This window comes from Burkholderia sp. WSM2230 (genome assembly GCF_000472445.1).
In the GTDB taxonomy this organism is placed as follows: Bacteria; Pseudomonadota; Gammaproteobacteria; order Burkholderiales; family Burkholderiaceae; genus Paraburkholderia.
This window is the reverse complement of record NZ_AXAJ01000013.1, coordinates 55,868-113,538: the sequence shown is the minus strand read 5'-3', so window position 1 is coordinate 113,538 and position 57,671 is coordinate 55,868. Positions and strand designations below refer to the sequence as shown.

Sequence of the window (57,671 nt, the reverse complement as noted above, 5' to 3'; positions counted from 1 at the left end):
GGCGATCTTGGCGAGCGCGCCGCGCGCGCCGGCCGCAAAGCCGGCGCCGCCCCACGATTCGAGCATGCGGGCGCCGGCGGCGAGCGCGGCGAGTTCGTCGGCGGTGAAGGTGAGCGGCGGCAGGCTCGCCGCACGGCTCAGCCGGTAGCCGATGCCGGCCTCACCCTCGATCGGCACGCCCGATAACTGCAGATCGCGCACGTCGCGATAAACGGTGCGCAGTGAGATGTTGAGCCAGTCGGCGAGTTGTTGCGCGGTGGTCAGGCGCCGGCCGCGCAGCAGTTCGGCGATCTGGAACAGGCGGTCGGCGCGGCGCGTCATCGTGGGCGTCTTGTAGAAAAGGACAGGGACAGTCCCGCGATGATAGCGCCCCATGCCGCGCTCCGGTCAGCGTTCGGGCGGCGGGCGCATGAGTCTCTCTCGCGCGCCGCACTGCTCGCGCGATGCCCGCTTCACGCTTAGCCGTTGGTCCGCGAGTGCAGGCCGAGGCGGTTGCCTTCGCTGTCGATGAAAAACGCGATATAGCCGATGTCTTGCGGCAGCTTGATGACCGGCCCGTCGGTCTTGCCGCCGGCTTCTTCGATGCGGGCGAGCGCGGCGTCCACGGTCGGCTGCGCGTTCAGGTAGACGAGCACGCCGTCGCCGTTCGGGGTCATCGACGGGCTGTGGACGATCGCACCGCCGGTTGCCGGTTCTTCGTAGCCGAACACGGCAATCGGCTGGCCGCCTATGTCCTGGCGATTCAGTTTGACGTCGAGCGCGGCTTCATAGAAGCGGACGGCGCGATCGAAATTGACGGCAGGGATTTCGAACCATGCAACAACTTTGGACGATGCGGACATGACACTCTCCTGTGGACGGCGGATAAGCCGGATGAATTGCCGGATGGCGTGAGGAGGAGTGTGCGGGGGGGCTGCTGACAGCGTGGTGTCAGTAGGGTGGAGCCGAGCGACAGGCGGCGCGGATCCCGGCGAAAAAAACTGCGGGACGGGGTCCGCGGTTTCGGCATGCCAGGCGCGACATGCGACACGCGACACGCGAGCGCACCGGCCAAACATGGCCGCACGGCCCGCGTCCGCGCGAGATCAACCCGCCGGGGTCTCACCCTGTGGCCGCTGCCGTACGCTGCCCGCGATCAGATCGAAGCGGAACAGCCGGCATTCGAGCGCGCCGTTAAAGAGCGGCGTTTTGGTCGATTCGCGCAGGCGCAGCTGGCCCGGCAGCTTGCGATCCGACGTGAGTATGAACGCGTGCCAGCCCGTGAAGCGCTGCTTGAGCGCGTCGCCGAGCGACTGGAAAAACTCGCTGTCGGGCGTTTCTTCCTGGGCGCGGCGAAAGCTGTCGTCCTCGCGATTGTCGCGATTGCGTCCCTCGCGAATTTCGCCGCGCGCGTTGCGCCCGCGAACTTCGATCCGCTCGCCGTACGGCGGATTCGCCACCAGAATGCCCGGCTCGGAACTGGGCGGCGTCATGCCGCGGGCGTCGACCTGTTTGAGCGGAATGGACGGCAAGCCCGCGCGATTGAAGTTGGCGCGCGCCTTGTCCAGCATGTCGCCGGAAATGTCGCTGCCGAAAATCTGCAGATCGGCGCGCGAGCTGCGGGCGGCGTGTTTGGCCTCGAGCGCGGCGGCCTTCAGTGTTTGCCAGGTTTTGCTGTCGTACTGCTTGAGCTTTTCGAAGCCGAAGCGTCGCTCGGCGCCGGGCGCAATGTTCAGCGCGACTTGCGCGGCTTCGGCGAGGAATGTGCCGCTGCCGCACATAGGATCGTACAGCGGCGTGCCGGCGCTCCAGCCGGTCAGACGCAGAATGCCGGCCGCGAGATTTTCGCGCAGCGGCGCCGCGCCCTTGTCGAGGCGCCAGCCGCGCTTGAAGAGCGGGTCGCCGGAAGTGTCGAGATAAAGCGTGCAGTCGGTCGCGGTTAGAAACGCGAACACACGGACATCGGGCATGCCGGTGTCGATGCTCGGACGCGCGCCGCTCACTTCGCGCAGACGGTCGCAGATCGCGTCCTTCACGCGCAGCGTGGTGAATTCGAGGCTGCGCAGCGGCGACTTGATCGCGGTGACGTCCACGCGCAGCGTTTCGTTTGCCGAGAACCACTGCTCCCAACGTTGCTCGACGGCGAGCGCGTAGATGTCCTGCTCGCTGCGATACGGACGATGCGCGATTTTCAGCAGCACGCGGCTCGCGATGCGCGAGTGCAGATTAGCCGCCATGCCGGCTGCCCAGCCGCCGCGGAAATGCACGCCGCCCGGCACTTGCGAGCCGGACGCGAAGGGCGCGCCAGGCAGATGCTTTGCGGCGATTTCGGCGAGTTCGGACGCGAGCGAGGCTTCAAGGCCGCGCGGGCAGGGGAGGAAGAAATCAAAGGACATGGGTGGGGCGAGCCGGTGGGCGGTGGGTAAGGGCGTATTGTACGCGGTCGCGGCGAGCGGCTTTTTGCATGCGGAGGGCAGGCCGTTTTTTGTTCGAGAACCGAAAAACCGCCGCGAGGGAAAGCCCTACCCGGCAGCCACCGATCCCGCCGACATGTCCGCCGGACAAGCCGGCACCGCCGCACGAACGACCCGCTTGCCGCCTTGCGACGCGGAAGGAGCGGAAGCCGCAGTAGCCGAAGCCGCAGTAGCCGAAGCCGCAGGAGAAGCCGCCGCCATTGCCTGCACCGCCGCCGCCACCTGCGCCGAAATCCGCTGCAAAGCCCGCCGATGTCCATCGACAAGCGAGTCATACCCACTGCCGACAGACTCGCTGACAACACTCCTGCAAGTCATCACAGCCGTGTTGCGCACCGCCCTCACGCTCCACACCGCATCGATCAGCGCATGCGAGCCGGGCCACGATTCAAACCGCTGCACATTCATGCTCACGCGATACACCGGCGTCGTATCGGAATAAGCGGTGCCGTACACGTCGATCGTATTGAGCTGCTGCGTGAGACTCGTCGACAGCGCCCGGCGCAATTCATCGCCGGGCAACGACGCCCAGCGCTCCTGCTCCAGCACCTTCACTTGCGTCGGTCCGCTTTGCACGACCAGTTGGGTCTTCGCGACTTGCGGCGGCACGTCGATCGGCGCGACTTCAATGAGCCAGGCAGGCGACGTGGCCGCGGAGGTCCGTACGCCCGACGCGGCTGCGGCTGCCGTTGCAGGACCGCTCACGTCACCCAATGTGTAGAAGCGGCTCGTCGGCGACGCGCACGCCGCGAGCGCAAGCGCAGCGGCGAGCGCGCCGCCACCAAGAGCGCCGCGCGCGCGCGTGCGCGGCCGGCTGAGGAGTCGAGGGAACATCATGGCTTATCTCCTGCTTTACCGCGCAACAACGATTCCGGGTGGCGCTCCAGATAATCGGACAGCGCATTGAGCGACTGCAGCGTGCGCGTCAATTCCTGCAACGCCTGATGCACGTCCGACTGCAACGGCGAGTCCTGCTGCAGGGTCGCCTCGGCCGAGAAGAAGGTCTGCTTCGCGGCGGCGAGCGTGTCGCGGGCCTGCGGCACGACTTCCGAATCCAGCCGCTTGAACAGCTGGTCGGCGTTCTTCAGCGCGCTGTTCAGGTTGTTGCCGATCTGGTCGAACGGCACCTTGTCGAGCTTCTTCGCGATGTCGGCGACCTGCAACTGCAGTTCGTCGAGCGTGTTCGGAATGGTCGGCAATTCGAGCGGATCGCTGGCAACGTCGACGGTAGCGGGAGGCGCCTTCGGGAAGATGTCCAGCGCCACGTACAACTGGCTCGTGATCAGATTGCCGGTGCGCAACTGGCCGCGCAGACCGTGCTTGACCAGTTGTTGCAGCATGTTCTGCCCGGCAAGGCTGCCCGGCGCGGGCGCGGTTTCGCGGAAGCGTCTGCCAAGGCGGTCGGGATAAACGTTCATGGTCACCGGCATCGTGAAGCTGCGCGTCTTCGGATCGTAGTCGATGCCGATGTTTGTCACCTGGCCGAGCACGATGCCGCGGAAATCGACCGGCGCGCCGACCGACAGGCCGCGCAGCGACTGGTTGAAGTTCATCACGACGCGCAACGGCACGCCGTCCGGTTCGCGCATCGCGTCGGCTTCGTCGGAACCCAGCCGGAACGTCATGTTGTTCGGCGCCTGCGCGCCCACGCCCTGTCCCGGCGGCGACTGGAACGACAGACCGCCGACGATCACCGTCGCGAGCGATTGGGTGTTCAGCTTGAAGCCGCTGGAATCGAGCCGCAAATCCACGCCGCTTGCATGCCACCAGCGCGAATTCGTGCCGACGTACTGGTCGAACGGCGCGGACACGAACACCTGCATGGTCACGCCGGTGCCGTCCTTATCGAGCGAGAAACCGACCACCTGGCCGACCTGCACGCGGCGATAAAAAATCGGCGAGCCGATGTCGATCGAGCCGAGCGAATCGCCGTGCAGGATGAACTGGTGGCCCTTCTGGTCGCCGGTTACCGGCGGCGGCGTCTCGAGCCCGACGAAGTCCTTCTCGCTGTCCGGCGAATGGCCGGCGTCAGCGCCGATATAGGCGCCCGACAGCAGCGTGGTGAGACCCGACACGCCGCTCGCGCCCACGCGCGGCCGCACGACCCAGAAGCGCGAATCCTTGACCGCGAAGTCTTCGCCTTCCTTCGTCAACTGCACTTGCACGAGCACGTGCGACAGGTCTTTCGACAACTTGATGGACTTGACGGCGCCCACGTCGACGTCCTTGTACTTGACCTTTGTCTTGCCGGGCTCGAGCCCTTCCGCGCTGATGAAACTGATGCTGATGGTCGGGCCTTTTTCCGTTACCGACTTGATGACGAGCGCAACGCCGATCAGCGCGGCAATCAGCGGAATCACCCAGACGAGCGACGGCAGCCAGCGGCTGCGCGGTTCGATGTCGGGGTCGGGCAGTTGGGGCGGTAGCCTGGGTCCGTTCGAATCGTTGCGCGGCGCATCGGAGGCGGGCGTCGGTTCTTGCGGGCTAGTCATGTTCGAGATCCTGAGGTTTTTGAGTACTGCCGTCCACGTCGTCCCAGATGAGCCGTGGATCGAATTGCATGGATGCCATCATCGTCAGGATCACCACCGAGCCGAACGCAATCGCGCCCGGGCCGGCCGTGATCACGGCAAGCGACTTGAAGCGCACCAGCGCGACTGTCAGCGTGACGACGAACACGTCGAGCATCGACCAGCGGCCAATGCGTTCGACCATCCGGTACAGCGTGGTGCGCTGCTGCGGCCGCCAGCGCGAGCGGCGCTGCGCGGTAATGGTGAGCAGCGCGAGCACGGTGAGCTTGAGCATCGGCACCATGATGCTGGCGATGAACACGATCACCGCGAGCGGCCAGTCGCCGGATGTCCAGAAGTAGACGACGCCGCTCATGATGGTGTCGTCCTCCGAACCGACCAGCGACGACGTGTGCATGACCGGCAACAAATTTGCCGGAATATACAGCAAGGCCGCGGCGATCAGCAGCGCCCACGTGCGCATCAGGCTGTCAGGATTGCGCGAATGCAGGCGCGCGCCGCACCGTCCGCAGTGTTGCGGCGTGACCGAGCGGATGCGCGGCTCGACGCGCCCGCACGCGTGGCAGGCGAGCAGCCCGGCCCGTTTCGCGGTGACGTATTTCATTGCGCGGGCCTTCCTCGATCGGGCGCCGGCGGGGTGCCGGCGCTTGTGCCGGGCTGGCCGCCCGCGCCCTCGTCGGGTTGCGGCAGCGGCGCAGCGGGCGGGCCGGCCAGCGAGCCGAGCGCGGCCGCCGCGCTGTCGGCCGAGGTGCGCGGCAAGGGCCGCTGGCGGCGCGCGCCGAGTTCGTCGGCGAGGTCCCACAGAATGCGCGGATCGAACGTGACGACCACGGCGAACATGAGCGTCAGCGCGCCGAACGCGAACAGCGCCGCCTCCGGAATCACGCGCGCGAGACTGACCATCTTCACGATGGTGATGAGCACGCCCAGCATGAACACTTCGATCATGCCCCAGGGCCGCACAAACTGGATCGCGCGCAATACGCGGTTAAAGCCGGCCGGCACATAGCCTGCGCGCAGCGGCACGAGCACGTAGAGCAGCGCGACGAGTTCGGTGAGCGGAAACAGAATGGTCGAGCAGAACACCATGACGGCGACGATCTGCATGTTCTCGTTCCACAGTGCGACGAGCGCGCCGAACAGCGTGGTTTGCGAGGTAATGCCATTGGTTTCGAGTTCGACGATGGGAAATCCCTGCGCGATCAGAAACGTGATCAGCGCGGCAAGCGTCATAGCGCTGATGCCCTCGAGCTTGCGCGACACGCCGCTGTAGAGCGTCGCGCCGCAGCGCGGACAGCGGGCGACCCTGCGCCCGACAAGCCGTGGCTTGCGGAACAGCGTATCGCATTCATGGCACGCGATCAGGTTGTCATGTTCCATACGGCAGGGGCCAACGATAGGTGAGAAAGCGTGCAATGCCGGTCGCGATGTGGGTCGATCTTGCAGGGTTGTAAAAAAATGTGCAGCAATAGTACCAAAAGGCGTTGCAGTGCCGCATTGGCGCACAGCGCCGGCCATTCACTCGTTCTGACAGCCTCCGTCCCCAATTGTTCAGCAGCGCGGCCGGCTGCACGCCGATTTGCCTTTCGGTAAATTGCTCGTGATCGCAGCCGGCTTTTTCCGCTTCGGGTAGCATGGCGGCCTGGCGCGTCTCGAAGCCTGCGACGCCAGGCGATCTGCCGACGAACTTTGTATCGACGGGGGAATAGCCGGGCGTGCCGCGCCGTTAACCTCTCTTAGCAAGCGTTGACCTGTCATGGCACACAATCCTTCATTCGGTGGCTCGGAGTCGTACACTCGGACCGCCATTGCCTTTCATTGGCTGATCGCATTGCTGATTGTTTGCGGCTTTGCGCTCGGCTGGGTGATGACCGACATCCCCGGCTTCACGCCCACCAAGCTGCGCTATTTTTCGTGGCACAAATGGATCGGCGTGACCGTGTTCGCGCTGGCTGTCCTGCGCATTCTGTGGCGCGCCACGCACGGCGCGCCGGCAATGCCGCGCCGCATGCCCGCGTGGCAGCGCGGCGCCGCGCATCTCGTGCATCTGCTGCTGTATGCGCTGATGGTCGCCATTCCCGTCTCCGGTTATCTGTATAGCTCGGCGGCGAACGTGCCGGTCGTCTATCTCGGGCTGATTCCGCTGCCGCGGCTGATCGCGCCGGACCCGCATCTGAAGGAACTGCTCAAGAGCGTCCATATCGCGTTGAACTACACGTTGCTGGTGCTGGTCGGGCTGCACGTGGCGGCGGCGCTCAAGCATCAGTGGCTGGACCGCGACGGCCTGCTGTCGCGCATGCTTCCCTTCCTCAAATAAGGACAACCATGAAGGTCTCGTTTTATCGCTACATGCTGGCTGCATTCGCCGCTGCCTCGCTGAGCGCAGCCGGCGCCGCGCTTGCCCAGGTCGACACCGCCAAAAGCTCGGTGACGGCTACGTCGAAGCAGATGAACGTGCCCGTCGAAGGCAAGTTCGGCAAATTCACCGCGCAGGTCAAGTTCGATCCGGCCAAGCCAGCCGAAGGCAGCGCGCAGCTGAACATCGACGTGTCGAGCTACGATCTCGGCGACGAAACCTATAACGACCAGGTGCGCGGCAAGGAATGGTTCGACGCGAAGAGCTATCCGAGCGCGAGCTTCGTTTCGAGCGCTATTGCGCCGGCCGGCGGCAATCAGTACAAGGTGACGGGCAAACTGACCATCAAGGGCAAATCGCAGACGGTGGTGGTGCCTGTCACCGTGACGCAGCAAGGCTCGACGCAGACGTTCGACGGTTCATTGCCGATCAAACGCTCGCAGTTCGATATTGGCACCGGCGAGTGGAAAGACACGTCCGTGGTTGCTGATGAGGTCGTCATCAAGTTTCATATCGTAGCCGCACGCAAGTGAGTTGGACTGCGCGTACAAGTGCAGCCGTTTTTACCTGACTGGGAGCATGACTTGAAGACATCCATGTTGATCGCCGCCGGCGCGTTGGCCTCCTGCGTTTCGCTTGGCGCATTCGCCGCCGACACTTATCAGCTCGACCCCACGCACACCTATCCGAGCTTCGAGGCGGACCACTTCGGCGGTCTGTCTGTGTGGCGTGGCAAGTTCACCAAAAGCTCGGGCACGGTCACGCTCGACCGCGCGGCCAAAACCGGCACGGTCGAGGTCGACGTCGACGCCGCTTCGATCTCGACCGGAAACGGCAAGCTCGACGACCATCTGAAACAGGCGGAATTCTTCGACGTCGCGAAGTTTCCCACCGCGACGTACAAAGGCACGTCAATCAGGTTCGACGGCGACAAGCCGGCTGAAGTGGTCGGCAGCCTGACGCTGCATGGCGTGACGAAGCCGCTCAATCTGAAGGTCGAGTCGTTCAAGTGCATGCCGCACCCGATGCTCAAGCGCGAAGTGTGCGGCGTCGAGGCGAGCGCCCAGTTCAGCCGCGCCGACTACGGCATGGATTTCGGCACCAAATATGGTTTCAGCATGGAAACCAAGCTGCATATTCAGGCTGAAGGCATCAAGCAGTAAATCCCGCCGTGCGCACAGGCGCTTCTCGATGGTGTCGACGCCGCGGTTGCGGCGCAGCCAAACCGGAGGCGCCGGTTGCGTCGCTCGCCTCATTGCTTCTCCGGCCGCTTCGCTCGCTTTCGCGACGAAGCGGTTTTTTCATGGCGTTGCGGGGAAAGAACGAGGCGCGAGAGTGGATGCGCAAAGGCTGCAGGCCTTATACGAGGCGGCTGCGTAATTTCGCGCTCGCTTCGGTTTAATTTTTCAGGTACATAAAGCGTTGCACCCGCATTGGTTGTGCGCGCATCCAATACGGCGAAATCGGGCCTGAACCCGCATCTATAAGATTCGCGCGACATGGAGATCTGCATGAACGCAACGACAGCAGCAAGCCTTGCGGGAAGCCGGAGAAATTCGTGGCGGGCGGTGATTGCCGCGTCCATCGGCAACGCGCTCGAATGGTTCGATCTCGTCGTCTACGGCTTTTTTGCGGTGGTGATCGCGAAGCTGTTTTTTCCAGCCGGCAACGACACCGTGTCGCTGCTCCTGACCCTCGGCACGTTCGGCGTATCGTTCTTCATGCGGCCGCTCGGCGCTGTTGTGATTGGCGCGTACGCGGACCGCGCCGGACGCAAGGCGGCGCTCACGCTGTCAATTTTGCTGATGATGGGCGGCACGCTGATCATCGCGGTTTTGCCGACCTACCGGAGCATCGGCCTCGCGGCGCCGCTGATTCTGGTGCTTGCGCGTTTGATGCAAGGTTTCTCGGCCGGCGGCGAATTCGGCAGCGCAACGGCTTTCCTCGCGGAACATGTGCCGGGCCGGCGCGGTTTTTTCGCGAGCTGGCAGGTGGCAAGCCAGGGGCTCACAACGCTGCTCGCGGCGGCCTTCGGCGTGGTGCTGACCGGCAGTCTGACGCCGGAGCAGATGTCGTCCTGGGGATGGCGCGTGCCGTTCTTCTTCGGGCTGCTGATCGGGCCGGTTGCCTGGTACATCCGCACGAAGCTCGACGAAACGCCCGAGTTTCTCGCCGCGGAAACTACGACCACGCCGCTGCGCGACACGTTCGCGAGCCAGAAGCTGCGGCTCGTGATCGCGATCGGCACGGTGGTGCTCGGCACGGTATCCACTTACCTTGTGCTGTTCATGCCGACCTTCGGCGTAAAGCAACTGGGGCTTGCGCCTTCGGTCGCGTTCTCGGCTATCGCGCTGACCGGGCTTATCCAGATGGTGTTCGCGCCGCTCGTCGGGCACCTGTCGGATCGCCATGGACGCACCACCATCATGCTGATCGCCGGACTGCTGCTGCTCGTGCTGATTTACCCGGCGTTCGTCTATCTGGTCGCGCATCCGACCTTCGGCACGCTGATCGCGCTGCAAGTCGTGCTCGGCTTTCTGATGACCGGCTATTTCGCGGCGCTGCCGGGTTTACTCTCGGAGATGTTCCCGGTGCAGACACGCACGACCGGCATGTCGCTCGCGTATAACATCGCGGTGACTGTGTTCGGCGGGTTCGGGCCGTTCATCATTGCCTGGTTGATCAGCTTTACGGGCTCCAAGGCTGCGCCGAGTTACTACCTGATTTTCGCCGCGCTTCTCAGCGTGGCGGCGTTGGTGGCGGCAAGACGGAAGTTGGGGTTCCGGTAGGCGGGCAGGGACGCTAATGCCAAAAACGAAAAGGCCGGTTCAACCCGAACCGGCCTCTTTCATTGCGACACTCAATTGCGGCTTTCAAGCGCCCTTAGCAAGCGCCCTTAGCAAGCGCCGTCATCAAGCGCGCTCAGACCTGCGCGCCCGCGTTCGGATCGTTCGGATCGACGCGTTCCTTCTTGTCCTTCAACAGATCTTCGCGCTTCACGCCGAACCACATGGCGAGCGCCGCGGCGACGAACACCGACGAGTAGATACCGAACAGAATACCGACCGTCAGCGCGAGGGCGAAGTAGTGCAGCGTCGGACCGCCGAACAGGAACATTGACAGCACCATCATCTGCGTACAGCCGTGCGTGATGATGGTTCGCGACATGGTGCTGGTGATCGCGTGGTTGATGACTTCGATCACCGTCATCTTGCGTTCGCGGCGGAAGGTCTCGCGAATCCGGTCAAAAATAACCACCGACTCGTTCACCGAATAGCCGAGCACCGCAAGCACCGCGGCGAGCACCGACAGCGAGAACTCCCACTGGAAGAACGCGAAAAAGCCAAGAATGATCACCACGTCGTGCAAGTTCGCGATCACGCCTGCCACTGCGTACTTCCATTCGAAGCGGAACGACAGATAGATCACGATGCCGACCACCACGCAGGCGAGCGCGAGCAGCCCGTCGGTGGCGAGTTCCTTGCCGACCTGCGGGCCGACGAACTCGACGCGCTGCAACTGCACCTGCGGCGTGTCGGTTTTCAGCGCGCTCATCACCTGATCGCTCTGCTGCGCGGAGGTCAGGCCCTGCTTGAGCGGCAGACGGATCAGCACGTCGCGCGAGGTGCCGAAGTTCTGCACCTGCGCGTCGGCGTAGCCGAGCTTGTTCAGCGTGCCGCGCACCGGATCAAGCGGCGCTGCGCCCGGATACTGCACTTCGATCACCGTGCCGCCGGTGAATTCCACCGACAGATGCAGCCCGCGGTGCAAGAGAAAAAACACGGCAGCGAGGAACGTCAGCAGCGAAATGGCGTTGAAGATCAACGCACGCTGCATGAACGGAATGTCTTTGCGAAAGCGGAAAAATTCCATGATCTGTTCTCCGGGACTCAGCGGGATGAACCCGGTTTCTGCGACGCACCCGGCGTGCCGGGTGCGTTGCGGCGACGCACGGTCGGCTTGCCCGCGCGCGATTGGGCGGCCGCGGCCGGCGCTTTCGGCTTCGCAGCCGCTGCGCTTGCCGCGCGCATGGCTTGCGCGGTGTCGGTGGCGTCGTCGTTGTTGCCGAGGTAGGCAGCCGAGCCTGCGGGCGCCGTGTCCGGGCGCCACACCTGGCCGATTGCCAGCGTCTTCAGCTTCTTCTTGCCGCCGTACCAGAGGTTGACGATACCGCGCGAGAAGAACACCGCAGAGAACATCGACGTGAGAATGCCGATACAGTGCACGATCGCAAAGCCGCGCACCGGCCCGGAGCCGAACGCGAGAAGCGCGACACCCGCAATCAGCGTAGTGACGTTCGAGTCGAGAATCGTCGCCCATGCGTGCGCGTAGCCGTTCTGGATGGCCAGTTGCGGCGGCGCGCCGTTGCGCAGTTCTTCACGCACGCGTTCGTTGATCAGCACGTTGGCGTCGATCGCCATACCGAGCGCGAGCGCGATAGCGGCGATGCCCGGCAACGTGAGCGTGGCCTGCAGCATGGACAGCACTGCGATCAGCAGCAGCAGGTTCACGGACAGGCCGATCATCGAGATCACGCCGAACAGCATGTAGTACGCGATCATGAAGACGGCGATAGCCGCGAAACCCCACACGACCGAGTGGAAGCCCTTCTTGATGTTGTCGGCGCCAAGGCTCGGACCGATCGTGCGTTCCTCGATGATCTCCATCGGCGCCGCGAGCGAACCGGCGCGCAACAGCAGCGCGAGGTCGGCGGCGGCCTGCGGCGTCGGCTGCCCAGTGATCTGGAAGCGGTCGCCCAGTTCCGACTGGATGGTCGCGACCGTCAGCACCTCGCCCTTGCCCTTTTCGAACAGCACCATGGCCATCGGCTTGCCGATGTTGTCGCGCGACACGCTGCGCACCGCGCGTCCGCCGGCCGAGTCGAGGCGAATGTTGACGGATGGGCGCTGATGTTCGTCGAAGCCCGCCGACGCGTCGATAATCCGGTCGCCAGTGAAGATGATCTGCTTTCTCAGCAACACCGGCGTCTGATTGCCTTGCGTGAACAGCTCGTCGCCCGGCGGAACCGGATCGGACGGATTCGGATGCGTGTTGACCGGATCGGCGAGACGCGCTTCGAGCGTCGCCGTGCGGCCGATGATGTCTTTCGCCTTCGCCGTGTCCTGCACGCCCGGCAGTTCGACCACGATACGGTCGGAGCCTTGCTGCTGGATCACGGGCTCGGCCACGCCGAGTTCGTTCACACGATTATGCAGCGTCGTGATGTTCTGCTTGAGCGCGGCGTCCTGCACGGCTTTTTGCACCGTCGGCGTGAAGGTGCCGACGAGCTGCACGGAGCCGTCAGGACCGTTCTGCGACGCCCATTGCAACTCGCCGATGCTGCGGCCCAGTTGCTTCGCCGCCGCGTCCGCTGTCGCCTGGTCGGCGAAATTGATCACCACCGTCTGGTTGACGCGGTTCACGCCGCCGTCGCGGATATTGTTGTCGCGCAGGAGCGTGCGCGCGTCGGAAGCGTCGGAGTCGAGCTTCTTGTTCAGCGCGCCCGCCATGTCGACCTGCAGCAGGAAGTGCACACCGCCGCGCAAGTCGAGGCCGAGGTACATGGGCAGCGCGTGCAGCGCGGTCAGCCAGCGCGGCGACGCGCTTTGCAGGTTCAGCGCAACGACGAACTGCGGATCGCTCGGATCGCTGTTCAGCGACTTCTGCAGCAGGTCTTTCACGCGCAGCTGCGTGTCCGTGTCGACGAGGCGCACGCGAATGTTCGCGTTGGTCGCCGAGTTGTCGAACGTGACGTCTTCCGGCTTGATCTGATTGGCTGCGAGCGCGCCTTCGACCGCCGACAGCGTGGTCGAGTCGAGCTTGACCGTTGCCTTGCCGCTCGACACCTGCACCGCCGGCGCTTCGCCGAACAGGTTGGGCAGCGTGTACACGAGGCCGATGACAAGAGCCACCAGCATCACGGCATATTTCCAGAGGGGGTAACGATTCATGAGTAGTCCAACGGGAGGTTGGCTTGAAAGCGATGCGCCCGGCGATGAGCGCTGGCGATCCGCGGCAGGTTTGCATGGATCGCCGGCGAGGCCGCGCCGGACGCGAGAGCAGGCCTTACAGCGACTTGATCGTGCCCTTCGGGAGAATCGTCGTGATCGACGCTTTCTGCACGGTGATTTCCGTACCTTCCGAGATTTCGACGCCGACGTAAGCCTCGCCCACCTTGGTCACCTTGCCGACGATGCCGCCATTCGTCACCACTTCGTCGCCCTTGGCCATTGCGGCGAGCATGTTGCGATGTTCCTTCTGGCGCTTCATTTGCGGGCGAATCATGATGAAGTACAGCACGCCGAACATCAGGATCAGCGGCAGGAAGCTCATCAGATTCGACTCAACGCCACCTGCTGCGGTGCCTTGGGCGAAGGCATTGGAAATGAACGACACGTTGGTCTCTCCGTTATAGATCAATTCAATCAAAAAAATCAGCCGGTTATTCTACCACCGGCATCGCGCGCGTCGGCGCGGCGATTCGGCTTTGCGATCAACCGCTTAAAGCCGTTTTTCGCCGTCCGCGAAAGTGGATTGTAAGGTTTTCCGCAAGCCGCTGACGGATTGATTCGCTTGATCCGACAGCGTTTGCCGTCACGGCGCGTCGTCGATGCCGCGTGCGCGGTTCTCGTGAAAGCGCTTGCGGAACGGTTCGAACGTTTTTGCGTCGATCGCGTCGCGCATTTCCTGCATGAGTTCGAGGTAGTAGTGCAGGTTGTGAATCGTATTCAGCTGCGCGCCCAGAATTTCCCCGACGCGATGCAGATGATGCAGATATCCGCGGCTGAAATTTCGGCATGTGTAGCAGCCGCATTGCTCGTCGAGCGGGCGCAACGAATTCTTGTGCGTGGCATTGCGGATCTTGATGTCGCCAAAGCGCGTGAAGAGCCAGCCGTTGCGCGCGTTGCGGGTCGGCATCACGCAGTCGAACATGTCGACGCCGGCCGCGACGCCCGCCACCAGATCTTCCGGCGTGCCGACGCCCATCAGGTAATGCGGCTTGCTGGCCGGCAGCTTCGGGCCGATATGGTTGAGCACGCGCATCATGTCTTCTTTCGGCTCGCCGACCGACAGCCCGCCGATGGCCAGGCCGTGAAAATCCTTCTCGGCGAGGCCCGCGAGCGACTCGTCGCGCAGGTCCTCGAACATGCCGCCCTGGACGATGCCGAACAGCGCATTCGGGTTGCCGAGCCGGCGGAATTCGTCGATCGAGCGTTGCGCCCAGCGCATCGACATACGCATCGAGTCGGCCGCTTCCTCATGGGACGTCGGCACGTCGTTGGTCGCGTAGGGCGTGCATTCGTCGAACTGCATGACGATGTCCGAATTCAGCACTTTCTGAATCTGCATCGACACTTCCGGTGACAGAAACAGCTTGTCGCCGTTGATCGGCGACGCGAACGTCACGCCGTCTTCAGTGATCTTGCGCAGGTCGCCGAGCGAGAACACCTGAAAGCCGCCGGAGTCGGTCAGGATCGGCTTTTTCCAGCCCATGAAGCCATGCAGGCCGCCGTGCGCGGCGATGGTTTCGAGCCCCGGGCGCAGCCACAGGTGAAACGTATTGCCGAGGATGATCTGTGCGTGCATTTCCTCGAGCTCGCGCGGCTGCACCGCTTTCACGGTGCCATAGGTGCCGACCGGCATGAAGATCGGCGTTTCGACCACGCCGTGATTCAGCGTGACGCGGCCGCGGCGCGCCTCACCGTCTGTGCCGAGCAGTTCGAATTTAAGGCCGTCGGCGGGTTGTTGTAGTGGATGACCGGTGGTCATTGAGATAACTCCAAAAGCAACCGGAAGACAGTCCGGCGCGATAAGAAAACACCGCCGCGAATGTTCGCGGCGGCCTCGAAGAACTACGAAAACAGGAAGCCGTGCGTCAGATCAACCGTCGCGCCGTGTCAGCAGCATTGCGTCGCCATAGCTGAAAAAACGATAGCGTTGCTCGATTGCATGACGATACGCGGCGCGGATCGTCTCCACGCCAGCAAACGCCGACACGAGCATCAGCAGTGTCGACTTCGGCAGATGAAAATTCGTCACCAGCCGGTCGACCACGCGGAAGCGATAGCCGGGGGTGATGAAAATATCGGTTTCCGTGCTCGCGGCGGCAAGCGGCCTGCCGGCGGCTTCCGCGTCGCGTGCGGCGGCTTCGAGCGCGCGCATCGACGTGGTGCCCACCGCGATCACCCGGTTGCCGCGCGCCTTGGTCGCGGCGATCTTGTCGGCGAGCGATTGCGGCAGGTGATACCACTCGCGGTGCATCTTATGCTCGGCCAGGTTCTCGACGCGCACAGGCTGGAACGTGCCTGCGCCGACGTGCAGCGTGAGCGTCGCGCGTTCCACGCCGCGAGCGTCGAGCCGCTCGAACAGCGCGTCGTCGAAATGCAGGCCCGCCGTGGGCGCCGCGACCGCGCCGGGATTTTGCGCGTACACGGTCTGATAGCGGGTTTCGTCGACGGCGTCGGGGTCGTGCTCGATGTAGGGCGGCAACGGCAAGCGCCCGTACTGCTCGATGAGCGTCAGGCAGTCGGCGGGGAAGTGCAGCGTGTAGAACGGTTCGACGCGCTCGCCGACGGTCACGTCGAACGCTTCGGCCAGACGGATCGTGGTGCCCGGCTGCGGGCTCTTGCTCGCGCGAATCTGCGCGAGGGCCGTGCGCTCGCCGGTCAGGCGCTCTACCAGCACTTCGATCTTGCCGCCACTGGCCTTCTGGCCGAGGAAGCGCGCCTTCAGGACTTTGGTATCGTTGAAGACCAGCAGATCGCCGGCGCAAATGCATTCGGGCAACTCGGAGAAGCGGCGGTCGGTGAGACGCGCGGCGCGATCGGCGTCGGCCGCGTTGTCGACCTCGAGCAGGCGGCTCGCGCTGCGCTCGGGCAGCGCGACTTGCGCGATCAGCTCGGGCGGCAGATCGAAATCGAAATCGGAAAGCGTAAACATGCGAACCACTGGAAGCGAATGGAGACTGAATTGAGCCGAAGCCTCGGCCGGGCGGCTATGATTGCGGGACGCCGCGGCGCCCCGCGAGCCCGCGCGCTTGCGCGGCGAGCAGACAGCCGCGTAGCCTTCGTTACTTTTTGACAGCCGATATTGTACTTGCGAAGCAGCCCATGCCTTTGTCCGACCGCCGATTGCCTTCCGCTACCGATGAAGTGAGCGCCGACCCGGCAGCCCGCGTCGCGCGAGACGGCGAGTCGGCGCAACCCGCGGCGAAGTCTGCGGCCAAGGCATCCACCAAGGCCACGGCGAAGCCCGCGGTGAAAACCGCCGACAAACTCGCCAAGCTGGGCCTCACGCGCGACATCGACCTCGTGCTGCATCTGCCGATGCGCTACGAGGACGAAACCTCACTCACACCAATTGGCCATCTGCTACCCGGCGGCATCGCGCAAACCGAAGGCGTGGTCTTCGACAATGAGATCGCCTATCGGCCGCGCCGCCAGCTGCTCGTCAAGCTGCGCGACGATGCCGGCGACGAGCTCGTGCTGCGCTTTCTCAACTTCTACGGCTCGCAGGTCAAGCAGATGGCGATCGGCGCGCGGCTGCGCGTGCGCGGCGACGTCCGGGGCGGCTTCTTCGGGATGGAGATGGTGCATCCGGCGGTGCGCGTCGTCGACGCAGACACGCCGCTGCCGCAGGCGCTCACGCCGGTTTATCCGAGCACAGCAGGCGTGACGCAGGCGTATCTGCGCAAGGCGATCGACAACGCGTTGTCGCGCACGTCGTTGCCGGAGTTGTTGCCCGAAGCCGTCGCGCGACAATGGTTGGAGCCGCTCGGCGTGCCGTCGCTGATGGACGCCGTGCGCACGCTACATCATCCGGGCGCGCAATCCGACGAGACCGCGTTGATTGACGGCACGCATCCGGCGTGGGTGCGCATCAAGTTCGAGGAGTTGCTCGCGCAGCAGATGTCGCTCAAGCGCGCGCACGAGGAACGCCGCATGCGCACCGCGCCGGCCATGCCGCGCCGCAAGCTCGGCGACGAATCCGCGCTGGTCGCGCGTTTGCTGAAAGCGCTGCCGTTTTCGCTGACGAAGGCGCAGGAGCGCGTGGGCGGTGAGATCGCGCTCGATCTGACGCAGCCGCATCCGATGCAGCGGCTTTTGCAAGGCGACGTCGGCAGCGGCAAGACGGTCGTCGCGGCACTGGCCGCCGCGCAGGCGATCGACGCGGGTTATCAGGCCGCGCTGATGGCGCCCACCGAAATCCTCGCCGAACAGCACGCGCGCAAGCTGCGCGGCTGGCTGGAGCCGCTCGGCGTGAGCGTCGCGTGGCTCGCGGGCAGTCTGAAGACCCGGGAAAAGCGCGCGGCCATCGAGGCGGCCGCGCTCGGCACCGCGCAACTCGTGATCGGCACGCACGCGATCATTCAGGACACCGTGGAATTCGCCCGGCTCGGGCTCGTGATCGTCGACGAACAGCACCGCTTCGGCGTCGCGCAGCGGCTTGCGCTGCGCGCCAAAGCCCGTAATGCGGCCGACGGCGCGCGCGATTTCCAGCCGCATCAGCTGATGATGTCGGCCACGCCGATTCCACGCACGCTCGCCATGACCTATTACGCGGATCTGGACGTCTCGACCATCGACGAATTGCCGCCCGGACGCACGCCGATCCTTACCAAGCTCATCTCCGACGCACGTCGCGAGGAAGTGATCGGCCGCGTGCGCGAAGCCGCGCTGACCGGGAGGCAGGTCTATTGGGTCTGTCCGCTGATCGAGGAAAGCGAGACGCTGCAATTGCAGACTGCCGTCGAAACTTACGAAACGCTGGTCGCGGCGCTGCCGGAACTGAAGGTGGGACTGGTGCACGGCCGTCTCGCGCCGGCCGAGAAGGCCGCGGTGATGGATGCGTTCACGCGCAACGAAGTGCAACTGCTGGTCGCGACCACGGTGATCGAAGTCGGCGTCGACGTGCCGAACGCGTCCCTGATGGTGATCGAGCACGCCGAGCGCTTCGGCCTCGCACAATTGCACCAGTTGCGCGGGCGGGTGGGGCGCGGCAGCGCGGCGTCGGTGTGCGTGCTGCTCTACACCGGTCCTCTTTCGATGACGGCCCGCGCCCGCCTGCAAACCATGCGCGAGACCACCGACGGTTTCGAAATCGCGCGCCGCGATCTCGAGATTCGCGGCCCCGGCGAGTTTCTCGGCGCACGGCAGTCCGGCGCGGCGATGCTGCGGTTCGCCGATCTGCAAAACGATCAATGGCTGATCGAGCCCGCGCGCGAAGCGGCCGCCGCCTTGCTCGAGCAATACCCGCACGTGGTCACGCAGCATCTGGCGCGCTGGCTCGGGGCGCGCGAGCACTACCTGAAGGCATAAGCCTGGGAAACCAAGCCGCGCACGTCGACTTTGCCGCGCCCGCTGGCCGATTTCGCAGACATCGAAAAGCCGAAACGCAGCGAACCAGGTTGGCGAACCGACCCTATGGGTGTATAACTAGAACCTATCGAATCCATCGCACTGATTGGTCCCTCAATGACGCTCACCGAATTGAAGTACATCGTCGCCGTGGCCCGCGAGCGGCACTTTGGCCGGGCCGCCGAAGCATGTTTTGTCAGCCAGCCGACGTTGTCTGTGGCAATCAAGAAGCTCGAAGACGAGCTCAATGTGCAGATTTTCGAGCGCGGCACGAGTGAAGTGAGTGTCACGCCCATCGGCGAGCAGATCGTCACCCAGGCGCAGCGAGTGCTGGAACAGACGCTCGCCATCAAGGAAATCGCCAAGCAGGGTAAAGACCCGCTCGTCGGACCGCTGCGGCTTGGCGTCATCTATACGATCGGGCCGTACCTGCTGCCCACGCTCGTCAAGCAGATGATCAAGCGCGTCCCGCAAATGCCCTTGATGCTGCAGGAAAATTACACGCTCAAGCTGATCGAACTGCTCAAGCAGGGCGAGATCGACGTCGCCATCATGGCGCTGCCGTTTCCGGAGACCGGGCTGATGCTGCGTCCGCTCTACGACGAGCCGTTTGTCGTCGCGCTGCCGTCGGGTCACGCGTGGGAAAACCGCCCGAAAATCGACGCCGACGACCTCAAGCAGGAAACCATGCTGCTGCTCGGCAGCGGTCACTGCTTCCGCGACCATGTGCTGGGCGTTTGCCCGGAACTGATGCGTTTCTCGCAGAACGCGGACGGCATCCAGAAGACGTTCGAGGGATCGTCGCTTGAAACGATCCGCCATATGGTGGCGAGCGGCGTGGGCATTACTGTGCTGCCGCGCATGTCGGTGCACGAGGTGAAGCCGCACGCGGGCGGCATCGACTCCGGCCTGCTCTCCTATGTTCCGTTCGACGAGCCGGTGCCCGACCGCCGCGTCGTGCTGGCGTGGCGCAAGAGCTTCACGCGGATGCCCGCCATCGACGCGATCTGCGATGCAATCAGCGCTTGCGACCTTCCGGGCGTAAAGAAGCTCGATCTGCCGGTTGCCGTGAACTGAACGGCTGGCGGTTGGTTGGCGGCGCGCCGGCACCTTCGAGGGCAGCGCGCCCGCCTGGCGGGTCCGCCGCCACGCGTCTCCACCGGCACACGAGCGCCTATCAGATAGATTAAATTTATAAAATACACGAATCCGATAGCCTTGATATAGTCGTCTGCATGGATCGCCCGATCACTCGCAACCGGAGGACATCATGACGCAATCGAATCTGCCGCAAACTGCCACTTTCGCTGCTGAGCCAGGCGCTGCCCAAGCGGGTTTTGCGGCGGCCATGCAGGGCATGCGCACGGTCGCGCTGTCGTTGCTGGTCGACCGGGCCCTGTCCGCGTAATTGTCGGGCGATGTGCCCGCACAGTTTGCCTGCATAGATTTCGGCGTTGCCTTGCCGCGCTTCTCCCACAATCCGCCTTAACGAAAATCATCCAGGAGTCCCGCATGTCCGAACGTAAGCTCACCAATGCCGCCGGCGCGCCCGTCGCCGATAACCAGAATTCGATGACCGCCGGCGTGCGCGGCCCGGTTGTCCTGCAAGACGTGTGGCTGCTCGAAAAGCTCGCGCATTTCGACCGCGAAGTGATTCCCGAGCGCCGCGTTCACGCGAAAGGCTCGGGCGCATTCGGCACACTGAAGGTGACGCACGACATCTCCCGCTACACCAAGGCCAAAGTATTCGCCCAGGTCGGCAAGGAAACGCCGCTCTTCATGCGCTTTTCGACGGTGGCGGGCGAGCGCGGCGCAGCCGACGCCGAACGCGACGTGCGCGGCTTCTCGATCAAGTTCTATACGGAAGAAGGCAACTGGGACGTGGTCGGCAACAACACGCCGGTGTTCTTCATTCGCGATCCGTTGAAGTTCCCCGATTTCATCCACACGCAAAAGCGCGACCCCTACACCAACCTGCGCAGCAACATCGCCGCGTGGGATTTCTGGACACGGCATCCCGAGTCGATGCATCAGGTCACGATCCTCATGAGCGATCGCGGCATTCCAAAGAACTACCGCCAGATGCATGGCTTCGGTTCGCACACGTACTCGTTCATCAACGCGAACAACGAGCGTTTCTGGGTGAAGTTCCACTTCAAGTCGCTGCAAGGCATTGAAAATTTCACCGATTCAGAAGCGGCACAGGTGGTCGCGCAAGACCGCGAAAGCGCGCAGCGCGATCTGGTCGGCAGCATCGACGAAGGCAATTTCCCGAAGTGGCGCTTTGCAATCCAGGTGATGCCGGAGGCGGAAGCGGCGGCGTATCGCTTCAATCCGTTCGACATCACGAAAGTGTGGTCGCAGAAAGATTACCCGCTGATCGACGTCGGCACGATCGAACTGAACCGCAACGCGGCCAACTATTTCGCGGATGTCGAGCAGGCAGCGTTCACGCCGGCCAACGTGGTGCCGGGCATCGGCTTCTCGCCGGACCGTCTGTTGCAAGGGCGTTTGTTCTCGTACGGCGACACGCAGCGCTATCGCCTCGGCATCAATCACCATCAGATTCCGGTGAACGCGTCGCGTGTGCCGAGCCCGCATTCTTTCCATCGCGACGGCGCGATGCGCACGGACGGCAACCTCGGCGGCAACGTGAACTACGAGCCGAACCGCTTCGGCGACTTTGCTCAGGACGCCAACGCGTCGGAGCCGCCGCTCGCAGCGGGCGTGGTCGATCGTTATGACCACCGCGCGGATGACGACTACTACACGCAGCCGGGCATGCTGTTTGCACTGTTCGACGCGGCGCAGCGCGAGCGCCTCTTTGGCAACATCGCGCGTCATATCAACGGTGTGCCGCAGGAGATCGTCGCGCGTGCGGTCGAGCATTTCCGCCGCATCGATCCGGCTTATGCCGAAGGCGTGATCGCGGCAATGGCCGAACTCGCGGAAGGCGGCAAGAAGTAACGCGGTAAGCGAAGCGGGGCGCGTGGGCGTCCCGCGAGTATCGATACAAACCGGAGCACGTTGATGATCGAGATGATGAAAGTCACTATCGGCAGAGCGTCGGCCGGGCATCGCGCGCAACAGCAGCATGCGCTCAAGTTGCGCAGAGCCGTTGGCTTCGCGATCGTGACAAGCGGTTTCGCGGTGATCGCGGCACAAGCGCTGCAACATGTGTTTGGCGGTTGAGCGGTGCGAGTCTGAGCGAGCCTTCACACGCGCATTGCAGAGGGCGCACGCCTGACGGCGCAGTGGCGACACGCCACACGAACATTCCGCCTTTCTAAGATAAACTGTCGAACGCTCGTTTCGCCGGGCCTGATATTAGCGGGCCCTTGGCACGCCGTTACTTCACTGCCGGTTCGTATCACTCTTCGAAGGAGTCATCATGGCCAAAAAAGAAGCTGTACAGCACGTCAATATCGGGATTAGCGACAAGGACCGCAAGAAGATCGCGGAAGGTCTGTCGCGTCTGCTGGCAGACACTTACACGCTGTACCTGAAGACCCACAACTTCCACTGGAACGTGACGGGTCCGATGTTCAACACGCTGCACCTGATGTTCGAAACGCAATACAACGAGCTGGCGCTGGCTGTGGATTCGATTGCTGAACGGATTCGCGCGCTGGGCGTGCATGCACCGGGCAGCTACAAGGATTTCGCCAAGCTGTCGTCGATTCCTGAAGCGGACGGCGTGCCTTCCGCGGAAGAGATGATCCGTCAGCTGGTGGAAGGTCAGGAAGCCGTGGTGCGCACGGCGCGCGCGATTTTCCCGTCGACGGAAGCGGCCAACGACGAGCCCACCGCCGACCTGCTGACCCAGCGTATGCAGACGCATGAAAAGACGGCGTGGATGCTGCGCTCGATGCTGGCTTGATCGTTTCGATTTGATGCCCGTTCGGGCCGGCTTGGACAAGCCGATGTGCCGGACACAGGCTGATGCAATGAACAAAGCCTCCCTTAGCGGGAGGCTTTGTTTTTCTCGCGCAGGCTTTAGGCCTGCGGCTGGGGGCGCAAACGCTGATTGCTTCGCTGCGCCCACGCCCGTTCCCGCGCCGCGCCCACGTCCGCGCGAGACTCTCGCTCGCATCCCGTAAAATAACGGCACCGTCATCGCAACCCACCCGCATCCGCCGAGTCCGTCATGTTCGCCCGACTTCCCCTCTATCTGCGCCTCGTGCGCATGGACAAGCCTATCGGCAGCCTGCTGCTGCTATGGCCGACGCTCAACGCGCTGTGGATCGCCTCCGACGGTCATCCGTCCTGGCCGCTGCTCGTAATCTTTACGCTAGGCACCGTGCTGATGCGCTCGGCCGGTTGCGCGATCAACGACTACGCGGATCGCGATTTCGACCGCTACGTGAAGCGCACCGAAAATCGTCCGATTACCTCGGGCAAGATCAAGGCGTGGGAAGCAGTGGCGCTCGCGGCCGGGCTGTCGTTGCTGGCGTTCCTCCTGATCCTGCCGCTCAACACGCTGACAAAGGAACTGTCGGTGGCCGCGCTGTTCGTCGCGGGCTCGTATCCGTTCACGAAGCGCTTCTTTGCGATCCCGCAGGCTTATCTCGGCATCGCATTTGGCTTTGGCATTCCCATGGCATTCGCGGCTGTGCAAAACCAGGTGCCGATGCTCGCGTGGGTCATGCTGCTCGCCAACGTGTTCTGGTCGGTCGCGTACGACACCGAATATGCAATGGTCGATCGCGACGACGACATCAAGATCGGCATTCGCACCTCGGCGCTCACATTCGGCCGCTTCGACGTGGCGGCGATCATGCTCTGCTATGCGGCGACGCTCGGCATCTACGTCGGCATCGGCGTGCTGCTCGGTTTCGGCTTGCTGTACTGGGTCGGATGGACGGTTGCCGCGGGCTGCGCGGTCTATCACTACACGCTGATCCGCAACCGAGAGCGGATGCCGTGCTTCAAGGCATTCCTGCACAACAACTGGCTGGGCGGCGCCTTGTTCGTCGGCATTGCCGCGCATTATGCGATGGCTTCGTTTTAGGTTTTAAGCGGGCAACGGGCGGCGATTGCCGCCGTCGCGCGCTGTCCACTGTTGTCGACTCTCTCCAATAGACGCCGTGCCAACGGCGTACTCCGTTCCAGCAAACGGCGACTAGCAGACAGCGGTTGATGACTGCTTACTGCTTGCCGAACTCGTCGCCCATTTCCTTCGCGCGAGCATCGGCGGCGAGCGCGCCGCGCACAATCGCTTCCTTCACGCTGCTCGCGTCGAACGAGGCAAGCGCAGCCGCGGTCGTGCCGCCCTTCGAAGTCACGCGTTCGCGCAATACGCTCGGCGGCTCGTCGGAGTTCGCTGCCAGTTGCGCGGCTCCCGTAAAGGTCGCAACTGCGAGAGCGCGGCCCTGCGCTTCGTCCATGCCGAGTTGGCGCGCGGCTTCCTGCAACGCTTCGATGAAGTAGAACACGTAGGCCGGTCCGCTGCCCGAAATCGCGGTGACAGCGTCGATTTTCGCTTCGTCGTCGAACCATACGGTTTCACCCACTGCGCCGAGCACTTGCGATGCGAGCGCGCGGCCCGCTTCGTCGACGCTGGCGGTTGCAGTCAAGCCCGAGACTCCCATGCCGATCAACGCCGGCGTGTTCGGCATGACGCGCACAATGCGCGTGTGACCGTTCAGCCAGCGCGACATGTCATCCATGCGAATGCCGGCGACGATGCTGATGACGAGTTGCGACGCCTTCAGATGCGGCGCAAGCGCCCCAGCGACACTCTTGAGAATCTGCGGTTTTACCGCGAGCACGACGGCGTCATAGGCGGCGAGCGTGGCGTCGGCGGCAGCGCCGGTCTTGATGCCGAACTGGTCTTCATTGCGCTTGCGCGCGTCTTCGTTCGGATCGATCGCATACAGGTCGGCGGGCGCGACGCCGCGCTTGATAAGGCCGCCGATCAACGCCGCAGCCATGTTGCCGCCGCCGATAAAAGCAATTTTCATGATGTTCCGGGAAGGTTTGATTGAGCTTCTGAAGCTGTGTTCGTGACGGCTGCCCAACCGTGGCGCAACCGCTGCATGGGCCATAGTAAGCGCGTCCACAACCGCTAATGCGAATAGTCGCGTGCGCCGAAGATCGCTGTGCCCACGCGCACGATCGTCGCGCCTTCGAGCACGGCGGCCTCGAGATCGCTCGACATGCCCATGGAAAGCGTATCGAGTTGCAAGCCGTCGCCGCGCAGACGCCCGAACAGCTCGCGCAGGCGGCGATGCGGCACGCGTTGCTCGTCGATGTTGCCGGCCGGCTCGGGAATGGCCATCAATCCGCGCAACCGGAGCCTGGGCAGCGCTGCAATTTCTCTCGCCACTTGCACGGCCTCCTCGACGCTGACGCCGCTTTTCGACGCCTCGCCGCTGATATTGACCTGCAAGCACACGTTAAGCGGCGGCAGCTTGTCCGGCCGCTGCTCGGAAAGCCGCTGCGCAATCTTCAGCCGGTCGACTGAATGCACCCAATCGAAATGCTCGGCTACCGGCCGCGTCTTGTTCGACTGCAACGGACCGATGAAATGCCATTCGAGTGAAGCACGCAGATCGCCGAGCGCTTCGATCTTGGTGAGCGCTTCCTGCACGTAGTTTTCGCCGAACGCGCGCTGGCCGGCCGCGTGCGCGGCGCGCACGTCTTCGGCGGGGAACGTCTTGGACACCGCCAGCAGCGCAATCGAACGCGCGTCGCGTCCCGCCACGTGCGCGGCCATGGCGATGCGCTGCTGCACCGCTTCGAGGTTATGAATCAGATCGGGCATGGAACGAACCGGAGCGGACCTAAGGTCAATAAAGTCGATGCCCCGATTATACGGACAGCATGTGCTCGACCAGTTCGATCCAGTGCGCAACCGGCGTCGACGTGCCGCTTTGCAGATGCGAAATGCAGCCGACGTTCGCGGACACGATCACCTGCGGCTCCTGCGCATGCAACCGCTCGAGCTTCTGATCGCGCAGCGCGTAGGAGAGCTTCGGCTGCGTCAGCGAGTACGTGCCCGCGGAGCCGCAGCACAGATGATTGTCGGCAGGCAGGCGCACTTCCACGCCGAGCTTCGTCAGCAGATGCTCTACCGTGCCGCGCACCTGCTGTCCATGCTGCAACGTGCAGGGCGGATGAAACGCGACCGTATGGATCGCACGGCGGCGCGTAACCGCTACGAGTTCTTCCTCGAAGTCCGGCAGGATCTCGGCAATGTCGCGTGTCAATTCGACGATGCGGCGGGCTTTCTCCGCATACGCCGGATCGTCGCGCAACAGGTGCGCGTATTCCTTCACCGTCGCGCCACAGCCCGACGCGTTCATCACGATCGCCTCGACGCCTTCTTCGACATACGGCCACCATGCGTCGATGTTGGCGCGCATGTCGTCGAGCGCTTCGTCGTTGTAGCCGAGATGCAGGCGGATCGCGCCGCAGCAGCCGGCATCCGGCGCGACCACTGTTTCAATGCCGAGTGCATCGAGCACACGCGCGGTCGCCGTGTTGACGTTGGGCATCATCGACGGTTGCACGCAGCCAGCGAGCATCAGCATCTTGCGGGCGTGTTTCGCGCTTGGCCACTCGAGCGGGCGCTGCCGCGCCGGCACCTTGTCGCGTAGTTTTCTCGGCAAAAGCGCGCGGAAATGCTGGCCAAGGCGCATGGTCGGCGTGAACAGCGCGCTGTTCGGCACGAAGCTCGCGAGCAGTCTGCGCGTGAGGCGCTGGCCGAGCGGGCGCGTCACTTTTTGCTCCGTGATCTTGCGGCCGATTTCGACGAGCTTGCCGTATTGCACGCCGGAAGGGCATGTGGTCTCGCAATTGCGGCAGGTGAGGCACCGGTCGAGATGCACCTGCGTGCTGCGCGTCACCTCTGCGCCTTCCACCATCTGCTTGATCAGATAGATGCGGCCGCGCGGGCCGTCGAGTTCGTCGCCAAGCAGTTGATAGGTCGGGCAGGTGGCGGTGCAGAAACCGCAGTGCACACAGTTGCGCAGAATGGCGTCGGCTTCGTCGCCATCGGGCGTGTTGCGAATGAAGTCCGCGAGATTGGTTTGCATCGCGCGCTCAGAAGTCAGGGTAGAGACGGCCGCGATTGAAGATGCGGGCCGGATCGAAAGCGGTTTTCAGGCCGCGATGGATTTTCATCAGCGGCGCGGGAAGCGGTGTGAACACGCCGGCGCCGCGGTCGTAGCCGAGGCCGGTGCGAAAGATGGTGGCGTGGCCGCCGGCCTGCTTCGCGCTGATGCGCACCGTTTGCGCGTCGGTGTCCGTGATCCACCAGCGCTGGGCGCCGCCCCATTCCATCAGTTGCGCGCCGGGCAGTTGCAGCGGCTCGGTGATGGACGGCAACGCGAGCCGCCACAGCGCGGCCTTTGGCGGAATCGCCGCGAAAAACGAGTCGGTCTGCTCGCGCAGGCCCGCCCAGAAGCGTTCGGCCTCCACTGCGTCGACGACTTCGCCGCCTAGCGACGAGCGCGCGGACTTGACCGCGGTTTCCGCGCCCGCGAGACGCACGGCGAGCGTGCCGTGGCGCCAGGCGCTCGCGGTGATCGGCAATGGCCGACCGCCCCATTCGTTGAGCTTGCGCACGGCGTCGGTGCCGTTCATGTCGAACTTGAGCGTGGCTTCTGCTTGCGGCTGCGGCAGCACCTTCAGCGACAATTCGAGGATCAGCCCGAGCGTGCCGAGCGAGCCCGCCATCAAACGCGAGACGTCGTAGCCGGCGACGTTTTTCACCACCTGGCCGCCGAAGTGCAGCGTTTGTCCGTGACCGTTCATGATGACCGCGCCGAGCACGAAGTCGCGCGCCGCGCCGGCCGACGGACGGCGCGGACCAGCGATGCCCGCGGCCACGCAGCCGCCGAAGGTTGCCTGCGGCCCAAAATGCGGCGGCTCGAAGGCGAGCATCTGATTGTGTTCCGCGAGCGCGGCTTCGATCTCCAGAAGCGGAGTGCCGGCGCGCGCGGTGATCACCAGTTCCGCCGGGTCGTACGCGATGATGCCGCGATAGGCGCGCGTGTCGAGGATCTCGCCTTCCAGGGTCTGACCGTACCAGTCTTTCGTGCCGCCGCCGCGCACGCGCAACGCGCGTCCCTCGGCGCTGGCGGAACGCACGCGCTCCGACCACATGGCGACGATGTCGTCCTCTTCCATGATGCCCTGCTTCGTTGTGTTTCGAACGATTGTACCGGGCGGGGGCTCGCTGGCAACCCGGAGCGGACCCGCATCCGGGTAATCAGGGTGGGCTGCGGGAAACCCCGCCGCGACGGGCTATGCGCGATGCGTGGATTAGAAGCGCGGCAGCTCCGGATGCGGCAGTAGACCGCCGCGCACGTGCATCTTGCCGTATTCGGCGCAGCGCGCCCGGGTGGGGATTCCCTTGTCCGGATTGAGCAGGCCGGGCGGATCGAAAGCGCGTTTGACGGCGTGGAACGCATCCCGCTCCTCGGGCGAGAACTGCACGCACATCGAGTTGATTTTCTCGATGCCGACGCCGTGCTCGCCCGTCACCGTGCCGCCCAGCTCGACGCAGGCTTCAAGGATGTCCGAGCCGAACGCTTCGGCGCGATGCCATTCGTCCTGGTCATTGCCGTTGAAAAGGATGAGCGGATGCATGTTGCCGTCGCCGGCATGGAAGACGTTGATGCAGCGCAGGCCGTACTTCTTCTCCATCTCTTCGATGCGCGAGAGCAGCGGCCCGATACTGCGGCGCGGCACGGTGCCGTCCATGCAGTAGTAGTCGGGCGAAATGCGGCCCGCGGCAGGGAACGCGTTCTTGCGGCCGGACCAGAAACGCAGCCGCTCGTTTTCCGTGCGCGAAATCTGGATGCGGGTCGCGCCGTGCTCGCGCAGCACCGCCGTCATGCGCACGATTTCGTCGGCGACTTCCTCTGGCGTGCCGTCGGATTCGCACAGCAGAATTGCCGCCGCGTCGAGGTCGTAGCCGGCGTGCACGAATTCTTCGACGGCGCGCGTAGCCGGCTTGTCCATCATCTCGAGGCCCGCCGGAATGATGCCCGCCGCGATAATGCCGGCGACCGCATCGCCGCCTTTCACCACGTCGTCGAAACTGGCCATGATGACCTGCGCCGTTTGCGGTTTCGGGATCAGCTTGACGGTAACCTCGGTGACGATCGCGAACATGCCTTCACTGCCGATCAGAACCGCGAGCAGATCGAGGCCCGGCGCGTCCGGCCCGAGCGAACCGAATTCGACGATCTCGCCTTCCATGGTCACGGCGCGCACGCGCAGCACGTTGTGCACGGTGAGGCCGTATTTCAGGCAGTGCACGCCGCCCGAATTCTCGGAGACGTTGCCGCCGATCGTGCAGGCAATCTGCGACGACGGGTCCGGCGCGTAATACAGGCCGTACGGTGCGGCGGCTTCGGAAATCGACAGATTGCGCACGCCCGGCTGCACCGTGGCGGTCCGCGCGTACGAGTCGACTTCGATGATCTTTCTGAAGCGCGCGAGCGAAACGACCACGCCGTGGCGAATCGGCATTGCGCCGCCGGACAGGCCGGTGCCCGCGCCGCGCGGCACGATGGGCACGTCGAGGCGGTGGCAGATCTGCACGATGCGCTGCACTTGCGACTCGGTTTCGGGCAGGGCAACCGCAAGCGGCAGCCGGCGATACGCGGCGAGGCCGTCGCAGTCGTAGGCGACTGTGTCTTCGTCGCGATACAGCAGACAGTGGTTCGGCAGTACCGCCATCAGCGCCTGCACGACTTCACGCTGGCGCTGGGCGAGAACTTCTGCCGACAATTCGGCGGGTGCGTTCATGTGCGTCGTCTCCTCTTGCCTTTCGCCCTTCGCTCGTCGGCGCGGGCGTTGCAGGCGGCCGTCATGGCGGTCGGACCTGCCCGGTTGCTGCTCAGTTACCGCTCATTTGCGACCCGGTTACGTATTATGCTGCGCCGACCGATGATGCAGCGCCTCGCACATCATGCCGCCCAGCTAAAGATCTTGCCGGGGTTCATCAGATTGTGCGGGTCGAGCGCGTGCTTGATCGAGCGCATTGTATCGACCGCGACATCGCCGTGTTCTTCCAGCAGAAAATCCATTTTATGGAGGCCGACGCCGTGCTCGCCGGTGCATGTGCCGTCCATGCGCAACGCGCGCTGCACGATGCGATGGTTCAGACGCTCGGCCTCGACCAGTTCCTCCGGCTTGTTCGGATCGATCAGGATCGCCACGTGGAAATTCCCGTCGCCGACATGGCCGACAATCGGGCACGGCAGCGGCGAGCTCTCCAGATCCTGCTCCGTTTCAACGACGCATTCCGCGAGGCGCGAGATCGGCACGCAGACGTCGGTCGTGACGGCGCGGCAACCCGGCTTCAATTGCAGCATCGCGAAATAGGCGTTGTGGCGCGCGTTCCACAGGCGGCTACGATCTTCCGGCCGCGTCGCCCATTCGAACCCTTCGCCGCCGTTCTGCGCGGCGAGTTCCTGCACGAGTTCTGCCTGTTCCTGCACGCCTGCTTCGGTGCCGTGAAACTCGAAGAACAACGTGGGCGCTTCGCGCAACGTCAGATTCGAATGCCGGTTGATGGAGCGGATCGCGAGCGCGTCGACGAATTCCACGCGGGCGATCGGCACGCCGATCTGAATGGTTTCGATGACGGCGCGCACCGCGTCGCCCATCGACGGAAACGCGCAGACCGCGGCAGACACGGCTTCCGGCTGCGGATACAGGCGCACGGTGATTTCCGTGATGACGCCAAGCGTGCCCTCCGAGCCGACGAAAAGACGCGTGAGGTCGTAACCCGCGGACGACTTGCGCGCCCGCGTTCCGGTTTTGATGACACGTCCGTCGGCCAGCACGACGGTCAGCCCGAGCACGTTCTCGCGCATCGTGCCGTAGCGCACCGCGTTGGTACCGGACGCGCGCGTGGCCGACATGCCGCCGATGCTGGCGTCCGCGCCCGGATCGATTGGGAAAAACAGACCGGTGTCGCGCAGCGCCTCGTTTAGCTGCTTGCGCGAGATGCCGGGCTCGACGGTGACTGTCAGATCTTCGGCGTTGATCGACAGCACGCGGTTCATTTCCGACAGATCGATGGACACGCCGCCTTGCACCGCGAGCAGATGTCCTTCGAGCGACGAGCCGTTACCGTACGGAATGATGGGCACGTTGAACTGGCCGCAGAGTCTGACGATGGTCTGAACGTCTTCGGTGCTGCGGGCGAACACGACGGCGTCGGGCAGTTGCGGATCGAACGGCGATTCGTCGCGGCCATGGTGTTCGCGCACGGCTTGGGCGACCGATACGCGTTCGCCGAAGGCGTCGGTGAGCGCGCTGAGCAGCTCGGCGGGGAACGGCCGGCGCAGCGGGGCCAGGGGAACAGGATTATTCACGCATGTCTCCGTTGTCGACCAGAGTTAGCGCTTTAGCGCTTACTCTGGTCCCACCTATGGTTTCGACCAGAGTTAGCGCTTTAGCGCTTGCTCTGGTCCCACCTATGGTTTCGACCGGAATTAGCGCTTTAGCGCTTCCTCCGGTCCCACCTATGGTTTCGACCAGGCTAAGCGCTGACTCTGGCCACATGAAAATAGTTGCTGCGAATTCTGGCGAAGCGTTGCGAACCGCTTTGCAGCAGGTGTTTCATTCTACGCCGATCGCTTGTGAGCCCGCTTGGGTCTGCATCGTGCGCGCTTGCTGCGCTGCCTCCTCGCGCCTCGCCCACCCATCGCTCCTATAATGGCGGCGGCCGCGGGATGCGCGCAAGATGGTTAGCGCGGTGGCCAACGTCGTGCACAGACAGGCCTCGATGCGCTGACGAGGCTGTCGGCTGCTGCAACGGGTAAAGCCTAACCTGCGCCCGCATCATCACTGATCGAATGGGGAGACATCATGGGTAACCGCCTGAGCAAGATTGCCACGCGTACCGGCGACGACGGCACCACCGGCCTCGGCGATGGCCGGCGCGTGCGCAAGGACAGCGCGCGCATCGCCGCAATCGGCGACGTGGACGAACTCAACTCGAATCTCGGCGTGCTGTTGTGCGAAAGCCTGCCGGAGAACGTGCGGGCCGCGTTACTGGCGATCCAGCACGACCTGTTCGATCTGGGCGGCGAGCTTTGCATTCCGGGCCACACGATGATCACCGACCGCCATCTTGCTCAACTCGACAGCTGGCTTGCCGACTACAACGCGGCATTGCCGCCGCTCAAGGAATTCATTTTGCCGGGCGGCTCGCGGGCGGCGTCGCTCGCGCACGTCTGCCGCACGGTTTGCCGCCGCGCCGAGCGGGCGATCGTCGCGCTCGGCGAAGAAGAAGCGGTCAACGCGGCGCCGCGTCAATATGTGAACCGTCTGTCGGATCTTCTGTTCGTGCTTGCGCGCGTGCTCAACCGCGCTGACGGCGGCACCGACGTGCTCTGGCAGCATGATCGCGATCACGGCTAGGCACTCGGTCCGATTCGTGTAGGTATCCAAGGTTGCTGGCTATCCGCCTGCGACAATCTGTCTGAGCGAAACTGTCATCTTTAAGATGTATCTTATGTGCATCTTTAAGGAGAAGTACAAATGACCGCCCTTACCGCCGACCAGATTGCCCGCGTCAAAGCAACCGTTCCCGTCCTCGCCGAACATGGCACGACCATCACCAAGCATTTCTACAAGCGCATGTTCGCGCATCATCCGGAGCTGAAGAATCTGTTCAACCAGACGCATCAGCAAAGCGGCAATCAGCCGGAAACGCTTGCTCGCGCGGTATATGCGTACGCGGCCAACATCGACAATCTGGGTGCGCTCGGCCCGGCCGTCTCGCGGATCGCCAACAAGCACGCGAGCCTGAACATCCGGCCGGAGCACTATCCGATTGTCGGTCGCCATCTCTTGGGCGCCATTGTCGATGTGCTCGGCGACGCGGTCGATCAGCCGACGCTCGACGCCTGGCAAGTCGCTTACGGGCAACTCGCGAATATCTTTGTGGGCACTGAGGCAAAGCTTTACGAAGGCGCTGCGTGGAGCGGCTTCCGCCCGTTCAAGGTGGCGCGCAAACAGGTCGAGAGCGACGAAATCACGTCGTTCTACCTGACCCCCGCCGACGGCGCCGCCGCATGCGGCTTCGAACCGGGCCAGTATGTGAGCGTGACGCGCTTTGTCGACAGGCTGGGGGTGGATCAGCCGCGCCAGTACAGCTTGTCGGATGCGCCGCACGGCAAGTGGCTGCGCATCTCGGTGAAGCGTGAAGACGGCCGCGAAGACGCGGCGCCCGGCCATGTGTCGAACCTGCTTCACGCCGATGTTGAAGAGGGCACCATCGTGCATGTGAGCGCGCCGATGGGCGACTTCACGCTCGAGCGCAAGAAGGCCACGCCGGTTGTGCTGATTAGCGGCGGCGTGGGTGTGACGCCGATGACGTCTATGCTGTCGACGCTGCTGGCCGACGGCAGCGAGCGCAGCGTTACTTTCGTGCACGCTTGCCGCAACAGCCGCGTGCATGCGTTTCGCGAGTGGCTCAACGAGACCGTCGCCTCGCATCCGAACGTGAGGCGCGTGGTGTTCTATGAAGCCGTTGATGCAGCCGACCGGAAGGGCGTCGACTACGATTTCGACGGTCGTCTCGATGTGGCGAAAATCGCGGACCGTGTGATCGTGCCGGATGCGGACTACTACATCTGCGGCCCGGTGCCGTTCATGCGCGCGCAGCGCGATGCACTGACGGCGCTAGGCGTGGACCCGGCGCGGATTCACACAGAAGTGTTCGGTTCGGGCGCCGTCGAGTAAATCGGATTGTTCGAATGCTTGAGCGCTAGCCAGGAGCGGCGACGCGCGCAATGGCGCATGCAGTAGCGCGCTGAACTCGCAGCCCTGCGTGCTATCCGACCGCCAGAGTGACCGGCTTGCCGATCCGGCTCAACATTTCTACGAGTGTGTCGATGGTGAACTTGGTGGTTTTCTTGTTCACCACGTCGGACACACGTGGGCGCGAGACCATGAGAATTTTTGCGGCCTCCGCCTGCTTGAGATGATGCTGCTCGATCCAGCTCGACAGTTCCGTCATGAGCTGCTCCTTGAGCAGCCTCATGTCGTTGATCTGCTTTTGCGACGCCGCATGCAGACGCTTTGCCTCGTCGGCGGAAAAGCCCAGTTCGAGAAACACGTTCGCGCCGGGCTTATACGTAACCTCCCACCCGGTCGAGTCGTTCACGACCCGGCGATAAGCTGTTACGGTACATAGCGGGCGCCTGGCGCACCATTCATCCGTTCGGCCAACCAAATAAAAACCCGGCTCATCGAGCCGGGTTTTTTCATGCTGCCTGCTGCAAAACCGCATCGTCGAAATGCGGCCAGGCGCCAATCAGTTGCCGCTTCCGCGCGCCACGCGCCGCTGCTTGACGGCGTCGGCGAGACCTTCCAGCACCGCGACGCTTTCGTCCCAGCCGATGCATGCGTCCGTAACGCTCTGGCCATACGTCAGCGCGCAGCCTTCCTGCAAATCCTGGCGGCCTGCCACCAGGTGCGATTCCACCATCACGCCGACAATTCGTTCGTCGCCCGAAGCAATCTGGCGGCCGATGTCCGCGCACACCGGAATCTGGTTCTCGTGCTTCTTCGAGCTGTTCGCGTGGCTCGCGTCGATCATCAGGCGCGCGGCGAGTCCCGCCTTGCCGATGTCCGAGCACGCCGCGTTCACGCTGTCCGCGTCGTAGTTCGGCGTCTTGCCGCCGCGCAGAATGATGTGACAGTCCTCGTTGCCGGCCGTCGACACGATCGCCGAATGCCCGCCCTTCGTCACTGACAGGAAATGGTGCGGCTGCGAGGCGGCCTTGATCGCGTCGACGGCAATCTTGACGTTGCCGTCCGTGCCGTTCTTGAAGCCGACCGGGCACGACAATCCCGAGGCCAATTCGCGGTGCACTTGCGACTCCGTGGTCCGCGCGCCGATCGCACCCCACGAAATCAGATCGGCGATGTACTGCGGGCTGATCATGTCGAGATACTCGGTACCGGCCGGCAACCCGAGTTCGTTGATGCGCAACAGCAGTTCGCGCGCGGTGCGCAAACCTTCGTTGATCTTGAAGCTGTTGTCCATGTGCGGATCGTTGATAAGACCTTTCCAGCCGACCGTCGTACGCGGCTTTTCGAAATACACGCGCATCACGACTTCTAGTTCCCCCGCGAAACGCTTGCGCTGTTCGACGAGGCGCCCCGCATATTCCATCGCCGCTTTCGTGTCGTGAATCGAGCACGGCCCGATGATCACGATCAACCGGTCGTCCATGCCGTGCAGAATGCGATGCATGGCGGTGCGCGAACTGTAGATCAGGTCTGAGACGGCTTCGTCGCACGCGAATTCGCGGATCAGGTGCGCCGGGGGCGTGAGTTCTTTCAATTCTCGAATGCGGACATCGTCGGTGTTGTGCGGGGGCATGTTGTTCTCCTCGTTCGGTTCGTAGCGTGTTCGCGCGGGCGGCGCGTGCAGGACGGAATGTTCAAAGCCTGAATGTGCAAAGACTTGGGGCGAAAAAAAACCGCCAGACTCGCTGGCGGTTTTTCGGGAATTCTCGGTGTTCTGCGTGCACTAACACCCCTCTCGATCCGCCAGCGGTCTGAGATACCAAAAAAAGTAAAAGTAAAACTTGGCGGACATGGCGAAAGGGGAGTCGCTGGTCAAAAAGGGTGAATGACTTTATAACCCGGCCAAGCTCGATTGACAAGCTCGGTCAGCAAAAAATGCGGAAAAACCGCATGCGCGCGCGCTTCTATGCGTGGAACATGCGGCCGCGTGATGTTCAGGCCGTGCCGCCAACCGTCATCCGGTCGATGCGCAGCGTCGGCTGGCCCACGCCGACCGGCACACTTTGGCCTTCCTTGCCGCACACGCCCACGCCCGAGTCCAGTTTCATGTCGTTGCCGATCATGCTCACGTACTTGAGCGATTCCGGGCCGCTGCCGATCAGCGTCGCGCCCTTGACGGGGTAGGTGACTTTGCCGTTTTCGATCATGTATGCCTCCGAGGCCGAGAACACGAACTTGCCGTTCGTGATGTCGACCTGGCCGCCGCCGAAGTTCACCGCATACAAGCCGTTCTTCACCGACTGGATAATCTCCTGCGGATCCTTGTCGCCGTTCAGCATGTACGTGTTGGTCATGCGCGGCATGGGCAGCGCCGCGTACGATTCGCGCCGCGCATTGCCGGTAACCGGCATTTTCATCAGGCGCGCGTTGAGCGTGTCCTGAATGTAGCCCTTCAGAATGCCGTCTTCGATCAGCGTCGTGCACTGCGTCGGGTTGCCTTCGTCGTCGATATTGAGCGAGCCGCGGCGGTTCGGCAGCGTGCCGTCGTCGACGACCGTCACGCCCTTCGCCGCGACCTGCTCGCCAATGCGTCCCGCGAATGCCGACGAACCCTTGCGGTTGAAGTCGCCTTCGAGGCCGTGGCCAATCGCTTCGTGCAGCAGCACGCCGGGCCAGCCCGGGCCGAGCACGACCGTCATCGCGCCGGCCGGAGCCGGGCGCGCTTCGAGGTTCACGAGCGCCGCATGCACCGCGTCGTCGACATAGCGAGACAGCACTTCGTCGGTGAAATAGCTGTAGTCGAAGCGGCCACCGCCGCCGCCGCTGCCCACCTCGCGGCGGCCGTTCTGCTCGGCGATCACCGTGACGGAAACCCGCACGAGCGGGCGGATGTCGGCCGCGAAGCCGCCGTCGCTGCGCGCGACCAGCACCACGTCGTATTCGCCCGCGAGGCCCGCCATCACTTGCTGGATGCGGCGGTCGCGACCGCGCGCCATATGCTCGATGCGCTCGAGCAGTTTCACCTTGGCGGTTGCATCGAGCGAATGCAGCGGATCGGCGGGCAGGTACAGATCGCGCCCGGCAATGCCGGTCAGCGAGGACGCCACCTTGATCTTCTGCTTGCCGCCGCCGGCCTTGGCAATTGCTCGCGTGGCGATGGCCGCCTGACGAATGGCCTCCGGCGACAGATCGTCGGAATACGCGAAAGCCGTGCGGTCGCCGGACACTGCGCGCACGCCGACGCCCTGGTCGATGCTGAAACTGCCCGACTTCACGATGCCTTCCTCGAGACTCCACGCTTCGCTGCGCGTCGCCTGGAAGTACAGGTCGGCGTAGTCGACGCGATGCGTGAAGATTTCGGCGAGCGTGCGAGTGAGCAGGGATTCGTCGAGACCGTAGGGCGCGAGGAGGATGTCCTTGGCGGTGGCGAGATTACGGATACCGGGTTCGATGATGTTCATGCGAAGTATGTTCTGCTCGATACGAAGGGTTCGGTTGGCGCCACCATCACTATATGAGTGAGGCATGCCGCAGTTTCAATCTCTATTTAACTCAGCACCCGATGACGCCAGGCCGGCAGGCTCTGCCGCACCTCGTCGATACGCGTGCGTTCGAGCGTGCCTGCGACCACGCCGGCGCCCTCGTCGCGCACCGCGACGATCTCGCCCCACGGGTCGATGAGCATGCTGTGGCCCCATGTGCGGCGGCCGTTCTCGTGCTTGCCGCCTTGCGCCGCGGCCAGCACGTAGCACTGGTTTTCGACGGCGCGGGCGCGCAGCAGCATCTCCCAATGCGCGCGGCCCGTCGTGTAAGTGAACGCCGACGGCACCACCATCAGCGCGCAATCGCCCATGCGCCGGTAGAGCTCGGGAAAGCGCAGATCGTAGCAGACCGACAAGCCGACGCGCCCAAACGGCGACTGGAAGGTGCGGACCTCGCCGCCGGGGCAGATGGTGCGCGCCTCGTCGAACGATTCCTCGCCTTTTTCGAAGTTGAACAGATGAATCTTGTCGTAGCGCGCGGCCTCGTTGCCTTGCGGGTCGAACACCAGCGTGGTGTTCAATACGCGCGACGGCTCGGGCGCCGCGAGCGGCAGCGTGCCGCCGATCACCCACAGCTTGTGGCGGCGCGCGGCATCCGTGAGAAAACTTTGGATCGGGCCGTCGCGATAAGTCTCGCGCACGGCGAGCTTGTCGGTGTCCTTGAAGCCCATGAAGCAGAAGTACTCGGGCAGCAGGACAAGCTGCGCGCCGTCGGCCGCCGCTTCGCCGATCAGGCGCTCGGCCTCGGCGAGATTGCGTTCGCGCTCCGGCGTGCTGACCATTTGCAGTGCGGCGACGCGGAAGGTGCTTTGCTCGCCGCCGGTCGGCTCTCGCTGCGCGGCATGCGGCGCGGTGGCGGAGGAGGCGGGGGATGGGGTTGAAGAGACGTGTGTTTCGCTCATGAGCGTTTCGGAAAACTCCCGGCAGGACGGCGGCGCATCGGCCGGCGCCACCTACGTCGTTCAGGGCTCGCTCGAGCCGCCGGTACCGCGCCGCGCGCTGCACCGGAAAGCGGCCACACAATGCGGCGAGCTGCACGGCTGCAGAGCCTGGTCGTAGCGCGATTCTGGCGCAATCGCCCGGGGCATTCGGCTCGAAGCTCAGTTGGCGCCGGCGGTCGAAGCAGGAAGGTCCATCTTACCCCGATCGCTCCGGACCCGCTCGATATGCGGTTTCGACCACGAGCCGGTAATCGCGTACTCGCGCGCGAACGCGTGCGACACCGATTTGCTGAACGCCAGATCGGCCACCAGCGCGCCGAGGCCGAGCAGCGGATTCACCACCGCAGCCGCGACGACCGCTGCTCCCGCGCTAACCGTCGGCACGATCTGCACGTGCAGGTCCTGAGTTTCCTGCGCGAGGTCGACCGAGCCTTTCATCTGGGCGCGCGCCGGCGCGGTCACCATCTCGAAGTTGTCCGTGCGGCCGATGCCGTTGCGGATCTGCGCGGTGCCGGTGACATGCTCGAACGGCAGACCTTCGCCGATCACGTCGCGGAAATTGAGCGTCGCGAAGCGCGCGAGGCTTTGCAAACTCAGCACGCCAAGCAGCTTCGCGACGCCCGGATCGACTTTGAGAATCTGCCCGTGGCGCAGGTCCACGGCGAGATTGCCGTTGAGCGTCGGATAGTCGATTGCGGTCGGCCCGCCGCGCCACACCATCTTGCCCGTCAGCGTGCCGCTGCCCGCCTTCAGCGTGCGCGGCTGGCCGAAGCGCTCCAGCAGCCCGCCCGCGTCCTTGATGTCGAGCTTGAAATCGAACACGGTGCGCCGCGGGGTGGTTTCGTCGGCGGTATTAGCAAGCTCTGTCGAGGTGCGCCAGTTGGCCGTCGCGGTGAGCGTGGCCGACGGGTTCGCAATGTCCAGCTTGTCGAGTTGCCAGACGGGCACGCCGTCTTCGGTGAAGTTGTGCGCGGCGACTTCCAGCCGGCCGATATTGCGGTCGCGCACGATCAATTCGCTGACGACGAGATCGATTGACGGCATGTTCTGCGCCGGTGCCGAGATGGCCTGGCCGAGCAGATCCTTGTCCGCGACCGACGGAATCACGACGCGCGCAAAGCGCGCCTGCAGCGTGCCGGGCGACGCCTTGTCCGCGCCGGGCAGCCACGAAACGTGGCCGGACACCTGATTGGACGCGATGTTCGCCTGCCATTTGCCGTCCGCATGCGAAGCGCCGACGATCACGCTCTCCCAGTGGCGCTTGAGCAGTGTCAGCGTGCCGATGTGCAGCGCGAAGCGGCTCGGCAGGAACTGCGCGACAGTCGGGTTCGGAGCGTTCGGCGCGGCAGGCGCGGCCGGGGCGGCGGGCGCTTCGTTGCTGCGCAGCTGCGTCACGAGCGCGCGCCAGGCGTCGGCGTCGAACGCGTCCACGTCGACAGCGGCGATCACGCCTTCGGACGGCAACTCGGCCGGCCGGTTCACCCCTATGGCGCCGCGTACCACCGTCGGCGGGCTTTTCGGCTCGTAGTGCAGCAGATAGCGCGCGGCGATCGGACCGAAGTTGAGTTCGGCACGTTCGAGCCCGCTTTCGCCCGCCACCGTCGATGGACCGGCGGCGAGGCGCAGCGGCATCGGCGTGCCGACCGGCTTGTTGAACGGCGCGGGGAAGTCGAGCGCGAGCCCGGTCAGATCGGAGTTCGCGGTGACTTGCGGAAGCTTGCCTTTGGCGCCGCGCACAGTGAGCGCATACGGCGCGCTGCCGCTCATGCGCGTGAGCACCTGTGCGGCCGGGCCGTGCAGATCGAGGCCGCGCGCGGCATCGACCGCGATGTGGCCGTCCACGTCGAGCGCATAGGTGCCGTCCTGCTTGAGCCCGCCACTCGCCCGCACGTCGCCACCGAGAAACCGCGCGGTGAGCCGCTCGGTCTGCGCGCTGTGTTCGGTGAAGCGCACCTTGCCCTTCACCTGCGACAGCGGCGGCACATTCTCTACGCTCAAACGGTTGTTCTCGAAGCCGACCGCGCCTTCCACACCGATGTGCGGCTTGGGCGTGCGCGGCACCGTCAGCTTGAGCGCGAGCGAGGCCGGCCCTTCGGCGCGAATCTTTTCGGTCTGATGCCGCGCCATGATGCCGAGCGAGCTTTCGTTCACGTAGTCGAGCATATCGGCGAGCGGACCGAGGCCGTCGCCCTTGATTACGAGATTGGACTCGCGCGTGCCGAGGTCGTCGATCCGGCCGTTCACGCCGTGCAGCGCGACGCGCTTGTAGCGCGCCCGGTCGATGTCGAAGCGCAGCAGGTTCTGCCTGATTTCGAACACGCCGTCGATGCCGTCGAGCGGCGGCCACACGTTGGGCGTGCCGTTGCGCATCTTGCGCGGCGGGTAGGGCGACGGGTCGAACTTGCCGCCCTTGAACGGCGCGACGATATGGAAGATGCCCGCCTCGGGGTCGCGCGAGTAGGGGAATTTGGTCAGGTCGCCGTGCACCTCGATCTTCGCGCCGCGCGAGGTGCCGGCCTGCAAACCGTGGCCGAGATAGATGCGCAGCTTCTCGCTGATGCTGGTCGGCAGATAGCGGACGATGCGCGAAACCTGCGCGCGCTCGAAGTCCGCTGTCAGATCGAGCGAGCCGCGGCCGTGGCCGGGATTGCTGTAGTCGGCGCTGGCGGTGGCCGCGACGTCCGCGTTGGAAACGCCGAAGTCGGCCAGCTTGACCGTGAACGCCGGGTGGTTCTCTCCGGGCGCCTTGGGCGAGATGGTCCAGTCGGCGCGGCCATGCAGGCGGTCGAGCAGCAGGCGCGGATCGTCGAATACGCCCGGCAGCGTGATCGCGACGTTGCTCGTATCCAGCGTGGCGGTGCCGCGGCGCTGATCGGCGTCCACGCGGCCCCACAGATTTTCGATGCCCGGAATGCCCGCACGCGGGTGATTGCGCGCGGTCAGCCCGGGCGGCGGTTCCTGCGCGGCAACGCTGATGCCTTGCAAATCGCCCTTGAAGCGGTAGCGCTCGATCGGCTCCGCGCCCGTCCCATGCCGGTCGCCGCCCGGCTCGCCCGATTCCGGCTTCGCGCGCTCCACCTCGATCACATAGTTCGCGACCAGCCCGCGCGGGTTATAGCGCACGAGGTTATTGAGGAGTCGTCGCGGCAGCGGCAGCGCGCGGCTGAATTCCGCGAGAATGCCGAGATCGACGCGGTCGCCCGACACGCTGATGAGCTGCCCGTGCTGCTGCGAGGCCATCCGGTAGTGGCCGTTCAGCGTGCGGAACGCCAGCGTGCGCGTGAGCGGCGTGCCGTCCTCGAGCGGCGGCTGGCCGAGTTCGGCACGCAGGTCATTCAGTTGCAGCTTGTAGTCGCCTTGCTGAGCTTCGACGCGCCAGCCGAAATTCGCAACCGGCAACAGGAGCTTGGGCTGCGTGGGCCGCACGCGCAAAGCGACGTCGGCGCCGGCCATCTGGCCGCTTGCCGAACTCATGCGGCCGTTGGCGAAATCCATCCAGATGGCATTGTCGATGCGGCCCGCAAACGTCTCGATCGGCAATTTGATGTAGCGCGCGAGCGTGGGCAGGTCGACCGGTCCGGTCGACACATAGGCTTGCCCTTTCCAGTTGATCGGCTTGCCAATGGCGGCGAGCGGCGCGTGCCGGAAATGCGTGCGGAAATCGATCGGGCCGTGCAGCAACTGGCCGTCCGGCGGCGCCTGAAGCGCGAGGCGGTGATCGTAGCCGTCGTTGAGAATCGCGATACGGATGTTGCGCAGCGCGAGTTCCGGCGCGTCGCGCTGGGCGTCGCGCCAGCGCAGCACACCGCCTCGTACGACGATCGCCTCCTGACGCACGAGCCAGGTCGACAACGTGTCGTTGCCGCTATGACGCGTCGGCACCGGCACGCCGGCGACCGACAGCACGCCGTCGCCGCCGCGCGCGATCAGCACGTCGGGCTGGTCGACGATCAGACTCGAGAGCACGGGATGGAACTGCCACAGCGAACGCCACGACAGCGTCGCGGTGGCGTGCGGCACGGTCAGCGCGGCCTTGCCGTCACGATCGCGAATCACGAGATTCGTAATGTCGAGCCCCGGCTGGAACCCGCTCCAATGCGGCGCGAGTTTGCCGATGGTGAACTGCGCATGCAGCTTGTCGGAGACGGTCGTCTCGATGTGCGGCCGGAACGCGTCGGCGCGCGGCAGCACCACGTAACGCAAGCCGAGAAAGAGTCCCGCCGCGATGAAGTACAGGACGAGCGCGAGCGCGAGAACGACATGAAGAGTCCGGCGCAGCACGACGTGGTCGCTTCCGCTCACAGGCCGGGCCGGCCCGGTTTCCTGCGGGTCGGCGGATTCGTTTCGCTCGGACATGCTGCGGCGGGTGGGCGTATGGTAGTTTTGCGAGTTAACGACGAAATGTAACACACAGGAAAGCGTCGACATGACTTCCTGAGAAGCCTGTCTGCGCGCCGCCGCGCGGCCCGTGTCGGTGCCGCAAGTCGTCATGCGACGAGCCGGTGATCCCGGTTCATGCCATTCAAGCAACGAGCGAGCCAGATCTTTGATGACTCACGCCACACTCCTGAGTTCCAGCTATTCGCATTACGCGGCGCGCGCCGTGGCGGCCCGTCCGCAACTCGTCGCGCAGGTGGCGGAGCTTGCGTCCGGGCCTCTGACGCGCGAGCGCATCGATGCGCGCTTCGACGCACTCTGTGCTCAAGCGGCCGGCGGTCCGGGCGCGCCATTGAGCGAGGATGCACTCAAACGTGCGCTGCGCCAGTTGCGCACCGAGGTTTTCTGCGCGGTGATGGAACGCGATCTGGCCGGCCAGGCGGACGTCGCCGAAGTCACCGGCGCGATGACCGATCTCGCGGAGACGGCGATCCAGCGCTCGCTGGCCGTGCTTTCCGCCGAGCTCGAAGCGCTCTTTGGCGAGCCGCGCGGCCCGCAGGGCGAGCGGCTCACGCTGGGGGTAGTCGGCATGGGCAAGCTCGGCGGGCGCGAGCTCAATGTGTCGTCGGACATCGACCTGATCTTTATTTATGAAGAGGACGGCGAGACGGCGGGCGGCCAGCGCGCGCCAATCGCCACCCAGGACTTTTTCACGCGTCTCGGCAAGCGCCTGATCGGCGCGCTCGCCGAGGTGACCGCCGACGGCTACGTGTTTCGCGTCGACATGCGCTTGCGGCCGAACGGCGATTCGGGACCGCTGGTTTGCAGTCTCGGCATGCTCGAGGAATATTTCTACGTGCAAGGCCGCGAATGGGAGCGCTATGCGTGGATCAAAGGACGGCTTGTTTCCGAAGGCGCGAGCGAGTCGGCGCAGCGCTTGCAGAAACAGCTGGATGCGATCGTCACGCCGTTCGTCTATCGCCGCTATCTCGACTTCGGCGTGATCAGCGCAATTCGCGCGCTGCATCTGCAGATTCGCCAGGAAGCGCAGCGTCGTGCGTCGATGCGCCCGGATAAGGCCGACGACATCAAGCTCGGGCGCGGCGGCATCCGCGAAATCGAATTCAGCGCGCAGGTGTTCCAGCTGATTCGCGGCGGCCAGGACGCCGGCTTTCGGGTGCGCCCGACGCTCGCCGTATTGCGGCACGCCGCGGCGCACGGGCTGATCGACACGTCGGTCTGCGAGAAGCTCTCGCAGGCATATCGTTTTTTGCGCGAGCTCGAACACCGGCTGCAATACCGCAACGACGCGCAGACGCATGCCATGCCGGTCGATCCCGAAGAACGCGCGGCGCTCGCGCGGGCAATGGGTTGCGACGACTATCCGATGCTGATGGAGCGGCTCGATGCCTATCGCGAGTTCGTGGAGCAGCAGTTCGACCAGATTTTCGCCGACAAGGTGAGCGGCCGCGACGGCTGCGGCGCGCCCGAAGACGGCGCGGCGGTGTGGGTGTGGAGCAGCGCGCTCGCGGACGACAGCGCGGAAGAAGCGTTGCGCGCGCGTCTCGTCGAACTGGGCGTGGCCGAGCCCGCCGATCTGCTCGCGCGGTTGCGCGGCGTCTGGCAATCGTCGCGCTATGCGGGGCTCGCCGAGCGCAGCCGCCAGCGCTTCGACATCGTCGCGCAGCGCGCGCTCGAAGCCGCGCGCACGTTGGAGCCGCCCGAGCGGCGCGGCGATACGCTTGCGCGTCTCTTTGATCTGCTCGAAGCGGTGGGCCGGCGCGGTGCGTACCTTGCGCTGCTGACCGAATATCCGCAAGCGCTGCATCGTGTGCTGTCGGTGCTGAGCGCGTCACGCTGGGCGGCGGGTTATCTGATCCGCCATCCGCAACTGCTCGACGAACTGCTCGACGACGAAGCGCTCAACACTCCATTCGACTGGCCGGAGTTCAAGCGCACGCTGCGCTCGCGGCTTGCCGCGGCGGACGGCGTCGAGCAGCAGATGGACCTGCTGCGCCACGCGCATCAGGCCGAAGTGTTCCGTATCCTGCTGATCGACCTCGCGGGCAAGCTCAGCGTCGAGCACGTGAGCGACCGCCTGTCCGAACTCGCCGACGTGGTGCTCGACGTCACGCTCGAGGCCGTGTGGAACCAGTTGCCGAAGCGTCATCGCGCCGCGCCGCGCTTTGCGGTGATCGCCTACGGCAAGCTGGGCGGCAAGGAGCTGGGTTACGCGTCGGACCTCGACGTGATCTTTCTCTACGACGACCCGGACGACGCCGCTTCGGATATCTATTCCACCTACACGCGCCGGCTGATCACATGGCTCACGACCGCGACCGGCGCGGGAACCTTGTTCGACATCGACCTGCGCTTGCGGCCGAACGGCGAGTCGGGCCTGCTCGTCACCGATCTCGACGCGTTCCGCCGTTATCAGCTGCGCGAGGGCGATGCGGCCAACACCGCGTGGGTGTGGGAGCACCAGGCGCTGACGCGCGCGCGCTACTGCGCCGGCGACGCGCAGATCGGCGCGCAGTTCGAGGCGATCCGCGAGCAGGTGCTGACGACGCCGCGCGATGCCGCGCAACTGGCGCGCGAGATTGTCGAGATGCGCGAGCGCGTCGGCGCGGGGCATCCGAACCATACGACGCTGTTTGACCTGAAGCATGATCGCGGCGGCATGGTCGATATTGAGTTCGCCGTGCAGTACTGGGTGCTGTTGCACGCGGCGCGCGACCCTGAGCTGATCCGCAATACCGGGAACATTGCGCTGCTGCGCGAAGTGTCGCGCCTCGGGCTGATGAGCGAGGCCGAAGCGGAAACGGTCGGCGCCGCCTATCGCACTTACCGGAAGCTGCAGCACAAGCTGCGGCTCGATGGAATGGAGAAGGCGCGTGTGGAACCGGCGCTGGTCGCAGACGAGCGCGATGCCGTGCTCGGGCTTTGGGAGCGGGTGTTTGGCGAAGGATGACGGCGCTGGATGTCCGCGCGCGGTTGCTGCGGCCAATCTGGCGACCAGCTACTGCGTTTTGCGGACGGCGCTGCCGGCTACGCACGTGCGAGTGCAAAGCACCTGAGATCACGAGCGGCCAGTGACAAGTCCAGCGGAACCGGCCGGCCTCGAAGCGCAGTTCGCGCTGTCTTCAAGCCGCCAGCATTTCCTTCGCGTGCTTGCGCGTGGTCGGCGTGATCTCCAGGCCGCCCAGCATCCGCGCGACTTCTTCCACGCGGCTTGCCTTGTCGAGCGAAACCACGCTGCTCACGGTGCCGCCCTGGCCATTGCCGGCTTTGGCGACCTGGAAATGATGGTCGCCGCGCGCCGCGACCTGCGGCAAGTGCGTCACGCAAAGCACCTGGCGCGCCTCGCCGAGCTGATGTAACAGCCGTCCGACTACCTCGGCGACGCCGCCTCCGATTCCCGTATCCACTTCGTCGAAGATCAGCGTGGGCGTCGGACTCGCGGCACTCGCGATCACAGCGAGCGCGAGGCTGATACGCGCCAGTTCGCCGCCCGACGCGACTTTCGCGAGCGGCCGCAGCGGCACGCCCGCATGACCGGCGACGCGGAACTCGACCTGCTCCAGTCCATGCGCGCCGCCTTCGGGCAAGGGCACGAGCGCCACCTCGAAGCTGCCGCCTTTCATCGACAGTTCCTGCATGCCCGTCGTGACCGCGGCGCCGAGCGCCTTGCCGGCCTTGGCGCGCGCCTTGGAAAGCTTCTTCGCTTCAGCGAGGAAGTCCTCGCGCGCCCTGGCTTCGGCTGCGTGCAGGCTGTCGAGGTCCGCGGCGGCGTCGAGCGCGGCAAGTTGCGCGCGCCGTGTTTCGTGTTCCTCGGGCAGCGTTTCCGGCTGCAGGCGGAACTTGCGTGCCGCCGAATGCAGCGCGTCGAGGCGCTTTTCGACTTGCGCGAGCCGGTCCGGGTCGAGTTCGAGCTTCTGTGCGTAATGGCTCAGCGAATACGCGGCTTCCTGCAGTTGAATCTCGGCGGGTTCGAGCGCGGCCAGCACATCGTTCAAGGCCGGATCGATTTCCGCGAGGTCGCGCACTTTCGAGACGATCGACGCAAGATGCGTGATCATCGCCTCATCCGATTCGGAGAGCGCATTGAGCGCGCCCTGCACGCCGTCTATCAGATTGGCCGAATGCGAGAGGCGCCGGTGCTCCGCGTTGACCTCTTCCCATTCGCCAGGCTGCGGCGCGAGCTTGTCCAGTTCGGCAAGCTGCCAGGCGAGCCGCTCGCGTTCCAGCTGCAACTCGCGGTCGCGCGTTTGCGCATGCTCGACCGCCTGCACCTTCTCGCGCCATGTGCGCCACGCGCGCGTGACGCTCGTGGAAAGTTCGGTGAGCCCCGCGTGGGTGTCGAACAGCTCGCGCTGCGCGTCCGGCCTCATCAGCAACTGGTGCGCGTGCTGGCCGTGAATATCCACCAGCATTTCGCCAACCTCGCGCAGTTGCGCGAGAGTTGCCGCCGTGCCGTTGATGAAAGCGCGCGAGCGGCCGTTCGCGTCCACCACGCGGCGCAGCATCACCGTGCCGCCGTGCTGGCCGTCCGCGGCAGAGGCGCTCAGCGCCTGTTCGTCGAGCCACTGGTCCACGTGCGCGTGCGTGTCGAATTCGGCGGTGATGTCGGCGCGGCTTTCGCCGGTCCGCACGACGCTCGCGTCGGCGCGCGCGCCCAGCGCGAGCGCCAGTGCGTCGATCAGGATCGACTTGCCGGCGCCGGTCTCGCCGGAGAAAACAGTGAAGCCGCTGTCGAATTCGAGGTCGAGCGCGGCGACGATGACGAAGTCGCGTATCGAGAGGTGGCGAAGCATGGAAGTCGTCTGTGAGCTTGGTATTCGGGTTTCAGGAGCGCGGGTTTCACGAGCGGCGCCTGCGTTCCGGCTTCCCGCCGGTCAGGGCTTGGCGTCTTCCTCGTGTGACGGGTATTCGTTCCAGTGGAGCTTCTTGCGCAGCGTTGCGTAATAGCTGTAGCCGACCGGATGCAGCATCGGAACTGTATGACGCGAGCGGCGCACTTCGATTGCGTCGTTCAGTTCGAGCGACGTGAACGACTGCATGTCGAAATTGACGTTGACCTCGCGCCCCGAAACGATCTGGATGCTGACCTTGGAGTCGTCCGGCAGCACGATGGGGCGGTTCGACAGCGCATGCGGGGCGATCGGCACGAGCACGATGCCCTGCAATTGCGGATGCAGAATCGGCCCTTGCGAAGAGAGCGCGTAGGCGGTCGAGCCGGTAGGCGTGGCGACGATCAGCCCGTCGGAGCGCTGGTTGTACATGAAGCGGCCGTCCACCGAAACATGCAGTTCCGCCATGCCCGAAAAACCGCTGCGGTTGACCACGACGTCGTTGAAGGCCAGCGCGTGGTAGATCGGATTGCCCTGGCGCATGATGCGCGCTTCGAGCAGCACCCGCTCCTCGCGCTCGAAGTTGCCCGCCAGCATTTGCGGCACGATCTCGCTCATGTGGGAGATCGGAATGTCGGTAATGAAGCCCAGCCGGCCGTGGTTGATGCCGATGAGCGGCGTGCGGTACGGCGCCAGTTGACGGCCGATGCCGAGCATCGTGCCGTCGCCGCCGAGCACGATCGCCACGTCGGCGCGCGCGCCGATCTCGGCAGGGCGCAGCGCCGGATAGTCGGTCACGCCGATTTCCGCTGCCGTGTCGGCTTCGAATACGACTTCGAAGCCGCGCTTCGCGATGCACGAGGCGAGCGCGGTCAGGGGCTCGCGGATGCCCGGCGTATTGTTGCGCCCGACGAGCGCCACGGTCTTGAACTGGCTGGTTACTTGCATGCCGGCATTACACCATAGGTAGGGCCTGAAAAGAACCGCGCCCGAACCCGGCGGCCGGCCGGCAGCAGCAGGCCGTGAGCGCAGTTCGGGATTATCGTTAGAATGGTGAAGCCTTGATGACATGCGCGTAGGGCAAACTGCTGCGCGAGGCCCTGAAACGAGCGCAAGGCGCGGTCCCGCCGGGCGGTTGAAAACCCGTGGACGATGGGCGCGGTTGGCGCTCGCGGTAGTCGCATCATTGAGCTAAAATTTTTCGCCATGCTAGATCCTCGTGCACAGACCCTCCTGAAAACCCTGATCGAGCGCTACATTGCCGAAGGTCAGCCGGTCGGCTCGCGCACGTTGTCGCGCTATTCCGGCCTGGAACTGAGCCCGGCAACCATCCGCAACGTCATGTCGGATCTCGAGGATCTGGGGCTTGTGATCAGTCCGCATACTTCGGCCGGCCGCATTCCCACGCCGCGCGGTTACCGGCTCTTCGTGGACACCATGCTGACGGTCGAATCGGCGGCTGACGAAGAGGCGGTCACGCGCACTGTCAAGACTACGCTGCAGGCCGGCGAGCCGCAGAAAATCGTCGCCGCGGCGGCGAGCGTGCTCTCGAATCTGTCGCAGTTCGCCGGTGTGGTGCTTACGCCGCGGCGCAGCCACGTGTTCAAGCAGATCGAATTCATGCGGCTGTCCGACAAGCGCATTCTGCTCATCATCGTGACGCCGGAAGGCGACGTGCAGAACCGCATGATGGCGACCCAGCGCGACTTTTCGCCGTCGGAGCTGGTCGAGGCGTCCAACTACATCAACGCTCACTTCGCAGGCCTTTCTTTCGACGAAGTGCGGCGCCGCCTGCGCGAAGAAATCGACCAGCTGCGCGGCGACATGACTACGCTCATGCACGCGGCCGTCACCGCGAGCACGGACGAGTCGGACACCGGCGAAACGGTGCTGATTTCGGGCGAGCGCAACCTGCTGGAGGTTGCCGATCTTTCGTCGGACATGGCGCGCCTGCGCAAGCTGTTCGATGTGTTCGACCAAAAGACGAGCCTCCTTCAGTTGCTGGATGTGTCGAGTCATGCCGCCGGCGTGCAGATCTTCATAGGCGGCGAGTCCAACCTCGTACCTATAGAGGAAATGAGCGTCGTCACCGCGCCGTACGAAGTGAACGGCAAGATTGTCGGCACGCTCGGCGTGATCGGCCCCACGCGAATGGCCTACAACCGGGTCATCCCGATCGTGGACATCACCGCGAGACTGCTTTCCCTGACGCTCAGTCAGCAGTAGCGCCCGATTGCCGCGGCGGTCGATGCGGCACATCATGCGCGAGCGCGCGCCGCTTGCCAATTGGCCGAACGGCCAGGGGCGCCTGGGGCGTGCGGCCGCAAGGCGCGCCGCTATAATGAATCCACCCCGTTCCATTCCCCGCCTCAAGCGGGGCACCTCTGCCAGCCTATGCGCTTCGATCTCGAGCGGCCTTCGCAGAACGCCACGTCGCACCGTGTTGCCGTGCTGCTGATCAATCTCGGCACGCCCGACGCGCCCACGCCGCGCGCGGTTCGCCGCTATCTCGCACAGTTCCTCTCCGATCCGCGCGTGGTGGAGATTCCGGCGCTCGCGTGGCAGATCATTCTGCGCTTGCTGATTCTGCCGTTCCGCGGGCGAGCGTCCGCGAAAAAATATGCGGCGGTATGGATGCCGGAAGGCTCGCCGCTGCGCGTCTATACGGAAAAGCAGGTCGAAGGCTTGCGTCACCTGCTGCAATTGAACGACTACACAGTGCTCGTGGACTACGCGATGCGTTACGGCACGCCCGGCATTCCGGCCATGCTCAATCAGCTCAAGCTGGCGGGCGCCGAGCGGGTGCTGCTAGTGCCGATGTATCCGCAATATTCATCGTCGACCACGGCCACAGCTTTCGACGACGCCTTCGCCGCCTTCAGGCGCATGCGCAACCAGCCGGAAATCCGTACGGTACGCCAATATGCCGATCATCCCGCGTATATCTCGGCACTGGCCGCGCAGGTGCATCATTACTGGCATCTTCATGGCCAACCCGACTTTGCCGCGGGCGACAAGCTGGTATTGAGCTTTCACGGCGTGCCCAAACGCACGCTGGATCTCGGCGATCCTTATCACGATCAGTGTCAGACAACCGGCGCGCTGCTCATGCAGGCGCTCGGGTTGACGCCGGTTGAATGCCGCATCACATTCCAGTCGCGTTTTGGCAAGGCCGAATGGTTGCAGCCCTACACGGCGCCCACGTTGAAGGAGTTGGGCGCGGCAGGCGTGCGGCGTGCTGACGTATTTTGTCCGGGCTTTACCGCCGACTGTCTCGAGACCATCGAGGAAATCGGCATGGAAGTGCGCGATGAGTTCCTGCATGCCGGCGGCAAGGAATTCCATCGCATTCCCTGCGTGAACGCGTCGCAGGCGTGGATTGCCGCGCTCGGCGAAATCGTCGCGCAGAACCTGCAAGGCTGGCCGGTGCAAGCGGTCGCCGTACCGCATAACACAGCGGCTTGACGAGACTCATGAATTACAGGATCTCAACCGAACCGGGCGCGAAGCTGCGCATCGACAAATGGCTTTGGGCGGCGCGCTTCTTCAAGACGCGCTCGCTGGCGGCGGATGCCGTCGAAAAAGGCCGGGTGCGCATTGGCGGGGCCAATGTGAAGCCGGCCAAAGACGTGCGAGTCGGCGACCTCGTGGAAATCGAGATCGAGCGCTTTGTGTGGCAGGTGCAGGTGCTGGGCGTATGCGACGTACGCGGGCCCGCTACGGTGGCGCAGACGCTCTATTCGGAAACCGACGAAAGCCGCGAAAAGCGCCAGGCCGAACACGAACGCCGCAAGACGTATCGCGAGCCCGCCGAGACGTTGCACGGCCGCCCGACCAAGCGCGACCGCCGCATTATCGACAGATTTTCAGGTGGGGATTGAACAGTTGTTCCATGGTCGCGTTCACGCCGCCGTATTCGGTGGTGTGATCGTTGACCGCCCCGGACATACAGATGGTCGTGGTGCCCGCAACGAGTACCAGCGCGACCACCGAGATTGCAAAGGTCAGCTTCACGGTACCCCCTTCTGGGATGGTGCAGGAAAGAAACGAGCTAGCCAGGTGGAAATTGCAAAGGAGCGGAAAGCCTTACGTCAGATTAGGGTTAACGAGGTTTTTCCGCCGCGTAACTGGAGCATAGGTCACTTGCTCGCGCCGCTCAATCTCAATCTGCTTGCGCCGCGCTAATGGTTGTAACCGGGCATTTCGGCGACTCGCGGCCCCTTTGAAAATTTCAGGGGACGCGCTTGAAATGGGCGTTCGCGGCCCCATCTGCCGTTCCGTTACGCGGGGGCGCGCCCGAGTTTTTGTCGCAATTTTGCAACGCACAAATCGCGGCAGCCTCATGCGCCGCCGCCGTTGGCTTTTAAATTTTTAACGACTTTCAGCGACATGGAAAACACGCAAGAGAACCCGACGAGCCAGAATCCCACGCCCGCGGACGAAACCGCGCGCCCGGCCGCCGAGGCCGCCGCTCCCGAGCAGGAAGCCGCAGCGAGCGTCGCCACGGACACGCCGGCAACGGGTGCCGAAGCGGCGTTGGCTGAAGCGCAGGCCAGGATCGCCGAGTTGCAGGAGAGCTTCCTGCGGGCCAAGGCCGAGACCGAGAACGTGCGCCGCCGTGCACAGGAAGACGTCGCGAAGGCGCACAAGTTTGCAATCGAGAACTTCGCGGAACACCTGCTGCCGGTGATCGACAGTCTGGAAGCTGCGGTCGCCCATTCGTCCGACGACCTCTCGAAAGTGCGCGAAGGTGTCGAACTCACGCTGCGCCAACTCACCGGCGCGTTGGAGAAAGGCCGCGTCGTCGCGCTGAATCCGGTTGGCGAGAAGTTTGACCCGCATCGCCACCAGGCTATCTCGATGGTGCCGGCGGATCAGGAGCCGAACACCGTGGTCGCCGTGCTGCAAAAAGGCTTTGTGATCGCCGACCGCGTGCTGCGTCCGGCGCTCGTGACGGTGGCGGCGCCCAAGTAAGCCCGAAAGCCGGGGCGGGGCGCGTCGCAGGCATTCCGCTGTTCGACCAGGTGAGACCCATCATGGCCAATATTCCCGTCGACGCTACCGCGTTTTCGGTATTCGACATGAAGGAGTTGGGCGCGGAATCGTTCGACGCCGGCCTTGCTGAAGCGGGTGATGAACTCGCGGTCGTGTTCTTCTGGGGGCTCGACTGCTTCAATTGCGAGATCGCGAAGAAGGCGATGCTGGCGCAACCGGAGGCGATCCGGGCGCTCGGTCTGCGGTGGTTTCACAGCAATGTTTATGACCACCGCGAGCTCGGCCGGCGCTTCATGCTTCATGGCGTGCCCACATGGTTTTTCTTTCATCGTGGGAAGCGGCTTGGGCGGGCAACCGGCTGGCACGGTCTCGGGCAGTTCGAGGCCGCTGTCGCGGCCGCGCGGGAGAAAATCCGGGCGAGCGGTGCGTAAGCCGACGCCGCCGCTTTGAGCAAGACAGCGGGCAAGACAGCTGGCAAGACAGCGTCATGCGCCGGCCGATTGAAAAAAATTAAAGACCGCATCGCAAAAGAGGTCTTGAAAACGATGCGGACGCACTTATGTTGAGTGCAGGTATGAATTCAGGGGCGGAGCGCCTTACGGCCGAACGGCGAGCAGGTGCTTCCCGCAGCGATCAAAGTCAGGAGATTAGTAAAAATGGGCAAAATCATCGGTATCGACCTCGGCACGACCAACTCGTGTGTGGCGATCATGGAAGGCAATTCGGTCAAGGTGATCGAGAACTCGGAAGGTGCGCGCACCACGCCGTCGATCATCGCGTACATGGAAGACGGCGAGATTCTCGTCGGCGCGCCTGCCAAGCGTCAGTCGGTCACCAACCCGAAGAACACGCTGTACGCGGTAAAGCGCCTGATCGGCCGCCGCTTTGAAGAGAAAGAAGTCCAGAAGGACATCGGTCTGATGCCGTACAAGATCATGAAGGCCGACAACGGCGACGCATGGATCGAAGTGCGCGAACAGAAGCTCGCTCCGCCGCAAATCTCCGCGGAAGTGCTGCGCAAGATGAAGAAGACCGCGGAAGACTACCTCGGCGAGACGGTCACCGAAGCCGTGATCACGGTTCCCGCGTACTTCAACGACAGCCAGCGTCAGGCAACCAAGGACGCAGGCCGCATCGCCGGTCTGGAAGTCAAGCGCATCATCAACGAACCGACGGCAGCCGCTTTGGCGTTCGGTCTCGACAAGAACGAGAAGGGCGACCGCAAGATTGCGGTATATGACCTGGGCGGCGGTACGTTCGACATTTCGATCATCGAAATCGCGGACGTCGACGGTGAGAAGCAGTTCGAAGTGCTGTCCACGAACGGCGACACGTTCCTCGGCGGTGAAGACTTCGACCAGCGCATCATCGACTACATCATTGGCGAGTTCAAGAAGGAGCAGGGCGTCGATCTGTCGAAAGACGTGCTCGCGCTGCAGCGCCTGAAGGAATCGGCAGAAAAGGCGAAGATCGAGCTGTCGTCGAGCCAGCAGACCGAAATCAATCTGCCGTACATCACGGCTGATGCGTCGGGTCCGAAGCACCTGAACCTCAAGATCACGCGCGCCAAGCTGGAAGCGCTGGTCGAGGAACTGATCGAACGCACGATCGAACCGTGCCGCATGGCGATCAAGGACGCGGGCGTGAAGGTCGGTGAAATCGACGACGTGATTCTGGTCGGCGGTATGACCCGTATGCCGAAGGTGCAGGAGAAGGTGAAGGAGTTCTTCGGCAAGGATCCGCGCCGTGACGTGAACCCGGACGAAGCCGTGGCCGTTGGCGCCGCGATCCAAGGGCAGGTGTTGTCTGGCGACCGCAAGGACGTTCTGCTGCTCGACGTGACCCCGCTGTCGCTCGGCATCGAAACGCTCGGCGGCGTGATGACGAAGATGATCAACAAGAACACCACGATCCCGACCAAGCACTCGCAGGTCTACTCGACGGCCGACGACAATCAGAGCGCCGTGACGATCAAGGTGTATCAGGGCGAACGCGAAATGGCGGCGGGCAACAAGCTGCTGGGCGAGTTCAACCTGGAAGGCATTCCGCCGGCACCGCGCGGCACGCCGCAGATCGAGGTGAGCTTCGACATCGACGCGAACGGCATCCTGCACGTCGGCGCGAAAGACAAGGCGACCGGCAAGGAAAACCGCATCACGATTAAGGCGAATTCGGGTCTGTCCGAAGCCGAAATCGAGAAGATGGTGAAGGACGCCGAAGCCAACGCGGAAGAAGACCACAAGCTGCGTGAGCTGGCCGACGCCCGCAATCAAGGCGACGCGCTCGTCCACAGCACGAAGAAGGCGCTCACCGAGTACGGCGACAAGCTTGAAGCCGGCGAGAAGGAAAAGATCGAAACCGCGCTGAAGGAGCTGGAAGACACGCTCAAGAGTGGTTCGGCGGACAAGGCCGCGATCGAAGCCAGGATTGAAGCAGTCGCAACGGCCTCGCAGAAGATGGGCGAGAAGATGTACGCCGACATGCAGGCTGCCCAAGGTGCACAAGCCGCGGCAGCAGGCGCGGCGGGCGCGAACGCGGGTGCTTCGGCTGGTGGCGCGAGCCAGCAGCAGGACGACGTGGTCGACGCCGAGTTCAAGGAAGTCAAGAAGGACTAAAGCCAGGTCGCATTCCGACCGTAAAGCCGCACACGGGTTAAGTGTGCGGCCCGGCTGCACAAGGGACCGCGCCCCATCCGGCGCGGGAACGTGCAAGAGCGGTTATCACGCCTGGCGAGCCTTTTAGGCTCTCCGGGCACATTTGTTTTATGGAGGGCGTTGTTTTTGACCGCATTCAGGCGGCATGAAACAGCGGCCGGACGAGTCGTGAGACTCCAGCATTCAAGAGGAGCCACCGCGTCGCATTGCGCGAGTGGCGTTGAACCGATATGGCGAAACGGGATTACTACGAGGTTCTGGGCGTCGCGAAGAACGCGAGCGACGACGAAATCAAGAAGGCTTATCGCAAGCTGGCGATGAAGCACCACCCCGACCGCAATCCGGGCAACAAGGATGCGGAAGAGCATTTCAAGGAGGTGAAGGAAGCCTACGAAATGCTCTCGGACTCGCAAAAGCGTGCCGCATACGACCAGTATGGTCACGCGGGCGTCGATCCGAACATGGGCGGCGCAGGCGCGCAAGGCTTCGGCGGGTTTGCGGATGCATTCGGCGATATTTTCGGCGACATCTTCGGGCAGGCGGCCGGTGGTGCGGCGCGCGGCGGTGGCCGCGCGGGCCCGCAGGTGTATCGCGGCGCCGATTTGCGCTACAGCATGGAAATCACGCTGGAGCAGGCCGCGCATGGATACGATACGCAGATCCGCGTGCCGAGCTGGGTGTCGTGCGAAGTCTGTCACGGCTCGGGCGCGAAGCCCGGCACCAAGCCGGAAACATGTCCGACCTGTAGCGGCTCCGGCGCGGTGCGCATGTCGCAAGGTTTCTTCAGCATCCAGCAAACGTGCCCGAAGTGTCACGGCACCGGCACCTATATTCCTGAACCGTGCGCTCACTGCCACGGCGCGGGCAAGGTGAAGGAAACCAAGACGCTGGAAGTGAAGATCCCGGCAGGTATCGACGACGGCATGCGTATCCGTTCCGCCGGCAACGGCGAGCCGGGCATCAACGGCGGGCCGTCGGGCGATCTGTACGTCGAGATTCATATCAAGCAGCACTCGGTGTTCGAGCGTGACGGCGACGACCTGCATTGCCAGATGCCGATTCCGTTCACCACGGCGGCCTTGGGCGGCGAAATCGAAGTGCCGACGCTTGCGGGCCGCGCGAGCTTTACGGTGCCCGAAGGCACGCAATCGGGCAAGACGTTCCGGCTGCGCGGCAAGGGGATCAAGGGCCTGCGTTCGAGCATTGCCGGCGATCTGTATGTGCACGTGCAGGTCGAAACGCCGGTCAAGCTCACCGAATCGCAGCGCGACCTGCTCAAGCAGTTCGAGAAAGCTTTGGTGGAAGGCGGCGCGCGGCATAGCCCGCAAAGCAAGAGCTGGTTCGACAGGGTGAAGAGCTTCTTCGATTAACGGCGGTTTGAAGTTGGCGGTAAGCATGACGGCAGATGAGCGCGGCGCGGTGTTTGCATTGCTCGATGACTGCGACGCGTCGGCGGCGCGCCGCTCAAGCCGTCTGTACACGGGCTTCGTGCATGAGCGCGTGTGTGCGGACGCCGCTCAGCTCGAAGCCGTTTGCGAGGCCGCGCAAGCGGACGCGCGGCTGGGCCTTTATGCAGTTGTGCTAGCCGACTACGAGTTTGGCCGGCATCTTCTGGACGGAGCATCCGCTCCTTGTTCAAAAACGCAGCATGGCGATGCCACGCTGCGTTTTTTATTGTTCGAACGTTGCGAAAAACTCTCGCGCGACGAGGTCGACGCGTGGCTCATGAAGCGTGACGGCGGGCTCGCTGAGCCGTCGGGGGCGGGTACGGCCAATGTGCGCGAGAGCGTCGAGCCGGAGCAGTTCAATGCGGCCATCGGCGCCATTCATGCTGCCCTGCGCGCCGGCGATTCTTATCAGGTCAACTACACGTACCGGCTCGGCTTCGACGTATTCGGCTCGCCTATCGCGCTGTATCGGCGCTTGAGAGCGCGTCAGCCGGTTCGCTATGGCGCGCTGATCGCGCTGGCCAGCGGCGCGTGGGTGCTGTCGTGTTCGCCGGAGCTCTTCGTCGAAAAGCAGGGTGGCACTTTGCGAGCGCGTCCTATGAAAGGCACGGCGCCACGCTCGGCCGACCCGGCGACGGATCGCGCCGCCGCCGAATTCTTGGGCAGCGATCCGAAGAATCGCGCCGAAAACGTGATGATCGTGGATCTGTTGCGCAATGACCTGTCGCGCGTCGCGCAAACGGGCTCAGTCGAGGTGCCCGCGTTGTTTTCTGTCGAACCGTATGCTTCGGTCTGGCAGATGACGTCGACGGTGCAGGCCGCCTTGCGGCCCGGCACGTCGTTCGCCGGCATATTGCGCGCGCTGTTTCCGTGCGGCTCGATCACCGGCGCGCCGAAGCATCGCACTATGCAGTTGATCGACGAACTCGAGAGCACGCCGCGCGGGCTTTATACAGGTGCGATAGGCTGGCTCGACGCGGCGGCCGAGTCTGGGCCGGCGGGTTCCAATAACGATACTTGCGGCGACTTCTGCATGTCCGTTGCAATACGCACGCTGACCTTGAAGCCGTCCGCGCCTGGCGGCTCGCTGCGCGGCACGATGGGCGTCGGCGCGGGCATCGTGCTCGACAGTGTCGCCGAGGACGAATACGCGGAGTGTCGATTGAAAGCACGCTTCCTGACCGGTGCCGAGCCCGGCTTTGAACTCTTCGAAACCATGTACGCGACGCGAGAAGAGGGCGTGCGTCATCTGTCGCGCCATCTCGCGCGACTGTTGGCGAGTGCTGCGACGTTTGGCTTTGAATTCGATGCCGAAGCCGTCCGCGCGCAGATCGCGGAAAAGTGCGCGTCGTTGCCACCGGACACGGCGCACCGCATGCGCCTCGCGCTGGGCAAAAGCGGCACGATGCAACTTACGGCCGCGATCCTCACGCC

The 57,671-nt window shown here is 64.2% G+C and carries 48 protein-coding genes (2 of these 48 running past the window's edge); 22 read left to right on the top strand and 26 right to left on the bottom strand.

Annotated elements, in window-relative coordinates; genetic code table 11:
• From A3AC_RS0122655 to A3AC_RS0122625, 7 genes are all read right to left on the bottom strand, one after another.
• Positions 1–375: the 5' portion of a helix-turn-helix transcriptional regulator gene (locus tag A3AC_RS0122655; RefSeq protein WP_025601628.1), read on the bottom strand. It extends 366 nt beyond the left edge of the window; 375 of the gene's 741 nt are visible here — the first part of the coding sequence; the start codon lies at positions 373–375; its stop codon lies beyond the left edge, outside the window.
• Positions 376–458: 83 nt separating this feature from the next.
• Complete coding sequence (locus A3AC_RS0122650) at positions 459–842, bottom strand: VOC family protein (protein ID WP_025601626.1); 384 nt, start codon at positions 840–842, stop codon at positions 459–461.
• A 243-nt stretch (positions 843–1,085) separates the two neighbouring features.
• The gene (locus tag A3AC_RS0122645; RefSeq protein WP_025601624.1) at positions 1,086–2,375 is read right to left on the bottom strand and encodes a THUMP domain-containing class I SAM-dependent RNA methyltransferase; all 1,290 of its coding nucleotides are present in this window, start codon (positions 2,373–2,375) and stop codon (positions 1,086–1,088) included.
• A gap of 126 nt (positions 2,376–2,501) precedes the next feature.
• Positions 2,502–3,290 (bottom strand): PqiC family protein, encoded by a 789-nt coding sequence (locus A3AC_RS0122640; RefSeq protein ID WP_025601622.1) that lies wholly within the window; start codon positions 3,288–3,290, stop codon positions 2,502–2,504.
• Positions 3,287–4,945 carry a PqiB family protein gene (locus A3AC_RS0122635; RefSeq protein ID WP_025601620.1) on the bottom strand — a complete coding sequence of 553 codons (1,659 nt, stop codon included), beginning with the start codon at positions 4,943–4,945 and terminating at the stop codon, positions 3,287–3,289. The genes A3AC_RS0122640 and A3AC_RS0122635 overlap by 4 nt, the downstream gene beginning before the upstream one ends.
• On the bottom strand, positions 4,938–5,588 hold the full coding sequence (locus tag A3AC_RS0122630; protein WP_025601619.1) for a paraquat-inducible protein A: 651 nt from the start codon (positions 5,586–5,588) through the stop codon (positions 4,938–4,940). The genes A3AC_RS0122635 and A3AC_RS0122630 overlap by 8 nt, the downstream gene beginning before the upstream one ends.
• A complete protein-coding gene (locus tag A3AC_RS0122625) occupies positions 5,585–6,364 on the bottom strand; it encodes a paraquat-inducible protein A (RefSeq protein ID WP_025601617.1) in 780 nt (259 codons plus the stop codon). Before A3AC_RS0122625 ends, A3AC_RS0122630 begins: the two co-directional genes overlap by 4 nt.
• Positions 6,365–6,740: 376 nt before the next feature.
• On the opposite strand from A3AC_RS0122625, the gene A3AC_RS0122620 reads away from it, so the two are divergent.
• The 4 genes from A3AC_RS0122620 (at position 6,741) to A3AC_RS0122605 (ending at position 10,129) form a co-directional block, all read left to right on the top strand.
• A complete protein-coding gene (locus A3AC_RS0122620; RefSeq protein WP_025601615.1) occupies positions 6,741–7,301 on the top strand; it encodes a cytochrome b in 561 nt (186 codons plus the stop codon).
• An 8-nt stretch (positions 7,302–7,309) separates the two neighbouring features.
• Positions 7,310–7,873 carry a YceI family protein gene (locus tag A3AC_RS0122615; protein ID WP_025601613.1) on the top strand — a complete coding sequence of 188 codons (564 nt, stop codon included), beginning with the start codon at positions 7,310–7,312 and terminating at the stop codon, positions 7,871–7,873.
• A gap of 63 nt (positions 7,874–7,936) precedes the next feature.
• Entirely contained in the window at positions 7,937–8,503 is a 567-nt protein-coding gene (locus tag A3AC_RS0122610) for a YceI family protein (RefSeq protein ID WP_025601611.1), read from the top strand.
• Positions 8,504–8,851: 348 nt separating this feature from the next.
• Positions 8,852–10,129, top strand: a complete 1,278-nt coding sequence (locus A3AC_RS0122605; protein WP_025601609.1) for an MFS transporter — start codon at positions 8,852–8,854, stop codon at positions 10,127–10,129.
• A 133-nt stretch (positions 10,130–10,262) separates the two neighbouring features.
• Here A3AC_RS0122605 and secF read toward each other — a convergent pair whose 3' ends face one another.
• The 5 genes from secF to queA all read right to left on the bottom strand — a co-directional run bounded on the left by secF (position 10,263) and on the right by queA (position 16,280).
• Entirely contained in the window at positions 10,263–11,213 is a 951-nt protein-coding gene (gene secF / locus A3AC_RS0122600) for a protein translocase subunit SecF (protein ID WP_025601608.1), read from the bottom strand.
• A gap of 17 nt (positions 11,214–11,230) precedes the next feature.
• The gene (secD, locus tag A3AC_RS0122595; protein WP_025601607.1) at positions 11,231–13,291 is read right to left on the bottom strand and encodes a protein translocase subunit SecD; all 2,061 of its coding nucleotides are present in this window, start codon (positions 13,289–13,291) and stop codon (positions 11,231–11,233) included.
• 115 nt (positions 13,292–13,406) lie between these two features.
• Positions 13,407–13,736: a preprotein translocase subunit YajC gene (gene yajC, locus A3AC_RS0122590; protein WP_013338069.1), complete on the bottom strand. Its 330-nt coding sequence runs from the start codon at positions 13,734–13,736 to the stop codon at positions 13,407–13,409.
• A 198-nt stretch (positions 13,737–13,934) separates the two neighbouring features.
• Positions 13,935–15,110 (bottom strand): tRNA guanosine(34) transglycosylase Tgt, encoded by a 1,176-nt coding sequence (tgt, locus tag A3AC_RS0122585; RefSeq protein ID WP_025601604.1) that lies wholly within the window; start codon positions 15,108–15,110, stop codon positions 13,935–13,937.
• Positions 15,111–15,221: 111 nt separating this feature from the next.
• Complete coding sequence (gene queA, locus A3AC_RS0122580) at positions 15,222–16,280, bottom strand: tRNA preQ1(34) S-adenosylmethionine ribosyltransferase-isomerase QueA (protein WP_025601602.1); 1,059 nt, start codon at positions 16,278–16,280, stop codon at positions 15,222–15,224.
• A 170-nt stretch (positions 16,281–16,450) separates the two neighbouring features.
• Here queA and recG point away from each other — a divergent pair, with 170 nt between their 5' ends.
• The 7 genes from recG to ubiA all read left to right on the top strand — a co-directional run bounded on the left by recG (position 16,451) and on the right by ubiA (position 23,708).
• The gene (gene recG / locus A3AC_RS0122575) at positions 16,451–18,658 is read left to right on the top strand and encodes an ATP-dependent DNA helicase RecG (protein ID WP_025601600.1); all 2,208 of its coding nucleotides are present in this window, start codon (positions 16,451–16,453) and stop codon (positions 18,656–18,658) included.
• Between the two features lie 156 nt (positions 18,659–18,814).
• Positions 18,815–19,774 (top strand): LysR substrate-binding domain-containing protein, encoded by a 960-nt coding sequence (locus A3AC_RS0122570; RefSeq protein WP_013338073.1) that lies wholly within the window; start codon positions 18,815–18,817, stop codon positions 19,772–19,774.
• Between the two features lie 193 nt (positions 19,775–19,967).
• Positions 19,968–20,105 carry a hypothetical protein gene (locus A3AC_RS30795; RefSeq protein WP_198018029.1) on the top strand — a complete coding sequence of 46 codons (138 nt, stop codon included), beginning with the start codon at positions 19,968–19,970 and terminating at the stop codon, positions 20,103–20,105.
• A gap of 104 nt (positions 20,106–20,209) precedes the next feature.
• Positions 20,210–21,664, top strand: a complete 1,455-nt coding sequence (locus A3AC_RS0122560; RefSeq protein WP_025601598.1) for a catalase — start codon at positions 20,210–20,212, stop codon at positions 21,662–21,664.
• A gap of 63 nt (positions 21,665–21,727) precedes the next feature.
• Complete coding sequence (locus A3AC_RS30790; protein ID WP_198018028.1) at positions 21,728–21,889, top strand: hypothetical protein; 162 nt, start codon at positions 21,728–21,730, stop codon at positions 21,887–21,889.
• A gap of 199 nt (positions 21,890–22,088) precedes the next feature.
• Positions 22,089–22,577 (top strand): Dps family protein, encoded by a 489-nt coding sequence (locus tag A3AC_RS0122550; protein ID WP_013338077.1) that lies wholly within the window; start codon positions 22,089–22,091, stop codon positions 22,575–22,577.
• A 267-nt stretch (positions 22,578–22,844) separates the two neighbouring features.
• Complete coding sequence (gene ubiA / locus A3AC_RS0122545) at positions 22,845–23,708, top strand: 4-hydroxybenzoate octaprenyltransferase (RefSeq protein WP_025601596.1); 864 nt, start codon at positions 22,845–22,847, stop codon at positions 23,706–23,708.
• Positions 23,709–23,844: 136 nt separating this feature from the next.
• Here the strand turns inward: ubiA and proC are convergent, their stop codons facing one another.
• The 6 genes from proC to A3AC_RS0122515 form a co-directional block, all read right to left on the bottom strand.
• Positions 23,845–24,660 carry a pyrroline-5-carboxylate reductase gene (gene proC / locus A3AC_RS0122540; RefSeq protein WP_025601594.1) on the bottom strand — a complete coding sequence of 272 codons (816 nt, stop codon included), beginning with the start codon at positions 24,658–24,660 and terminating at the stop codon, positions 23,845–23,847.
• Between the two features lie 104 nt (positions 24,661–24,764).
• Positions 24,765–25,463 carry a YggS family pyridoxal phosphate-dependent enzyme gene (locus tag A3AC_RS0122535; RefSeq protein ID WP_025601592.1) on the bottom strand — a complete coding sequence of 233 codons (699 nt, stop codon included), beginning with the start codon at positions 25,461–25,463 and terminating at the stop codon, positions 24,765–24,767.
• A 46-nt stretch (positions 25,464–25,509) separates the two neighbouring features.
• Positions 25,510–26,736, bottom strand: a complete 1,227-nt coding sequence (glcF, locus tag A3AC_RS0122530; protein ID WP_025601590.1) for a glycolate oxidase subunit GlcF — start codon at positions 26,734–26,736, stop codon at positions 25,510–25,512.
• Positions 26,737–26,743: 7 nt separating this feature from the next.
• Positions 26,744–27,832, bottom strand: coding sequence for a glycolate oxidase subunit GlcE (gene glcE / locus A3AC_RS0122525; protein WP_025601588.1), 1,089 nt, complete (start codon positions 27,830–27,832; stop codon positions 26,744–26,746).
• A gap of 135 nt (positions 27,833–27,967) precedes the next feature.
• Positions 27,968–29,461, bottom strand: a complete 1,494-nt coding sequence (locus A3AC_RS0122520) for an FAD-linked oxidase C-terminal domain-containing protein (protein ID WP_025601586.1) — start codon at positions 29,459–29,461, stop codon at positions 27,968–27,970.
• Between the two features lie 161 nt (positions 29,462–29,622).
• Complete coding sequence (locus A3AC_RS0122515; RefSeq protein ID WP_025601584.1) at positions 29,623–31,038, bottom strand: FAD-linked oxidase C-terminal domain-containing protein; 1,416 nt, start codon at positions 31,036–31,038, stop codon at positions 29,623–29,625.
• 496 nt (positions 31,039–31,534) lie between these two features.
• On the opposite strand from A3AC_RS0122515, the gene A3AC_RS0122510 reads away from it, so the two are divergent.
• Positions 31,535–32,089, top strand: coding sequence for a cob(I)yrinic acid a,c-diamide adenosyltransferase (locus A3AC_RS0122510; protein WP_025601582.1), 555 nt, complete (start codon positions 31,535–31,537; stop codon positions 32,087–32,089).
• 120 nt (positions 32,090–32,209) lie between these two features.
• A complete protein-coding gene (gene hmpA, locus A3AC_RS0122505) occupies positions 32,210–33,415 on the top strand; it encodes an NO-inducible flavohemoprotein (protein WP_025601580.1) in 1,206 nt (401 codons plus the stop codon).
• A 91-nt stretch (positions 33,416–33,506) separates the two neighbouring features.
• On the opposite strand, the gene A3AC_RS0122500 is transcribed toward hmpA, so the two are convergent.
• From A3AC_RS0122500 to A3AC_RS0122475, 5 genes are all read right to left on the bottom strand, one after another.
• Positions 33,507–33,839, bottom strand: coding sequence for a helix-turn-helix domain-containing protein (locus A3AC_RS0122500; RefSeq protein ID WP_025601578.1), 333 nt, complete (start codon positions 33,837–33,839; stop codon positions 33,507–33,509).
• A gap of 150 nt (positions 33,840–33,989) precedes the next feature.
• A complete protein-coding gene (gene aroG / locus A3AC_RS0122495) occupies positions 33,990–35,063 on the bottom strand; it encodes a 3-deoxy-7-phosphoheptulonate synthase AroG (RefSeq protein WP_025601576.1) in 1,074 nt (357 codons plus the stop codon).
• Positions 35,064–35,424: 361 nt separating this feature from the next.
• On the bottom strand, positions 35,425–36,891 hold the full coding sequence (gene tldD / locus A3AC_RS0122490; RefSeq protein WP_025601575.1) for a metalloprotease TldD: 1,467 nt from the start codon (positions 36,889–36,891) through the stop codon (positions 35,425–35,427).
• A gap of 86 nt (positions 36,892–36,977) precedes the next feature.
• On the bottom strand, positions 36,978–37,874 hold the full coding sequence (locus A3AC_RS0122485) for a carbon-nitrogen hydrolase family protein (protein ID WP_025601574.1): 897 nt from the start codon (positions 37,872–37,874) through the stop codon (positions 36,978–36,980).
• 198 nt (positions 37,875–38,072) lie between these two features.
• On the bottom strand, positions 38,073–42,269 hold the full coding sequence (locus A3AC_RS0122475) for a YhdP family protein (RefSeq protein ID WP_025601572.1): 4,197 nt from the start codon (positions 42,267–42,269) through the stop codon (positions 38,073–38,075).
• A gap of 193 nt (positions 42,270–42,462) precedes the next feature.
• On the opposite strand from A3AC_RS0122475, the gene glnE reads away from it, so the two are divergent.
• Positions 42,463–45,261 carry a bifunctional [glutamate--ammonia ligase]-adenylyl-L-tyrosine phosphorylase/[glutamate--ammonia-ligase] adenylyltransferase gene (gene glnE, locus A3AC_RS0122470; RefSeq protein ID WP_025601571.1) on the top strand — a complete coding sequence of 933 codons (2,799 nt, stop codon included), beginning with the start codon at positions 42,463–42,465 and terminating at the stop codon, positions 45,259–45,261.
• Between the two features lie 172 nt (positions 45,262–45,433).
• On the opposite strand, the gene recN is transcribed toward glnE, so the two are convergent.
• Positions 45,434–47,104, bottom strand: a complete 1,671-nt coding sequence (gene recN / locus A3AC_RS0122465) for a DNA repair protein RecN (protein WP_025601569.1) — start codon at positions 47,102–47,104, stop codon at positions 45,434–45,436.
• 81 nt (positions 47,105–47,185) lie between these two features.
• Positions 47,186–48,088: an NAD kinase gene (locus A3AC_RS0122460; protein WP_025601567.1), complete on the bottom strand. Its 903-nt coding sequence runs from the start codon at positions 48,086–48,088 to the stop codon at positions 47,186–47,188.
• A gap of 258 nt (positions 48,089–48,346) precedes the next feature.
• Between A3AC_RS0122460 and hrcA the strand changes: the two genes are divergently transcribed.
• The 3 genes from hrcA to A3AC_RS0122445 all read left to right on the top strand — a co-directional run bounded on the left by hrcA (position 48,347) and on the right by A3AC_RS0122445 (position 51,021).
• On the top strand, positions 48,347–49,366 hold the full coding sequence (gene hrcA, locus A3AC_RS0122455) for a heat-inducible transcriptional repressor HrcA (RefSeq protein ID WP_025601566.1): 1,020 nt from the start codon (positions 48,347–48,349) through the stop codon (positions 49,364–49,366).
• Between the two features lie 168 nt (positions 49,367–49,534).
• Complete coding sequence (gene hemH, locus A3AC_RS0122450; RefSeq protein WP_025601565.1) at positions 49,535–50,605, top strand: ferrochelatase; 1,071 nt, start codon at positions 49,535–49,537, stop codon at positions 50,603–50,605.
• Positions 50,606–50,613: 8 nt separating this feature from the next.
• Complete coding sequence (locus A3AC_RS0122445) at positions 50,614–51,021, top strand: RNA-binding S4 domain-containing protein (RefSeq protein ID WP_025601564.1); 408 nt, start codon at positions 50,614–50,616, stop codon at positions 51,019–51,021.
• On the opposite strand, the gene A3AC_RS30785 is transcribed toward A3AC_RS0122445, so the two are convergent.
• A complete protein-coding gene (locus tag A3AC_RS30785; RefSeq protein ID WP_006047884.1) occupies positions 50,993–51,154 on the bottom strand; it encodes a hypothetical protein in 162 nt (53 codons plus the stop codon). The genes A3AC_RS0122445 and A3AC_RS30785 overlap by 29 nt on opposite strands.
• Before the next feature lie 375 nt (positions 51,155–51,529).
• Here A3AC_RS30785 and grpE point away from each other — a divergent pair, with 375 nt between their 5' ends.
• The 5 genes from grpE to pabB form a co-directional block, all read left to right on the top strand.
• Positions 51,530–52,114, top strand: coding sequence for a nucleotide exchange factor GrpE (gene grpE / locus A3AC_RS0122440; protein WP_025601563.1), 585 nt, complete (start codon positions 51,530–51,532; stop codon positions 52,112–52,114).
• A 62-nt stretch (positions 52,115–52,176) separates the two neighbouring features.
• Positions 52,177–52,566, top strand: a complete 390-nt coding sequence (locus tag A3AC_RS29485; protein ID WP_035475657.1) for a thioredoxin family protein — start codon at positions 52,177–52,179, stop codon at positions 52,564–52,566.
• Between the two features lie 225 nt (positions 52,567–52,791).
• Positions 52,792–54,750, top strand: coding sequence for a molecular chaperone DnaK (gene dnaK / locus A3AC_RS0122430; protein WP_025601561.1), 1,959 nt, complete (start codon positions 52,792–52,794; stop codon positions 54,748–54,750).
• A gap of 269 nt (positions 54,751–55,019) precedes the next feature.
• A complete protein-coding gene (dnaJ, locus tag A3AC_RS0122425) occupies positions 55,020–56,159 on the top strand; it encodes a molecular chaperone DnaJ (protein WP_025601559.1) in 1,140 nt (379 codons plus the stop codon).
• Positions 56,160–56,184: 25 nt separating this feature from the next.
• Positions 56,185–57,671 carry the 5' portion of an aminodeoxychorismate synthase component I gene (gene pabB / locus A3AC_RS0122420; RefSeq protein WP_025601558.1) on the top strand. The gene runs 409 nt beyond the window's last position, so the window shows 1,487 of its 1,896 coding nt (coding positions 1–1,487); the start codon lies at positions 56,185–56,187; its stop codon lies off the right edge, out of view.

Coding starts and splice junctions, on each gene's coding strand:
- A3AC_RS0122650 (WP_025601626.1), bottom strand. CDS start 842: ATGTCCGCATCGTCCAAAGTTGTTGCATGGTTCGAAATCCCTGCCGTC.
- A3AC_RS0122645 (WP_025601624.1), bottom strand. CDS start 2,375: ATGTCCTTTGATTTCTTCCTCCCCTGCCCGCGCGGCCTTGAAGCCTCG.
- A3AC_RS0122640 (WP_025601622.1), bottom strand. CDS start 3,290: ATGATGTTCCCTCGACTCCTCAGCCGGCCGCGCACGCGCGCGCGCGGC.
- A3AC_RS0122635 (WP_025601620.1), bottom strand. CDS start 4,945: ATGACTAGCCCGCAAGAACCGACGCCCGCCTCCGATGCGCCGCGCAAC.
- A3AC_RS0122630 (WP_025601619.1), bottom strand. CDS start 5,588: ATGAAATACGTCACCGCGAAACGGGCCGGGCTGCTCGCCTGCCACGCG.
- A3AC_RS0122625 (WP_025601617.1), bottom strand. CDS start 6,364: ATGGAACATGACAACCTGATCGCGTGCCATGAATGCGATACGCTGTTC.
- A3AC_RS0122620 (WP_025601615.1), top strand. CDS start 6,741: ATGGCACACAATCCTTCATTCGGTGGCTCGGAGTCGTACACTCGGACC.
- A3AC_RS0122615 (WP_025601613.1), top strand. CDS start 7,310: ATGAAGGTCTCGTTTTATCGCTACATGCTGGCTGCATTCGCCGCTGCC.
- A3AC_RS0122610 (WP_025601611.1), top strand. CDS start 7,937: ATGTTGATCGCCGCCGGCGCGTTGGCCTCCTGCGTTTCGCTTGGCGCA.
- A3AC_RS0122605 (WP_025601609.1), top strand. CDS start 8,852: ATGAACGCAACGACAGCAGCAAGCCTTGCGGGAAGCCGGAGAAATTCG.
- secF (WP_025601608.1), bottom strand. CDS start 11,213: ATGGAATTTTTCCGCTTTCGCAAAGACATTCCGTTCATGCAGCGTGCG.
- secD (WP_025601607.1), bottom strand. CDS start 13,291: ATGAATCGTTACCCCCTCTGGAAATATGCCGTGATGCTGGTGGCTCTT.
- tgt (WP_025601604.1), bottom strand. CDS start 15,110: ATGACCACCGGTCATCCACTACAACAACCCGCCGACGGCCTTAAATTC.
- queA (WP_025601602.1), bottom strand. CDS start 16,280: ATGTTTACGCTTTCCGATTTCGATTTCGATCTGCCGCCCGAGCTGATC.
- recG (WP_025601600.1), top strand. CDS start 16,451: ATGCCTTTGTCCGACCGCCGATTGCCTTCCGCTACCGATGAAGTGAGC.
- A3AC_RS0122570 (WP_013338073.1), top strand. CDS start 18,815: ATGACGCTCACCGAATTGAAGTACATCGTCGCCGTGGCCCGCGAGCGG.
- A3AC_RS30795 (WP_198018029.1), top strand. CDS start 19,968: ATGACGCAATCGAATCTGCCGCAAACTGCCACTTTCGCTGCTGAGCCA.
- A3AC_RS0122560 (WP_025601598.1), top strand. CDS start 20,210: ATGTCCGAACGTAAGCTCACCAATGCCGCCGGCGCGCCCGTCGCCGAT.
- A3AC_RS30790 (WP_198018028.1), top strand. CDS start 21,728: ATGATCGAGATGATGAAAGTCACTATCGGCAGAGCGTCGGCCGGGCAT.
- A3AC_RS0122550 (WP_013338077.1), top strand. CDS start 22,089: ATGGCCAAAAAAGAAGCTGTACAGCACGTCAATATCGGGATTAGCGAC.
- ubiA (WP_025601596.1), top strand. CDS start 22,845: ATGTTCGCCCGACTTCCCCTCTATCTGCGCCTCGTGCGCATGGACAAG.
- proC (WP_025601594.1), bottom strand. CDS start 24,660: ATGAAAATTGCTTTTATCGGCGGCGGCAACATGGCTGCGGCGTTGATC.
- A3AC_RS0122535 (WP_025601592.1), bottom strand. CDS start 25,463: ATGCCCGATCTGATTCATAACCTCGAAGCGGTGCAGCAGCGCATCGCC.
- glcF (WP_025601590.1), bottom strand. CDS start 26,736: ATGCAAACCAATCTCGCGGACTTCATTCGCAACACGCCCGATGGCGAC.
- glcE (WP_025601588.1), bottom strand. CDS start 27,832: ATGGAAGAGGACGACATCGTCGCCATGTGGTCGGAGCGCGTGCGTTCC.
- A3AC_RS0122520 (WP_025601586.1), bottom strand. CDS start 29,461: ATGAACGCACCCGCCGAATTGTCGGCAGAAGTTCTCGCCCAGCGCCAG.
- A3AC_RS0122510 (WP_025601582.1), top strand. CDS start 31,535: ATGGGTAACCGCCTGAGCAAGATTGCCACGCGTACCGGCGACGACGGC.
- hmpA (WP_025601580.1), top strand. CDS start 32,210: ATGACCGCCCTTACCGCCGACCAGATTGCCCGCGTCAAAGCAACCGTT.
- aroG (WP_025601576.1), bottom strand. CDS start 35,063: ATGCCCCCGCACAACACCGACGATGTCCGCATTCGAGAATTGAAAGAA.
- tldD (WP_025601575.1), bottom strand. CDS start 36,891: ATGAACATCATCGAACCCGGTATCCGTAATCTCGCCACCGCCAAGGAC.
- A3AC_RS0122485 (WP_025601574.1), bottom strand. CDS start 37,874: ATGAGCGAAACACACGTCTCTTCAACCCCATCCCCCGCCTCCTCCGCC.
- A3AC_RS0122475 (WP_025601572.1), bottom strand. CDS start 42,269: ATGTCCGAGCGAAACGAATCCGCCGACCCGCAGGAAACCGGGCCGGCC.
- glnE (WP_025601571.1), top strand. CDS start 42,463: ATGACTCACGCCACACTCCTGAGTTCCAGCTATTCGCATTACGCGGCG.
- recN (WP_025601569.1), bottom strand. CDS start 47,104: ATGCTTCGCCACCTCTCGATACGCGACTTCGTCATCGTCGCCGCGCTC.
- A3AC_RS0122460 (WP_025601567.1), bottom strand. CDS start 48,088: ATGCAAGTAACCAGCCAGTTCAAGACCGTGGCGCTCGTCGGGCGCAAC.
- hrcA (WP_025601566.1), top strand. CDS start 48,347: ATGCTAGATCCTCGTGCACAGACCCTCCTGAAAACCCTGATCGAGCGC.
- hemH (WP_025601565.1), top strand. CDS start 49,535: ATGCGCTTCGATCTCGAGCGGCCTTCGCAGAACGCCACGTCGCACCGT.
- A3AC_RS0122445 (WP_025601564.1), top strand. CDS start 50,614: ATGAATTACAGGATCTCAACCGAACCGGGCGCGAAGCTGCGCATCGAC.
- grpE (WP_025601563.1), top strand. CDS start 51,530: ATGGAAAACACGCAAGAGAACCCGACGAGCCAGAATCCCACGCCCGCG.
- A3AC_RS29485 (WP_035475657.1), top strand. CDS start 52,177: ATGGCCAATATTCCCGTCGACGCTACCGCGTTTTCGGTATTCGACATG.
- dnaK (WP_025601561.1), top strand. CDS start 52,792: ATGGGCAAAATCATCGGTATCGACCTCGGCACGACCAACTCGTGTGTG.
- dnaJ (WP_025601559.1), top strand. CDS start 55,020: ATGGCGAAACGGGATTACTACGAGGTTCTGGGCGTCGCGAAGAACGCG.